Genomic DNA, 55,790 nt, shown 5'->3' on the forward strand with positions numbered 1-55,790 from the left:
GCTTTGCACGCAGGAGGTCAGGAGTTCGATCCTCCTTGGCTCCACCAACCACTCATCAATCGCTGAAAGCTCAGAAACGAGCATTTCCTGAAGGCAACGGCCCCAGTGAATGCTGATTTCTGGTCTTTGCGCCAGATTCGTTCTTTAAAAATTCGGGTATGTGATAGAAGTAGACTGATCGATTGTTTCACTGCAATCGATGAGGTCAAGGTAAATTTGCGAGTTCAAGCGCGAATTTTCGGCGAATGTCGTCTTCACCCCATCCAGGCAAGGCCGCGAGGCCGCAGATTGCTTGGGGTTATATGGTCAAGTGAAGAAGCGCATACGGTGGATGCCTTGGCAGTCAGAGGCGATGAAAGACGTGGTAGCCTGCGATAAGCTTCGGGGAGTCGGCAAACAGACTGTGATCCGGAGATCTCTGAATGGGGAAACCCACCCAGCACAAGCTGGGTATCTTGTACTGAATCCATAGGTGCAAGAGGCGAACCAGGGGAACTGAAACATCTAAGTACCCTGAGGAAAAGAAATCAACCGAGATTCCCTTAGTAGTGGCGAGCGAACGGGGACTAGCCCTTAAGCTTGCCTGATTCTAGTAGAAGGCTCTGGAAAGTGCCGCCGTAGTGGGTGATAGCCCCGTATACGAAAGGATCTGGCAAGTGAAATCGAGTAGGACGGCGCACGTGAAACGTTGTCTGAACATGGGGGGACCATCCTCCAAGGCTAAATACTCCTGACTGACCGATAGTGAACCAGTACCGTGAGGGAAAGGCGAAAAGAACCCCGGAGAGGGGAGTGAAATAGAACCTGAAACCGTATGCGTACAAGCAGTGGGAGCCCACTTTGTTGGGTGACTGCGTACCTTTTGTATAATGGGTCAGCGACTTATATTCAGTGGCAAGCTTAACCGAATAGGGGAGGCGTAGCGAAAGCGAGTCTTAATAGGGCGTTTAGTCGCTGGGTATAGACCCGAAACCGGGCGATCTATCCATGAGCAGGTTGAAGGTTAGGTAACACTGACTGGAGGACCGAACCGACTCCCGTTGAAAAGGTAGCGGATGACTTGTGGATCGGAGTGAAAGGCTAATCAAGCTCGGAGATAGCTGGTTCTCCTCGAAAGCTATTTAGGTAGCGCCTCGTGTATCACTGCTGGGGGTAGAGCACTGTTTCGGCTAGGGGGTCATCCCGACTTACCAAACCGATGCAAACTCCGAATACCGGCAAGTGTCAGCACGGGAGACACACGGCGGGTGCTAACGTCCGTCGTGAAAAGGGAAACAACCCAGACCGTCAGCTAAGGTCCCAAAGTCCTGGTTAAGTGGGAAACGATGTGGGAAGGCTTAGACAGCTAGGAGGTTGGCTTAGAAGCAGCCACCCTTTAAAGAAAGCGTAATAGCTCACTAGTCGAGTCGGCCTGCGCGGAAGATGTAACGGGGCTCAAACCAGGCACCGAAGCTACGGGTTCATCTTCGGATGAGCGGTAGAGGAGCGTTCTGTAAGCCTGTGAAGGTGAGTCGAGAGGCTTGCTGGAGGTATCAGAAGTGCGAATGCTGACATGAGTAACGACAATGGGTGTGAAAAACACCCACGCCGAAAGACCAAGGGTTCCTGCGCAACGTTAATCGACGCAGGGTGAGTCGGTCCCTAAGGCGAGGCTGAAGAGCGTAGTCGATGGGAAACGGGTTAATATTCCCGTACTTCTGGTTACTGCGATGGGGGGACGGAGAAGGCTAGGCCAGCTTGGCGTTGGTTGTCCAAGTTTAAGGTGGTAGGCCGAACACTTAGGCAAATCCGGGTGTTCAAGGCCGAGAGCTGATGACGAGCCTTCTTTTACGAAGGCGAAGTGGTTGATGCCCTGCTTCCAGGAAAAGCCTCTAAGCTTCAGGTAATCAGGAACCGTACCCCAAACCGACACAGGTGGTTGGGTAGAGAATACCAAGGCGCTTGAGAGAACTCGGGTGAAGGAACTAGGCAAAATGGCACCGTAACTTCGGGAGAAGGTGCGCCGGTGAGGGTGAAGGATTTACTCCATAAGCCCATGCCGGTCGAAGATACCAGGCCGCTGCGACTGTTTATTAAAAACACAGCACTCTGCAAACACGAAAGTGGACGTATAGGGTGTGACGCCTGCCCGGTGCCGGAAGGTTAATTGATGGGGTTAGCGCAAGCGAAGCTCTTGATCGAAGCCCCGGTAAACGGCGGCCGTAACTATAACGGTCCTAAGGTAGCGAAATTCCTTGTCGGGTAAGTTCCGACCTGCACGAATGGCGTAACGATGGCGGCGCTGTCTCCACCCGAGACTCAGTGAAATTGAAATCGCTGTGAAGATGCAGTGTATCCGCGGCTAGACGGAAAGACCCCGTGAACCTTTACTGTAGCTTTGCACTGGACTTTGAGCCTGCTTGTGTAGGATAGGTGGGAGGCTTTGAAGTGGGGACGCCAGTTCCCATGGAGCCATCCTTGAAATACCACCCTGGCATGCTTGAGGTTCTAACTCTGGTCCGTCATCCGGATCGAGGACAGTGTATGGTGGGCAGTTTGACTGGGGCGGTCTCCTCCCAAAGAGTAACGGAGGAGTACGAAGGTGCGCTCAGACCGGTCGGAAATCGGTCGCAGAGTATAAAGGCAAAAGCGCGCTTGACTGCGAGACAGACACGTCGAGCAGGTACGAAAGTAGGTCTTAGTGATCCGGTGGTTCTGTATGGAAGGGCCATCGCTCAACGGATAAAAGGTACTCCGGGGATAACAGGCTGATACCGCCCAAGAGTTCATATCGACGGCGGTGTTTGGCACCTCGATGTCGGCTCATCACATCCTGGGGCTGAAGCCGGTCCCAAGGGTATGGCTGTTCGCCATTTAAAGTGGTACGCGAGCTGGGTTTAGAACGTCGTGAGACAGTTCGGTCCCTATCTGCCGTGGACGTTTGAGATTTGAGAGGGGCTGACCTTAGTACGAGAGGACCGGGTTGGACGAACCTCTGGTGTTCCGGTTGTCACGCCAGTGGCACTGCCGGGTAGCTATGTTCGGAAAAGATAACCGCTGAAAGCATCTAAGCGGGAAACTTGCCTCAAGATGAGATCTCACTGGAGCCTCGAGCTCCCTGAAGGGCCGTCGAAGACTACGACGTTGATAGGTGGGGTGTGTAAGCGTTGTGAGGCGTTGAGCTAACCCATACTAATTGCCCGTGAGGCTTGACCATATAACACCCAAACAATCTGGCCGACCGGAAGGATCGGCACAGCGGGTGAGGTCGAAGCCGACTAAACCGAAAATCCGGCTGAACCGCAAAGCCACCGAGACACAGACATCACATGCCCGATTCGGGATGGCGCCGCAACGCGACATCCCAACCGAATTGCTTGACGACCATAGAGCGTTGGAACCACCTGATCCCATCCCGAACTCAGCAGTGAAACGACGCATCGCCGATGGTAGTGTGGGGTTTCCCCATGCGAGAGTAGGTCATCGTCAAGCGCCTATTGCAAACCCCCGAGCCAGCCATGGCTCGGGGGTTTTCTATTTGGCCAGCCTTCGGGCATCGCCTGACCTTATTATTAAGGTGGCCCTTAAATAGACGTCTAGTTAGACTTCAGGCATGGAAAAGATCGACGCCCGCAAACTGACCGCAGACGGTCGTAAGCTGTTTCGCCAAAGTCGAGGAACTGGCCTCAGTCACCGGTGTGCATCCGACCACCATCAAGACCTGGCTGGCCCGTGCCAAACGCGAGGACGCGCAAGCCCTGGAGGAAAAGCGTCGGGGGCGCCCGGTGGGCGCCTGCCGCAAGCTGACGCCGGCCGACGAGCAGTGGCTGCGCGAGCAAATCGTCGAGCAAACCCCGCAGCAGCTGCAGTTGCCGTTTGCCCTGTGGACGCGCCCGGCCATCAAGGCGCTGGCCAGGGAACGCCTCGGGATCGAGCTGCAGGACCGGTTGATCGGCAAATACCTCAAGCGCTGGGGGTTCACGCCTCCGCGTCCCGTGAAGCGGGCGCAGGAGCAGCGGCCGGAGGACATCGAGCGCTGGCTGGAGCAGACCTACCCCCAGGTCAAGGCGCGCGCCGACGCCGAAGGGGCGGTGATTCACTGGGGGGACGAAACCGCGGTCAAGAAGGATGCGAACTGGATACGCGGCTACGCCCCCAGGGGCCAGACGCCGGTGCTGGCGACGCCCACTCGTTGGCACAAGCTGTCGCTGATCTCCGCGATTTCGCCCCGTGGTGAAGTGGCCTTCCAAATCGTCGAAGGCAGCATCAACGCGCTGCGCTTCATCGACTTCCTGGGTCGCCTTGTGGAGGGGGCAGCGCAGAAGATCTTCCTGGTGGTCGATAACCTGCGCGTCCACCATGCCAAGGTGGTCAGCGAGTGGCTCAGTGACAAGCAGGGCAAAATCGAACTGGTGTTCCTGCCGCCCTATGCGCCCGAGTCCAATCCCGACGAGTACCTGAACCGGGATTTCAAGACGGCGCTGCGCAGTGGCCCGGTCAGCCATGACAAGGCCAGCCTGCTGGACAAGGCGATGGCTTTCATGAACACACTCGGCACCTTGTCCGACAAGGTCATGGCCTATTTCCGGCATCCTGCAGCACGCTATGCCATGGCGTGAATTTAAGGTTCATCGCATTTTCCCGGGAAAGGCGGCCTTGATTTTCAGGAAAAAGTAATCGGAGTCCCTGAAGCCATAGGCCATGCGCTTGATCACCTTGATCCGGTTGTTCACCCCCTCCAGCAGGCTGGTGTGCATGTGGAATCGTGCGCTGGCGAGGATGCCCCGGGCATAACGCTGGAGGTTGCGGGCAAAGCGCTGTAGCGGCGCCAAGCCGCTCTCCCGTGCATGCCTTAGCCAGGCTCGCCAGCGCCGCCAGCCCTCCCGTACGCTGGGCGCGTACCAGACCTCCTTCAACGCATCCTTGAGCACATAGACCGTGGCCAGTGGCTGGTTGGCTGCCAGCAACTCCTGCAGTCGAACAGCATGATCCTCCTTCAGGTTCTCCCGGTTGCGCAGCAGCAGCCAACGACTCTGCTTGACCACTTGGCGAGCGGGCTTGTCATGGCGCAGGGCATTGGCCTGGTCTACCCGGATGCGGTCGATCACGTCGCGTCCGTAGCGGGCGACCACGTGGAACAAGTCGTACACCACCTCGGCACTGAGGGCAGTGCTGTTTCACTTCCAGATCGAAGGCCGTGTTCATGTCCATCGCCACGGCTTCGATCTGCTGGCAGCGCTCGCCGAGTTGCTCGAAGAACGGGCGTATGGCCTTGCGGCTGTTGCCCAGGCCGACCCACAGGACGCGGGTACGTTCGGCATCCATGATCACCGTCGCGTAGCGATGGCCTTTGTGCAGAGCAAACTCGTCCATCACCAGACGGCGCACATCGCCCGGTTCGAAGGTGCCGAACGCCGCTTGCAGCCGCCGCTTGTCCAGCGTCTTGAGGGTGTGCCAGTGCAGCCCGGTGAGCCGGCTGACATGGCTGATGGGCAGCAGCTGCAGCAGGCTTTCGATCCAGGTGCACAGCCGGCGGGTCAGCCGCGAAGCCGGGGCCAGCCAGGAGATGGGTTCGGTAACTCGCCCACACGTCAGGCAGTCCACTCGACGCACGGGGAGTCGCAGCTGGACGCGCTGATCGAGCAGATCCCGGTCGCGAACGAGGCGAATGCGTCGGTCATGGACCAGGGGGCTGGGCTGCTGACAGCGACCACAGCGTGGCAGGTCGGCCGCTCGAGGTTCGAGGGTCAGCGTAAGGGTGTTTTCGGCGGAGTGGCTGCAGGCTACGACGTCGTAGCCTGGCCAGAAAGCAGCAAGATCAATAGGATGCACGATGACAGCAGGGGGCAGGCGTTGGTGTGTTTGGCGACTGCCAATTTACCTGCTTCCCTGTCTGTCAATCCGCTCTTCCCCACGATCCCGCGAAGAACCGAATTTAAGGGCCAGATTAATAATCTCACCCTGTCAGGATCTGATGCGAAAGGGCTTTATAAACCCACCTTCAAATATAAAGACCCACCAATGCTGTGCTCCCGATTCTTTTCTGGAGCGTAAGCAATGGGATGGACTCCTCCTCATCCCACTCGGCGCCAATGCCTCATCTTCAAATGAGATAAAGGCCTGACGATGCTGTGCTTCCCTCATTTTCTGGAGCCAGCAACCATGATGTGGCCCGACGCCAAGGTCGAAAGTCTATCTAGTCCTGGCTACTCGTAGTATAGGCAGTTGCCAAGAAGCTCCCCTGCCTCGTCTATCCTTTCTCCATCCACACGCCTTAGTCGGGGACACCATGCCCGCTTTCGCCCGTTGTCTGCGCCGGGCCTTGGCGCTGATGTTGCTGCTGGCCGCGTTGCCGGCTCCCGCCGTCCCCCCGCCGGTCACGGTGCTGACGGTGGATGGGGCGATCGGTCCGGCCAGCGCCGACTACCTGATCCGCGGTCTGGCACGAGCTGGGAAGGAGGGCGCGCAGCTGGTGGTGATCAACATCGACACCCCCGGCGGGCTGGACACCTCGATGCGCTCGATTATCAAGGCGATCCTCGCCAGTCCCGTGCCGGTGGCCAGCTACGTCGCGCCGAGCGGCGCGCGGGCAGCCAGCGCCGGCACTTACATCCTCTATGCCAGCCATATCGCCGCCATGGCGCCAGGTACCAACCTCGGCGCGGCGACCCCGGTACAGATCGGCGGCCTGCCCGGCACGCCGCCGCAGCAGCCGGGCCGGCCGCCGGCAGAGGACAAGGATGACAAGACCGGCAAGGCGCCGGCGCCCGGCGGCGAGCCGGCCGACGCCCTGAGCCGCAAGCAGATCAACGACGCCGCCGCCTACCTCCGCGGCCTCGCCCAGTTGCGCGGGCGCAATGTCGAGTGGGCCGAGCAGGCGGTGCGCGAGGCGGTTAGCTTGTCCGCCTGGGAAGCCCTGGAGCTGAAGGTGATCGACCACCAGGCGGCCGACCTGCCGGATCTGCTGCGCCAGGTCGACGGCAAGCGCTACGCGGTGGCCGAGGGCATGGTGACCCTGCAGACCGCCGGTGCCGAGCTGGTCCACCATGCACCGGACTGGCGCACCCGGCTGCTGGCGGTGATCACCAATCCCAGCGTGGCGCTGATTTTGATGATGCTCGGTGTCTACGGGTTGTTCTTCGAGTTTTCCAGCCCGGGCTTCGGCCTCGGTGGGGTACTCGGCGGCATCTGCCTGATCCTCGCCCTCTACGCCCTGCAGCTGCTGCCGGTGAGCTACGCCGGAGTCGGGCTGATCCTGCTCGGCATCGCCTTCATGGCGGCCGAGGCCTTCCTGCCCAGCTTCGGCGTGCTCGGCATCGGTGGGGTGGCGGCCTTTGTCATCGGCGCGCTGATCCTGATCGATACCGAGGTGCCCGGCTTCGGCATCCCGCTGCCCCTGATCCTGACCTTGGCTGTCGTCAGCGCCGGGCTGATCGCCGTCATCCTCAGCATGGCGATGAAGGCACGCCACCGTGCGCTGCAGGGCGGCGACGCCGGGCTGGTTGGCAGCCTGGCGGCGGTGAGCGCGGTCGAGGCCGGTGACCCGCTGGCCGGCTGGGTGCAGTTGCAGGGCGAGCGCTGGCAGGTGCGCAGCCCGCAGCCGCTGCAGCCCGGCCAGGTGGTCCGCGTGGTGGCCCGCCAGGGGCTGCTGCTGGAGGTGGCGGCGGCCGAGCAACCTACTCCACGAGGAGACTGACATGGGCTTCGAACTGAGTTTTGGTTTCATCCTGGCGCTGCTGGTGGCGCTGCTGCTGTCGGCGTTCCGTATCCTGCGCGAGTATGAGCGCGGCGTGGTGTTCCAGCTCGGCCGCTTCTGGAAGGTCAAGGGGCCGGGGCTGATCATCCTCATCCCGGGCGTCCAGCAGATGGTGCGGGTCGACCTGCGGACCATAGTGCTGGACGTGCCGACCCAGGATGTGATCTCTCGCGACAACGTCTCGGTGAAGGTCAACGCGGTGATCTACTACCGGGTGCTCGATGCGCAGAAGGCGATCATCCAGGTCGAGGACTACCACGCGGCGACCAGCCAGCTGGCGCAGACCACCCTGCGCTCTGTGCTCGGCAAGCATGAGCTGGACGACATGCTGGCCGAGCGCGAGCGGCTCAACGCCGACATCCAGCAGGTGCTCGACGCGCAGACCGACGCCTGGGGCATCAAGGTAGCCAACGTGGAGATCAAGCACGTCGACCTCGACGAGTCGATGATCCGCGCCATCGCCAAGCAGGCCGAGGCCGAGCGCGAGCGGCGGGCCAAGGTGATCCATGCCGAGGGCGAGCTGCAAGCCTCGGAAAAGCTCATGCAGGCCGCGGAAATGCTCGGCCGCGAGTCCGGCGCCATGCAGCTGCGCTACATGCAGACCCTCGGCGCCATCGCCGGCGACAAGAGCTCGACCATCGTCTTTCCGATGCCCATCGAGTTGCTGCCGCTGCTCAAGGAGCGCGAGAAGAAGGTCTGAGCGCACGGGCTGCCTTCGCCGGCAGGCTGCCGGTTTTCCTGCGACACTGAAAAGGCAGGTCCAGACAATCGAGGAGTCGGATTGCTGGACGACAGCCGTCGAGGAACGACAGGCAATGCCCGCCGGGCGAGGAGACTGCCATGCGCATCGGGATACCCACGGAACTCAAGAACCACGAATACCGGGTCGGCCTGACGCCGTCCTCGGTGGCCGAGCTGACCGCCCTTGGCCACGAGGTCTGGGTCGAGAGCCAGGCCGGCGCCGCCATCGGCTTCGCCGACACCGACTACCGGGCCGCTGGGGCGCACATCGCCACGGATGCCGCGGTGCTCTACGAAACCGCCGAGCTGATCGTCAAGGTCAAGGAGCCGCTGGCCGAGGAGCGCGCCCGCCTGCGCCCGCACCATACCCTGTTCACCTACCTGCACCTGGCCCCGGACCGGATGCAGACCGACGACCTGCTGGCCAGCGGCGCCACCTGCATCGCCTACGAGACGGTCAGTGACGCCCAGGGGCGCCTGCCGCTGCTGGCGCCGATGTCCGAGGTCGCCGGGCGTATGGCGATCCAGGCCGGCGCCCATTGCCTGGAAAAGGCCCAGGGTGGGCGCGGCGTGCTGCTCGGTGGGGTGCCCGGGGTGCCGGCCGGCAAGGTGGTGATTCTTGGCGGCGGGGTGGTGGGCAGCCAGGCGGTGGCCATGGCCGTCGGCCTGGGCGCGGACGTCACCGTGCTGGACCGCAGCCTGGACGCCCTGCGCCGGCTGGATGCCCAGTACGGCAACCGCATCGCCACCCTGCACGCCACGAGGGCGGCGGTGTACGAACAGGTGCTGGCGGCGGACCTGGTGATCGGCGCGGTGCTGGTCCCCGGCGCGGCGGCACCCCGACTGATCAGCGCGGCGATGGTCGCGCGGATGAAGCCCGGCGCGGTGCTGGTGGACGTGGCCATCGACCAGGGCGGCTGCGCCGAGACCTCGCGCCCGACCACCCATGCCGAGCCGACCTTCGTGGTCGACGGGGTGGTGCACTATTGCGTGGCGAACATGCCCGGCGCGGTGGCGCGCACCTCGACCCTGGCGCTGAACAACGCGACCCTGCCGTTTGTCGTCGCCCTGGCGGAGAAGGGCGTGCGCGGCGCCCTGGAGGACGACCCGCACCTACGCAATGGTCTCAATGTGGCCCGCGGCCAGCTCACCTGCGCCAGCGTGGCCGAGGCCCACGGCCTGCCGTACCGCAACGCCGCCGAGCTGCTGGCAAGGTTGTGAGCGGTGCGCTGGCGATCCGGTGGGAGCAGCCTTGGCCGCAATGTGAGACATCACCAAGGTTTTGCGGTCAAGGCCACCCCCATATCAAGAGCATCGCGCGGGCGGTCGGTTGACTTGTGAACCAGCCAGTCCTAAATTCGCCCCATGAACCGTGGACGCCCCCGTACCTTCGATCCGGAGCAGATGCTCGAACAGGCCATGCAGGTGTTCTGGCAGTGCGGCTATGAAGCCACCTCGCTGCAGGACCTGCTGGCGGCGACCGGCCTGTCGAAGAGCAGCCTGTACCAGACCTATCCGAGCAAGCGCGCGCTGTTCGAGGCGGCGCTGCGCCATTACTGCGCCCAGCGCCGCCGCGAGCTGTGCGAGCGGCTGCAGGCGGCGGTCTCGCCGCGCGAATTCCTGCGCAGCTGGCTGCTCTGTGCCCTGGAGGCGGAGCGCGCCGGCGAGACGCCGCGCGGCTGCCTGCTGGTCAATGTGGCCAGCGAGTTCTCCCAGGCCGATCCGGAGATTGCCGCCTTGCTGCGCAGTGGCATCGAGGGGCTGCGTCAGGTACTGGGCGAAGCCCTGCTGCGCGCCCAGGCCTGCGGCGAGCTGGACGCGTCGGCCGATGTGCCGGCGCTGGCCGGCTATCTGCTGTGCGTGATGAGTGGCCTGCGCATCCAGCGCAAGGCGGGAGCCTCGGCGGAGATGCTGCATGCGGCGATCGAGGTGGCCTTGGGCTGCCTCCGGTGATGGTTTGCCTGTTTTTGGACCGGTAAGTCCCAATCGAAGGAGATGGACATGCGCGAACTGTACGAACTCTGCGGAACCGCCCCCGAGGTGGTGTTCTCCCCCTACTGCTGGCGGGTGCGCCTGGCCCTGGCGCACAAGGGGCTGGACTTCGTCAGCCGCCCGGTGCGCTTCACCGACAAGGAAGCCCTGGCCTTCTCCGGCCAGAAGCTGGTGCCGGTGCTGCGCGATGGCGAAACCACGCTCCACGACAGCCTGGCGATCTTTCGCTATCTCGACGAGCGGTACCCCGGGCACAGCCTGCTCGGCGGCGCGTCGGGCGAAAGCCGCCTGCGGCTGATCGACCAGCTGATCGCCCAGGACCTGCGCCCGGCGCTGTTCCGCCTGCTGGTGCTGCGCATTCAGGCGTGCATCGACCCGGCTGACCGCGACTATTTCCGGCAGAGCCGCGAGAAGAGCCTGGGTATGTCGCTGGAAGCCTTCGCCGACCGCGAGGCCGGGCAGGCGCAGCTGGCACGGGCGCTGCAGCCGCTGAACGCGCAGCTGGCCGGGCACCGCTGGCTGGACGGGGCGGCACCGGGTGGCGCCGACTACCTGATCGGTGGCTTCTTCTTCTGGGCCTGGAGCCTGGGCGAGCAGCCCTGGCCCGAGGATTCTCCGGTCGGCGCCTGGTTCCGCCGCCTGCTGGCCTTCTGCGAGGAACGCCTGGGGCCGGTGCAGCGCGCCGCCGCCATCTGAGGAGGACACGCTGATGATCGATCTCTACTACTGGACCACCCCCAACGGTCACAAGATCACCATCTTTCTGGAGGAAACCGGGCTGGACTACCGCCTGCGCCCGGTGCACATCGGCAAGGGCGAGCAGTTCGCCCCCGAATTCCTGAAGATCGCCCCGAACAACCGGATTCCGGCCATCGTCGACCAGGCCCCGGCCGACGGCGGCGGGCCGCTGGCGCTGTTCGAGTCCGGCGCCATCCTCGAATACCTGGCCGACAAGAGCGGGCGCTTCCTGCCCAGGGAAACCCGCCCGCGCTTCCAGGTGCTGCAGTGGCTGTACTGGCAGATGGGCGGGCTGGGGCCGATGGCCGGGCAGAACCACCACTTCGTCCGCTACGCGCCGGAGCCGATTCCCTATGCCATCGAGCGCTACGTGAAGGAGACCGCGCGCCTGTACGGGGTGCTAGACCGCCAGCTGCAGGGCCGCGACTACGTGGCCGGCGACTACTCCATCGCCGACATGGCGATCTACCCCTGGGCCAAGCTCTGGGAAGGGCAGCGCCAGCGCCTCGAGGACTTCCCGAACATGGCCGCCTGGCTCGAGCGCATGGCTGCGCGGCCGGCGGTGCAGCGCGCCTACGCCATGGCCGAGCAGGTCAACGCCGACCCCGGCGCATTGCTCACCGACGAGGCGCGCCGGCTGCTGTTCGGTCAGGGACGCTGACTCGGGGACGCCGAGGGTTTCAGCCCGGCCGGTAGGCCGGGTGCGGCGGCAGCTCGTCGTCAGCCCGCTGGATGCGGCTGCGTCCGCCGGCCTTGGCCCGGTACATCGCCTGGTCGGCCTCGCGCAGCAGTTTTTCGTGGCTCTGTCCGCGGCAGATGCTGATGCCGATGCTGGCACTCAGGCTGACCTGCGCATCGCCCAGCTGCACCGGCTGGCTGAGCGAGTGGAGGATGCGCTCGGCCAGGGCCTGGGCCTGTTGCTCGGAGCCGATGGCCTCGCAGACCAGCACGAATTCGTCGCCGCCCAGGCGGGCGACCAGGTCGGTGGTGCGGGCGCTGGCCTGCAGGCGGCCGGCGACCTGCAGCAGCAACTGGTCGCCGGCGGCATGGCCGTGGCGGTCGTTGATCGCCTTGAAACCGTCGAGGTCGATCAGGATCAGGGCGAGCAGCTCCTGCTTGCGCTGGGCGCGCTGCCAGGCCTGGGTCAGGCGCTGGTTCAGGCCGATGCGGTTGGCCAGGCCGGTGAGCGGGTCCTGCAGGGCCATGGCGCTGAGGCGCGCGTTGGCCTCGGCGAGGGCGGCGGTGCGCTCGGCGACCCGCCGCTCGAGCACGCGCTCCTGTTCCTGCAGGGCCTTGAGAGCCTCCTGCTGGCTGCGCAGGACGGCCTCGCGGGCTTCCAGCTTGAGGCGCTTGAGCTCGCTCAGACGCGCTGCCAGGCCGAAGGAGAGCAGCAGCATCTCCAGCGCCGAGCCGAGCTGGACGCTGTTGGCGGTGAACAGGTTGCTCGGCAGCAGGGTGAAGTTGCGCAGCGCCATGAGCAGCGCTCCGCTCATCAGCGTCAGCTCGGCGAGCACGAAGATGCGCGCCCCCGGCGAGTCCCGCAGCAGCCCGGCCAGGCCGCAGCCGAGCAGCAGCAGGATGCCGCCGATGCTGGTCAGGGAGAGCGTCTGCAGCGCTCGGTCGACCGGCAGCAGCAGCGCGCCCAGGACCACGCCGAAGTGCAGGGCGCAGGCCTGGCCGAGCAGGCGGTGCCAGTGCGGCAGGGCGTGGCGGGTATCGAGGAACTCGCGGGTGAACAGGGTGCCCAGGGCCACGGCGAGGGCGAGGAACAGCGGCAGGAGGCGATTCTCCAGCTCACTGCCGGCGGTCCACAGGTACTGGGCGCCGAGGCCCGAGTGGGCGAGCATGCCGCCGCCCAGGCTGGCGGCGAACAGCACGTAGAGCAGGAAATTGCGCTCACGCAGGGCGAGGAACAGCAGCAGGTTGTAGCTGCACAGGGCGACCAGCATGGCCATGTAGCTGGTCTGCACCATCAGGTTCAGTCGGCTGTGGCGGGCGAAGGCGGCGCTTTCCCAGAGTTGCGCGTCGAGGGTCAGGGTGCCGCTCGACTGGGCGCGGAAGAACAGGCTGCGCTGCTCGCCGGGGGCCAGGCGCACGGTGAAGGCCGGCGACAGGTGGGCGCTGTCGCGTCGTGCGGCGGGCACCTGGTCGCCGCCCAGCAGGGGCTCGTCGGCGGCGCCGAACAGCTCGATGCGGTCGAGCGAGGGATAGACGAATTCGATCTGCCAGTCGCGGACCTCCGCCGCGCGCGACTCGAGGTCCAGACGCAGCCAGACGATGTCGCGGGTGTAGCCGAGGTTCAGGTCACGGCGCTCGGCCAGCGGGGCGAACGCCCGGCCACCGGCCATGATGTCCCCGGCCTGCAGCGTGCCAGCAGGGTCACGCAGCAGCTGCAGGTGGGGACGCAGGTCCACGGACCGCTCGCTGCCGTCCAGCTGCAGGGCAGCCGGCTCGTCCGACTGGCTGGCGGCGACCGGCGGCGACCCGCAAAGCAGGGTCAGCAGCACGGCCAGGCGCGCGCCGATCCGCCAGCGAGGGAAGGTGCCGCCCATTCCATTCGGGGGCTGGCCCCCGCGTGCTGACAAAGCCATCAACGACTCGCTTCCCTGACTCCTCAAGGCTGGATCGACCGTCGGGCGGAGCCGGGGCCTTGCTGGCATCGCCAGGGGCGCTTCCGTGGGCTTCGCCGAACCCTCACCAGCAGTGAAGAACGGAACGGCCTATCTCGCCAGTCGCCAGGATCAATCGGATAGCTCGTCGTGACGCCGTCCGGGACGGCCGTCCTCGGGACGCAGCTGGAGGAACAGGGCGGCGCCGAACATCGCCAGCAGTCCGACGCAGACGTAGGTGGCCTGGAAGGCGGCGAGCAGCGAGGCGCCCTGCGCCGCGCCGTCCGCGCTGAAGCCGCTGAGCAGGGCGGCGCCGATGCCCACGCCGAGGCTCATCGACAGCTGGACCACCACCGACAGCAGGCTGTTGCCGCTGCTGGCGTCGCGGGTGGGCAGGTCGATCAGGGCGACGGTGTTCATCGCCGAGAACTGCAGGGAATTCACCGCGCCGATCAGACCCAGGTGCAGGAGCAGCAGCGCATAGGGCGTGTCGCCGTCGACCAGCGCCAGGCTGGCCAGCAGGCCGCCGATCAGCAGGGTGTTGCCGACCAGCACCCGGCGGTAGCCGAGGCGCTCGATCAACCGCGGCGCCAGCGGCTTCATGGCCATCGAGCTCAGCGCCACGGGGACCATCGCCATCCCCGCCTGGCTCGGCGAATAGCCCAGGCCCAGTTGCAGCAGCAGCGGGGTGAGGAAGGGCAGGGCGCCGCTGCCCAGGCGGGTGAACAGGTTGCCGAGCACGCCGATGGCGAAGCTGTGGGTGCGAAACAGCCCGGGCGAAAACAGCGGCTCCTCGGCAAAGGTGGCGCGCAGCCAGTAGGCGGCCAGGCAGGCCAGCCCGGCGAGCAGCAGCAGCACCACGCGGGCATGCGGCAGGTGCAGTTCGCCGAGCCCTTCCAGGGCGATGCTGATCAGCAGCATGGCGGCACCGAACAGCAGGAAGCCCGGGGTGTCGAAGCGCGTCCGCTCCACCCCGCGCAGGTCGGGCATCAGGCGCACGGCGACCAGACAGCCGAGCAGGCCGACCGGCAGGTTGAGCAGGAAGATCCAGTGCCAGCTGGCGTACTCCACCAGCCAGCCGCCCAGCGGCGGGCCGAGCAGCGGGCCGAGCAGCGCCGGCATGGTGACGAAGCTGAGCACCCGCACCAGCTCCGTGCGCGGATAGGCGCGCAGCACCACCAGCCGGCCCACCGGCATCATCAGCGCGCCGCCGAAGCCCTGCAGCACCCGCGCGGCGACCAGCTGCAGCAGCGAGTCGGAAAGCGCGCAGAGCAGCGAGCCGAGGGTGAACAGCAGGATCGAGCCGAGGAACACCCGGCGGGTGCCGAAGCGGTCGGAGATCCACCCGGAGGCCGGCATCAGCACCGCCACGCTGAGCATGTAGGCGATCACCACCGACTGCATGCGCAGCGGGTCCTCGGCCAGATCCAGGGCCATCGCCGGCAGCGCGGTGTTGAGGATGGTGCCGTCGAGCATCGGCATGAACTGGGCGGTGGCGATGATCCAGGGCAGCAGGCGGGCGGTGCGGGGGGAGAGCGGCAAGGCGGTGGGCATGGGGTGTCCTGGCTGGAATGCCCGTGCAGTTTAGGGCCTGACGGCGAAGATTTCCCGACCGCATTGCCGACGGCCGGCTATCCGTCTTGTGCAACCGGCGATGATCTTCTATGACTTGAAGATCCGCGTCCGCGGGCTCGTCCGAAGAGGAAAAGGAGATCAGCGATGCGTCCTCTCTCTCTGACCGTCCTCCTGCTGGCCTGCGCCGGCACCCTGCCGGCGGTCGCCGGCGAGTGGCCCAGCGGTGCCCGCGAGGCGTTCATCCGCGACTGCATGGTCGGCGCCATGGCCCGCCACAAGGAGGGCCCGGCGCGGCACTACTGCGAGTGCTCGGCCGACCGCGTCGCCGCCGAGTTCAGCAGCGCCGAGCTGCGCCAGCTGCAGGGCGCAGACCAAGTGCCTGCGCCGATGCAGGAGCGTCTGCTCGCTACCTCCAGCAATTGCCTGTCGCAGCTCAATCCGGCGCAGTGAGAGCCGGCGCGCGGTGCCGCCCCTGAGGCTGGCGGCCGGCGCGGAGCGCCTCGCCGGGCCGTTCGCGGCGCGCGAGGCGGCGCTCGACCTGCTCAAGTGGCTGGCGTTCGCCAGCATGCTGCTCGACCATCTGCGCCTGGTCTGGCCGGCGCGGATCTGGCTGTACGTGCCGGGGCGCCTGGCGTTTCCCTTCTTCTGCCTGATTGTCGCCGTCAACCTGGCCCGACCCCGTGCCGGGCCGCCGCGCCGCGCGGCCCTGGCCCGCTACCTCGGCTGGCTGCTGCTCTTCGCCCTGCTTTCCGAATGGCCCTACCGGCTGCTGGTCGGCTCGCCGGACAGCTTCAACGTGCTGCCGACCCTGGCGCTCGGCCTGCTGCTGGCCAATGCCGCGCGCCCGTGCCCGCCGGCCGAGCGCCTGCTCGGCGTCGCCGCCCTGGGGCTGGCGCTGGCACTGCACGAGCGGCTGATGTTCGGCGCCTGCGGCGCGCTCCTGCCGGCCGCCTTCCTGCTCGCCCTGCAGCGCCCGCGCTGGGGCTGGCTGCCGCCGGCGGGGCTGACGGTCATGGCCAACTATTGGCCGGCGCTCTACATCGATGCGCGGCTCGGCCAGCCCTTCGCCCTCGCGGTGATCCTCGCCTGTTTCCTCGCCGCGCCCCTGGGGCTGCTCCTGCTGCGGCTGGCGCCCGGCCTTCCGGCGCCGCCGCTGCGGCGCTGGGCCTATGCCTTCTATCCGGGGCATTTCCTGCTGCTCCACGGGCTGCGCGAGTGGCTGCAGAGGGGCGGCTGAAGGGTCAGGCCGGCGCGCCGTGCAGGCGGGCGATGCGCGCGTCCTTCTCCTCCCACAGGCGCGTCACCCAGGCCTGCACGTACTGACGAAAGTCCGCATCGTTCTGATAGTCGCCCTGCCAGAGGGCCGGGTCCAGCTCGCGGGTCTGGATGTCGACGATCACCCGCGGCACCTGGCCGCTGATCAGCTTCCAGAAGCCGGGAATGCGCCGGCCCGAATAGACCAGGGTGACATCCAGCAGCGCATCCAGCTGCGGGCCGAGGCTGGCGAGGGCGAAGGCCAGGCCGCCGGCCTTGGGTTTCAGCAGGTAGCGGTAGGGCGAGGCCTGCTGGGCGTGCTTGAGTGGCGTGAGGCGGGTGCCCTCCAGGTAGTTGACCAGCGTGACCGGGATGTTGCGAAAGCGCGCGCAGGCGCGCCGGGTGATTTCCAGGTCCTCGCCGCGCCTCTCCGGATGGCGCTCCAGGTAGGCCCTGGAGTGGCGCTTCATGAAGGGGTAGTCGAGGGCCCAGAAGGCCAGCCCCAGGAAGGGTATCCAGATCAGCTCCTGCTTGAGGAAGAACTTGAAGAAGGGCGCCCGGCCGCCGAGGGCCTCCAGCAGCGCGGGGATGTCCACCCAGCTCTGGTGGTTGCAGACCAGCAGGTAGGAGCGGTCGCGGCGCAGCCCGGCGCTGCCGCGGATATCCCAGACGGTGGGGATGAGCCTGGCGAAGATCCGCTTGCCGATCTCCACCCAATGCTCGGCGCACCACATCACCCCGCGCGCGCAGGCCGCCCGCAGGCGACGGCCGGGCAGGATCAGGCGGAGCAGGGCGAGCAGCAGCAGCGGGACGATCATCAGCAGGGTATCGATCACCAGCAGCAGGAGGACGCCAAGGGCGGTGAACAGCGGACGCATGGAGAATCCTTGTCGGAGGGCCGGGCGCATCATAAGCCCGGAGCGGGGCGGCCGCAGCGTTTCGCCCGAACAGGCGAACAGGGCAGGGCAGCCGCTGGCGGAAAGGATTCGCCGGGCCGGTCGGCCGGCGCGGCTTTTCCCATACCAAAGTCGTAGGGCGAGGCTTCCGTGTCCTGCTAGCTTCAAGAGGCCATAACAAAAACAATTAGGAGTACTGCCCCATGTCGTCCCAAAACCGGCCAGAAGCCGCACAGGCTTACTGGCAAGAAAACCTGCGCTTGATGTTGATACTGTTGGCCATCTGGTTCTTCATCTCGTTCGGCTGCGGCATCCTGTTCGTCGAACAGCTCAATGCCATCCGCTTCTTCGGCTTCCCGCTCGGCTTCTGGTTCGCCCAGCAGGGCTCCATCTTCGGCTTCCTCGGTCTGATCGCCTTCTACGTGTGGAAGATGAACCAGCTCGACCGCAAGCACGATTTCCACGAAGACTGAGGCGCCGAGCATGGATACCCAAACCCTGATCTACGTCATCGTCGGTGCGACCTTCGCGCTGTACATCGGCATCGCGCTCTACACCCGCGCCGGCTCCACCAGCGAGTACTACGTCGCCAGCAAGGGCGTGCATCCGGTGCTCAACGGCATGGCCACCGGCGCCGACTGGATGTCGGCGGCCTCCTTCATCTCCATGGCCGGCATCATCTCCTTCATCGGCCTGGACGGCAGCGTCTACCTGATGGGCTGGACCGGTGGCTACGTGCTGCTGGCCATGTGCCTGGCACCCTACCTGCGCAAGTTCGGCAAGTTCACCGTGCCGGACTTCATCGGTGCGCGCTACTACTCGTCCACCGCACGTCTGGTGGCGGTGATCTGCGTGATCTTCATTTCCTTCACCTACGTGGCAGGCCAGATGCGCGGTGTCGGCATCGTGTTCTCCCGCTACCTGGAAGTGGACATCAACATCGGCGTGATCATCGGCATGGCCATCGTGTTCTTCTATTCCGTGCTCGGCGGCATGAAGGGCATCACCTACACCCAGGTGGCGCAGTACTGTGTGATGATGTTCGCCTACATGGTGCCGGCGATCTTCCTGTCGATGATGCTGACCGGCAACCCGATCCCGCAGCTGGGCTTCGGCAGCACCGTACTGGGCAGCGACACCTACCTGCTGGACAAGCTGAACGGCCTGGGTACCGAACTGGGCTTCAACATCTATACCGACGGTACCAAGTCCACCATCGACGTGTTCTTCATCACCATGGCGCTGATGGTCGGCACCGCCGGCCTGCCCCACGTGATCGTGCGCTTCTTCACCACCCCGACGGTGCGTGATGCGCGCAAGTCCGCTGCTTGGGCCCTGCTGTTCATCGCCATCCTCTACACCACTGCACCGGCGGTGGCCGCCTTCGCCCGCACCAACCTGCTGACCAGCCTGCCGGGCGTGAGCTACGCCGAGGCGCCGAGCTGGTTCAAGAACTGGGAGAACGCCGGTCTGGTGGCCTGGCTGGACAAGAACGACGACGGCAAGATCCAGTACGGCCCGGGCGCCCCCTTCGCCGGTGCGCCGACCTTCGACAAGACGCCGGGCGAGCACGGCGAGCGCCAGGTGACCAACGCCCCGACTCCGGCCGCGACCGAGCTGTACGTGGACCGCGACATCATGGTTCTGGCCAACCCGGAAATCGCCAACCTGCCGGGCTGGGTGATCGCCCTGATCGCCGCCGGCGGTCTGGCCGCCGCGCTGTCCACCGCCGCCGGCCTCTTGCTGGTGATTTCCACCTCGATCTCCCACGACCTGCTGAAGAGCACGCTGATGCCGAACATCGGCGAGAAGCAGGAGCTGCTGGCCGCTCGTATTGCCGCCGCGGTGGCGGTAGTGGTGGCCGGCATCTTCGGCATCTATCCGCCGGCCTTCGTCGCCCAGGTGGTGGCGTTCGCCTTTGGCCTGGCCGCGGCGTCGTTCTTCCCGGCCATCGTCCTGGGGATCTTCTCCAAGCGGGCGAACAAGCAGGGGGCGATCGCCGGCATGGTCGTCGGTCTGGCGTTCACCTTCGCCTATATCGTCTACTTCAAGTTCATCAACCCGTCGCTGGACACTGCCGAGCACTGGTGGTTCGGCATCTCCCCGGAGGGCATCGGCACCCTGGGCATGATCTTCAACGTGGTTGTGACCTACGCGGTGTCGATGATCACCGCCCCGCCGCCGGCGCAGATCCAGGAGCTGATCGAGGACATCCGCATCCCCCGTGGTGCCGGTGCCGCGATCGCCCACTGATCGCCCGGGCTGGAAAAGAACCGGCGCCCCTGCGGCGCCGGTTCTTTTTTGCCTGCGAAAAACGGTTCGCGGCGGGGCAGCCTGGCTCAGATCGAATGGCGGGCGGCGCGCTGCGCGCGATGCCAGCGGCCGACGCGCTGGCCCAGTTCGTGGAGGTTGTCCAGACCCATGCGCCGGGCGCGGTTGAACAGGATCAGGGCGATCTCGGCGGTGGCCAGGGCATCGGCCGAGGCGTGGTGGCGCTGCGGCATGTCGAGCCGGAAATACTCGATCCACTGGTCCAGGCCGCCCGGGTGGACGAGGGCCTCGGGGAACAGCATGGGCGCCAGGTCGGCGACGTCGAGAAACGGATGGCGCAGCGTGTAGCCCAGCTCGTCCTTCAGCGCGCGGCCCAGCATGCGCTGGTCGAAGGGCGCGTGAAAGGCGAGGAACACGCAGTCGCTGGCGTATTCCATGAACTGCAGCAGCGCCTCGGCCGGGGCGGTGCCGCCAGCCAGGGCGCTGGGCGCGATGCCGTGGATCAGCACGCTCTCGGTGACGGTCTTCAGCCGGCGCTGCAGGGTGCATTCGAACTGGTGGGCCAGGTCGATGGCGTCGTCCTCGACGAGCACGGCGCCGATCGACAGGACGATGTCGCGGTTGACGTTGAGGCCGGTGGTCTCCAGGTCGAGCACCACGAAGCGTTGGGCGTGCAGCGGGCGGCTGTCCAGGTGCGGCGCCGTCGGCAGGCGCCGCAGGCGCCGCCGCTGGCCATCGTCGAGCGGCGGTCGGCCGGTGCCCAGGGAGGACAGGAAGGCGAACGGATTCATCCGATTTTCGCGAGAAACCCCGTACTTCCAGTGCGGGGAGGGATAGCGCAGCGCCCGCAGGGCGCCCCTGTTCTCGCTGCCTCCTTCTCAGGTGGTCGCTATCTTTACCCTGATGGGTTTGTTTTGTGAGTCATGACGAAACGCGCCTGCAAATACCGCTTCTACCCCACGCCAGAGCAGGCCGAGCTGCTTGCCAGGACGTTCGGTTGCGTGCGTTCCGTCTACAATCGCATCCTGCGCTGGCGTACCGATGCGTTCTTCAAGGAACAGCAGAAGGTCGGCTACACGCAGGCCAGCGCCCGGCTGACGGCTATCAAGAAGCTGCCGGAGCTGGCTTTTCTCAATGAAGTCAGTTCGGTGCCATTGCAGCAATGCCTTCGCCACCAGCAGGCTGCGTTCAGGAACTTTTTCGAGGGCCGGGCGAAGTACCCGGCCTTCAAGAAGAAACGGCACCGGCAGTCCGCCGAGTTCACCAGCTCGGCCTTCCGCTATCGCGACGGCAAGCTGTTCCTGGCCAGGTGCGATGCGCCGCTGGACATCCGCTGGAGTCGTCCGCTTCCTTGCGAGCCTTCCACGGTCACGGTTTCCAAAGACTCCGCAGGGCGGTACTTCGTGTCCTGCCTGTGCGAGTTCGAGCCCGAAACCCTTCCGGTCGTGCCGAAGACCCTCGGCATCGACCTGGGGCTGAAAGACCTGTTCGTCACCAGCGAGGGCGAACGATTCGGCAATCCCCGCCACACCGCGAAATACGCCTCCCGTCTGGCCCTGGCCCAACGCCGGCTGAGCAAGAAGCAGCTCGGCTCGAAGAACCGCGCCAGGGCCCGACGGAAAGTGGCCCGTATTCACGCGAAAATTTCCGATTGCCGAGCGGACGGCTTGCACAAGCTGTCCCGCAGACTGATCAACGAGAACCAAGTGGTCTGCGCCGAAATCCTTGCCGTGAAGAACATGATCCGCAATCCGCAACTGAGCAAAGCCATTGCCGATGCAGGCTGGGGTGAATTCGTTCGCCAGCTGGAATACAAGGGCGGGTGGGCCGGTCGGCAGATCGTCCAGATCGACCGCTGGTACCCCAGCTCGAAGCGTTGCTCCTGCTGCGGGCATATCCTCGGGCGCCTGCCCCTGGAGGTCCGCAGTTGGACCTGCCCGGAATGCGCAACCGAACACGATCGCGATGTGAATGCGGCGATCAACATTAAAGCCGCCGGGCTGGCGGTGTTAGCCCTTGGAGAGAACGTAAGCGGCATGGGTCAAGTATCCGTGTCCTGTTCTCAGTGAATTGGGAATCCCCTTCCTTCAGGGAGGGGAGCAGTCAAAGTTGATATCGCATGCCCAAGCGGCTCTGCAGGCGCTGCGCCTGGCGGAAGGATTCCCGCAGTATGCGCTGGTCGAGGCTGTTGAGGGTATCCGGATCGAGGCGGTTGCCGAGCGCGTGGCCTTCACGCTGCTGGCGCTGGTGGTGCTGCATGCGCATCAGCTGGATGAAGTGGTAGGCCTCCTCGTAGGACGCCGCGTCCTTGGCTTCGATCACCCCCTTGGCCGCCAGCTGGCGGAAGCGCTCGAGGGTGTTGCTGTCGTGGATGCCGTTGGCCAGGGCGAGGATGCGCGCACCGTCGACGAAGGGCGTCAGGCCCTCGACCTTGAGGTCCAGGGTGTCCTTCTCGGCGCCGTGGCTGGCCACCACGAAGTCGCGCAGGAAGCGGCCGATCGGCGGGCGGTGCTGCATGGCGTTGGTGGCCATCATGCGCTGGAACAGGCTGTTTTCGGCGATCATCTCCAGCAGGCTGTCGAAAAGCTCGCGGCAGCCCTGGGTCGGCCCCCAGACCGGGCGCAGGTCGAAGAAGATCGTCGAGCGCAGCAGGTTCTCGCCGTTCGGCGACTGGATGATGCCGCCGAAGCGGCGCAGCCATTCCTGGCGCGACAGGCACAGCTCGGGATTGCCGGCCATGATGTTGCCCTTGCACAGGCTGAAGCCGCACTGGTCGAGGGCCTGGTTGATCGCGCGGGCCAGCGGCAGCAGGCGTTGGCGGATCGCTTCGGCCTCGGCGGGGCTGTCGGCCTCGAAGAGGATGCCGTTGTCCTGGTCGGTGTGCAGGGTCTGCTCGCGGCGCCCCTCGCTGCCGAACGCCAGCCAGGTGAAGGGCACGCCCGGATCGCCGTGCTTCTCCAGCATCAGCTCGATCACCCGGCTCACGGTGTGGTCGTTGAGCTGGGTGATGATGCGGGTCAGCTGCGCCGGGCTGGCGCCGTGGGCGAGCATGTTGTCGATCAGGTGGGCGATCTCGCCGCGCAGCGCCGCCAGCACGGCCACGCTGCCGGCGCTGCTGATGGTGCGCGCCAGGTGCACCAGGTCGACGCGCTGCAGGGAGAACAGGTCGCGCTCGGAAACCACCCCCACCAGGCGGTCGTGCTCGACCACGCAGATGTGCGCGATGTGCTGCCGGGTCATGGTCAGGGCGGCGTCGAAGGCGGTGGCCGAGGGCGGCAGGCGGGCCGGGTCGGGGGTCATCAGCTGGTCCAGCGGCTGGGCGAGATCGCTGCTGCCCTCGGCGATCACCCGGCGCAGGTCGCGCAGGGTGAAGATGCCGATCGGGTACTCGGCCGCATCGACCATCACCAGGCTGCCGACGTGGTGTTCGTTCATCAGCCGCACCGCTTCGCGCAGGCTGGTGCCGGCGGTGCAGGAAATCGGTCGGCGCGCCGCCAGTTCTGCGAGGCGGGTATCCAGCGAGTACTGCGCGCCGAGGGTTTCCGCGGCCTTGAGCTGGACCTGCTGGTTGACCAGGTCGAGCAGGCTGCTGACCCCGCGCAGGGCGAAGTCGCGGAACGGATCGGAGCTGGTCAGCAGCTTGGCGAAGGCCTGGCGTTCGAGGAGCAGGCAGAAGGTGTCCTCGGCGGCGATGTAGTCGGTGCGCGTCGGCCGTTCGCCGACCATCGCCGCCACCGGGAAGCATTCGCCCGGGGCGACCTCCATGGTGGTGTCGATGCCGTTGCCGGAGAGGCTCGGGCGCTGGCCGAGGACATGGCCCTGCTTGATGATGTGCAGGTGCTCGACCCGCCCGTCGGCCGGCTTGACGATGGAGTCGCCCGCCGCATAGAAGCGCAGCCGGCAGTGCTCCACCAGATAGGCCAGATGGCTGCTTTCCATCTGGTCGAACGGCGGATACTGGAGGAGGAACTGCATGGTGCCCTGGATGTTCTGCATGACCGCGGTCTTGCCGGTCTCGGCGAAGGCGTCCGTCTTGCTCATCGGTGTTCTCCTTGAGAGGGCTGGATGTCCGTCTTCAATTCTGACACGCAGGCAGCGGGCCGGGCGCCGCCAGTCGGGCCGCGGCGATTGACGGCAGACAGGGAAAGCGCGGATTTCCAGTCGGCAGCGCATCCGGGCGCAGAAAGGAGAGCGCCGCGCACCCTCCTGCCGGGGAAGCAGAAGGAGGGTGCGCGGCGCGGGATGGAGCGCCGTCTGGCGCCCCGGGTCGGCATCCCTGCCGGGAGGGGGTCAGAGACCGTGCTTGGCCTTGAACTCGCGACGGCGGCGGTGCAGCACCGGCTCGGTGTAGCCGTTGGGCTGCCTGGTGCCTTCGACCACCAGTTCGACGGCAGCCTGGAAGGCCACGCCGTCGAAGTTCGGCGCCATCGGACGGTACAGCGGGTCGTTGGCGTTCTGACGGTCGACGACTACCGCCATGCGCTGCATGGTTTCCATCACCTGCTCGCGGGTGCACACGCCGTGGCGCAGCCAGTTGGCGATGTGCTGGCTGGAGATGCGCAGGGTGGCGCGGTCTTCCATCAGGCCGACGTCGTTGATGTCCGGCACCTTGGAGCAGCCGACGCCCTGATCGATCCAGCGCACCACGTAGCCGAGGATGCCCTGGGCATTGTTGTCCAGCTCCTGCTGGATCTCCGCGGCGCTCCAGTTGGTGTCCTTGGCCAGCGGGATGCTCAGGATGTCGTCCAGCGAGGCGCGCTCGCGCTTGGCCAGCTCCTGCTGGCGGGCGAACACGTCGACCTTGTGATAGTGCAGGGCGTGCAGGGCGGCGGCGGTCGGCGACGGCACCCAGGCGGTGTTGGCGCCGGCCAGCGGGTGGACGATCTTCTGCTCGAGCATGGCGGCCATCAGGTCGGGCATGGCCCACATGCCCTTGCCGATCTGCGCGCGGCCGGACAGGCCGCAGGCCAGGCCGTTGTCGACGTTCCAGTTCTCGTAGGCCTTGATCCAGGCGGCGTTCTTCATCTCGCCCTTGCGGATCATCGGGCCGGCTTCCATGGAGGTGTGCAGCTCGTCGCCGGTGCGGTCGAGGAAGCCGGTGTTGATGAACACCACGCGCTCGCGGGCGGCCTTGATGCAGGCCTTGAGGTTGACCGTGGTGCGCCGCTCCTCGTCCATGATGCCGACCTTGAGGGTGTTGCGGGTCAGGCCGAGGACGTCCTCGACGCGGCCGAACAGCTCGTTGGTGAAGGCGACTTCCTCGGGGCCGTGCATCTTCGGCTTGACGATGTACACGCTGCCGGTGCGGCTGTTCTTGCGGCTGGTGTTGCCCTTGAGGTTGTGGATGGCGATCAGGCTGGTGAACAGCGCGTCCTGAATGCCTTCCGGCACCTCGTTGCCGTCCTTGTCGAGAATCGCGTCGTTGGTCATCAGGTGGCCGACGTTGCGCACGAACAGCAGGGAGCGGCCGTGCAGGGTCAGCGCGCCGCCGCCCACCGCGGTGTACTCGCGGTCCGCGTTCATGGTGCGGGTGAAGGTGCTGCCACCCTTGGCCACTTCCTCGGCCAGGTCACCCTTCATCAGGCCCAGCCAGTTCTTGTAGGCGATGACCTTGTCGTCGGCATCGACGGCGGCCACGGAGTCTTCGCAGTCCATGATGGTGGTCAGCGCGGCTTCCATCAGCACGTCCTTCACGCCGGCGGCGTCGGTCTTGCCGATCGGGCTCTGCGGGTCGATCTGGATCTCGAAGTGGATGCCGTTGTGCTTGAGCAGCACGGCCTTGGGCGCGGCCGCCTCGCCCTGGAAGCCGACCAGCTGGGCCGGGTTCTGCAGGCCGGTGGCGTTGCCGCCCTTGAGGGCGACGACCAGCTTGCCGCCGTCGATGCGGTAGCCGGCGGCGTCGACGTGCGAGGCGCCTTCCAGCGGCGCGGCCTCGTCGAGGAAGGCGCGGGCGAAGGCGATGACCTTGTCGCCGCGAACCTTGTTGTAGCCCTGGCCCTTCTCGGCTCCACCTTCTTCCGGGATGGCGTCGGTGCCGTACAGGGCGTCGTACAGCGAACCCCAGCGGGCGTTGGCGGCGTTCAGGGCGAAGCGCGCGTTCATGATCGGCACCACCAGCTGCGGGCCGGCCATGCGGGCGATCTCGTCGTCGACGTTCTCGGTGCTGGCGACGAAATCCCCGGGCTCCGGCAGCAGGTAGCCGATTTCCTGCAGGAAGGCCTTGTAGGCCGCGGCGTCGTGGCCCTGGCCGGCGCGGGCCTGGTGCCAGGCGTCGATCTTCGCCTGCAGCTCGTCGCGCTTGGCCAGCAGGGCGCGGTTCTTCGGAGCCAGGTCGTGGATGACATTGGCGGCGCCGGCCCAGAAGGCGGCGACATCGACGCCGGTGCCGGGGATGGCTTCGGCATTGATGAAGTCATACAGGACTTTGGCGACTTGCAGGCCGCCGACTTGAACGCGCTCGCTCATGTTTGCCTCGTTTTCAGTTGGATTCCGGATCGCACCGGGACGGCGCCCGTTCGTTTTGTAGTGCGTGGCGCAGCATACTACATAAAGGCCGCGGGGAAAGCTGTGTCGCAGAGGGCTGCCTACGACGAAAGTCCGAAGGCAGGGCATCGCTGCCGTCCGGCGCGGCCGGCGGGCCTATACTCCGGAGGATGCGTCTTTCGCCCTTGCGTCCTCTTGCGGGACACGAGTCTGGCAGACCGGCGCATCCGCCGCTAACCGAGACGGGACGCGCGCCCGCCAGCAGGAGGAGACGACAGTGGAGCATCTGGTACTGACGGTAATCGCCCGGGACAAGCCGGGGCTGGTGGAACAGCTCGCCCAGTGCATCGCCGGACATGGCGGCAACTGGCTGGAAAGCCGCATGGCGCGCATGGCCGGGCAGTTCGCCGGCATCCTGCGGGTGGCCGTGCCCGAGGCGGCGCACGGCGATCTTTCCGCCGCGCTGCACGAACTGGAGAGCCAGGGCATCCGCGTGCTGCTGGCGCCGAGCGGCGACGAGCCGGCCAGCGCCTGGCGCTCAATCCAGCTGGAGCTGGTCGGCAACGATCGCCCCGGCATCGTCCGCGACATCACCCGCCTGCTCGCCGAGCACGGCGTCAATCTGGAAAGCCTGGACACCGAGGTGGCGCCGGCGCCGATGAGCAGCGAGATGCTGTTCCATGCCCAGGCCCAGCTGGCGGTGCCGACGGAGCTGTCGCTGGAGCTGTTGCAGCAGCGCCTGGAAACCCTGGCCGACGACCTGATGGTCGAGCTGATCCTGCGTCCGGACGACTAGGGTCTGTTGACGTTTGGGCGTGAGCCGCGTTGCCGCGTCAAATGCCGCCAGGCAAGGCGCGGGGCGCCGGCAATGGTCATTCCCTTGCCAAGACCCGCAACGCCGCATGGCGGCATTTGCCGCGCAACCCGAAGGGACGGGGCCCGTTTGGCGCAGCACGGCGTCTCTCCTCGTTCATTTGGAATGACCAAACTTCTCTCCTCGTTCCTTGTTCTGCGCCAAACGGGCCTCCGTCGCGGCCTACGCCAAAACGTCAACAGACCCTACGCCTATTTCGGCCCGAGGATCTGCGCCAGCGCCTCCGGATCGGGGGCGCCCTGCTGTTGCTGCAGGCGTCCCTGGTCGTCCAGGTAGAAGATCGCCGGGGTCGCCATCGCGCCCAGGGCATTCATCAGCTCGAGGTTGTCCTCCAGGCGCTGGTCGATCTGGGCCGGAATCTCCGCCAGCGGCTTGAGCGTGCTGGCCTTGCCGGCGGCTTCATGGGCGTGCAGCGCCTGTTCCGGCTGTCCGGCCGCGAGCAGCGCGGCGGCCTTGCCGGCGCTGTCGGCGCGCAGGATGCCGACCATGATGTGGCGCAGCTGCACCTTGCCGGACTCGACCCAGGGCCGCGCCTGTTTCCAGAACAGCGTGCAGTAGGGGCAGTTCGGGTCGGAGAACAGGTAGACGATGCGCGGCGCCGTGGCGCGGCCGTCGGCGATCCAGCCGCTGCGCTCCATGCGCGCCCACATCTCCTTGCCCAGCGGCGCGTAGACCAGCTTTTCCAGGTGCGCTCGGGTCAGGTCCTGGCCCTGGGCGTCGAGCAGGTTGCCGATCAGCACGTGCTGGCCGTCGGGGGTCAGGTAGAGGGCCATGCCCTGGCCGTTGTAGCGGGCGGCATAGCCCTTCAGGCCGCCCGGCGCCTCGAAGCTGCCGACGATCTCGGCGCCGCGGGCTTCGGCGGCCTTGATCGGGGCCGGCAGCTCCTCGGTGCTCAGGGCTGCTGCCGGCAGGGCCAGCAGGCTCAGGCTGGCCAGCAGGAAGGGAAGTCGCTCGAAAAGCATCATGGCTGGGAATCCTCGTGCATTCGGATGTGGAAAATGAGCGGCGCCGGCGTCTTGCGCGCAGTGGGGTGAATCCCTCTGTGGACGAGCCTGGGAGCATTGGCTGCAGGCCTTGCAGTGCCAGGCCCGCAGCGGCTTGCGCGAAAAGCGTACAGGGTCGGGCTCGGGCGTCGGCGCTGTCTGTCCGTCGTGCGGGAACTTTCCCGGGGCGCGGCCGAAATGTCCGCCCCCGGCTCAGAACAGCCGCAGCGGCTCCTCGTCCAGTGCCGCGCGCTGCTCGCGCAGGGTGAGGATCTGCTCGCCCCAGTAGCGCTCGGTGCCGAACCAGGGAAAGCTCGGCGGGAACGCCGGGTCGTCCCAGCGCCGTGCCAGCCAGGCGCTGTAGTGGATCAGGCGCAGGGCGCGCAGGCCCTCGATCAGCGCCAGCTGGCGCGGGTCGAAGTCGTGGAACTCCTGATAGCCGTCCATCAGCTCGGCGAGCTGGCTGAGACGCTCCTGGCGGTCGCCGGCGAGCATCATCCACAAATCCTGCACCGCCGGACCCATGCGGCAGTCGTCGAGGTCGACGATGTGGAAGGCGTCGTCGCGGCACAGCAGGTTGCCCGGGTGGCAGTCGCCGTGGATGCGGATCGTCCGGTAGCTCGTCGAGCCGAACAGCGCGTCGAGGCGCGCCAGCAGGTCGCGGGCCACCGACTCGTAGGCCGGCAGCAGGCTTTTCGGGATGAAGCCGCCGTCGAGCAGGGTGGCCAGCGAGTCGTGGCCGAAGTTGGCCACCGTCAGCTCCTCGCGGTGCTCGAACGGCCGGCTAGCGCCCACCGCGTGCAGACGGCCGAGCAGGCCGCCGAGGCGGTACAACTGGTCCAGGTTGCCCGGCTCCGGCGCGCGGCCGCCGCGCCGGGGGAACAGGGCGAAGCGAAAGCCGGCGTGCTCGAACAGGGTTTCGCCGTCCCTGGCGAGCGGCGCCACCACCGGCACCTCGCAGTCGGCCAGCTCCAGGCTGAAGGCATGCTCCTCGCGGATCGCCGCGTCGCTCCAGCGCTGCGGCCGGTAGAACTTGGCGATCAGCGGCTGCTCGTCCTCGATGCCGACCTGGTAGACGCGGTTCTCGTAGCTGTTCAGCGCCAGCACGCGGGCGTCGCTGAGATAGCCGAGGCTCTCCACGGCGTCGAGGACCAGGTCGGGGGTGAGGGAATCGAAGGGATGGGACATGGGGCGCTCCAGGGACTATGGTCCACAGTCTAGCGGCTGGGCGGGGGTGCTGTATCGGGGGCCTGGCGTTGCCGCTCCCGTGGGCCGACCCGCTCAGCCCCCATCCGGCTTCGGCGTGCGCGCCAGGCAGTAGACGTCGACCCGCGCCACGCCGGCCGCGCGCAACAGGCGGGCCAGCGCCTCGGCGGTGGCGCCGGTGGTCAGCACATCGTCGACCAGCGCCACATGGCGGCCGGCGAGGGCAGCAGGATCGGCGAGGGCGAAGGCGCCGCGCAGGTTGCGCCGCCGGGCGGCGGCGTCCAGTTGCTGCTGCGCCGGGGTGTCGTGCGGGCGCCGCAGCAGGTGTTCCTCTACCGGCAGTTGCAGCGGTCCGCCCAGCCAGCGGGCGAGCATCGCCGCCTGGTTGAAGCCGCGCCGGCGCAGCCGGCCTTTTGCCAGAGGCACCGGCAGCAGGCAGTCCGGGCGCGGCAGGCCCTCGGCGAAGGCGTGCTGCAGGTGGCGCTCGAGCAGCTCGCCGAGCAGCCGGCCCAGCGGCCAGCGCGCCTGGTGCTTGAAGCGGGCGATCAGGGTGTCGATGGGAAAGGCGTAGCGCCAGGGTGCTTCCACCCGGGCGAAGGCCGGCGGCCGCGTCTGGCAGGCGCCGCAGACCAGTCCCGCCGCCGGCAGCGGCAGGGCGCAGACCGCACAGTGCGCGCCGAGCCAGGGCAGTTCGGTTTCGCAGCTGGCGCACAGCGGCAGACCGGTTTCCGCCGGCTCGTCGCACAGCAGGCAGTTTTGATTGCTTTTTAACCAGTTGTAAACCGCTTTCATGAGCGAGGTTGACAGCGCATGGCGCTTCCCTAATATGCCGTTCATCCATGACGAATCACGCACTCTAGCAGGTCGTGACCTCCAGACCGAACGCCCGCCAGCCCGGGCCCTTCTTGCAAGGAAGAACGCCATGAGCGCCACCGCCGCCACCGCCCTGCGCCACGACTGGACCCTCGACGAGGTCCGCGCGCTGTTCGAACTGCCGTTCAACGACCTGCTGTTCCAGGCGCAGACGGTGCACCGCCAGCACTTCGACCCCAACCGCGTGCAGGTCTCGACCCTGCTGTCGATCAAGACCGGCGCCTGCCCGGAGGACTGCAAGTACTGCTCGCAGTCCGGCCACCACAACACCGGGCTGGACAAGGCCAAGCTGATGGAGGTGCAGAAGGTCCTGCAGGCCGCCGCCGAGGCCAGGGCCATCGGCTCCACCCGCTTCTGCATGGGCGCCGCCTGGAAGCACCCCTCGGCCAAGGACATGCCCTATGTGCTGGAGATGGTCAAGGGCGTGAAGGCCCTGGGCCTCGAGACCTGCATGACCCTCGGCACCCTGAGCCGCGAGCAGACCCAGGCGCTGGCCGAAGCCGGCCTCGACTACTACAACCACAACCTCGACACCTCGCCGGAGTTCTACGGCCACATCGTCACCACCCGCACCTACGCCGAGCGCCTGGAAACCCTGGCCCACGTGCGCGAGGCGGGGATGAAGATCTGCTCCGGCGGCATCCTCGGCATGGGCGAGTCCCTCGACGACCGCGCCGGCCTGTTGATCCAGCTGGCCAACCTGCCGGAGCACCCGGAGTCGGTGCCGATCAACATGCTGGTCAAGGTCCAGGGCACCCCGCTGGAGAACGCCGAGGACGTCGATCCCTTCGACTTCATCCGCACCCTCGCCGTGGCGCGGATCATGATGCCCAAATCCCACGTGCGGCTGTCCGCCGGCCGTTCCGAGATGAACGACCAGATGCAGGCCCTGGCCTTTTTCGCCGGCGCCAACTCGATCTTCTACGGCGAGCGGCTGCTGACCACCGGCAACCCCGAGGCGGAGAAGGACATGCAGCTGTTCGCCCGCCTCGGCATCCAGCCGGAGGAGCGCGAGGGCCATGCCGACGAGGTGCACCAGGCGGCCATCGAGCAGGCGCTGATCGAGCAGAAGAACAGCGCGCTGTTCTACGACGCCACCTCGGCCTGAGCCTGCCCGTCGGTGGATGAGCGAAGCGTCATCCACCCTACGCAGGCCGAGACCCTTTCGTAGGGTGGATGACCCGCTTGCGGTCATCCACCGTTGCCAACTCGCCGAGCCGTCATGTCCTTCGATCTCGCTTCCCGCCTCGCCGCCCGCCGCGCCGAGCATCTCTACCGCCAGCGCCCGCTGCTGGACAGCCCGCAGGGGCCGGAGGTGGTCGTCGACGGCCAGCCGCTGCTGGCCTTCTGTTCCAACGACTACCTGGGGCTGGCCAACCATCCCGAAGTGATCCGCGCCCTGCAGGACGGCGCCGCGCGCTGGGGCGTCGGCGGCGGCGCCTCGCATCTGGTGATCGGCCACAGCACCCCGCACCACGAGCTGGAGGAGGCGCTCGCCGCGTTCACCGGCCGCCCGCGCGCGCTGCTGTTCTCCACCGGCTACATGGCCAATCTGGCGGCGGTGACGGCGCTGGTGGGGCAGGGCGACACGGTGCTGGAGGACCGCCTCAACCACGCCTCGCTGCTGGATGCCGGGCTGCTCTCCGGGGCGCGCTTCTCGCGCTACCTGCACAACGATGCGGCGAGCCTCGCCGCCCGCCTGGACAAGGCTACCGGCAACACCCTGGTGGTCACCGACGGGGTGTTCAGCATGGACGGCGACCTGGCCGAGCTGCCGGCGCTCTGCGCTGCGGCCAGAGAGAAGGGCGCCTGGCTGATGGTCGACGACGCCCACGGCTTCGGCCCGCTGGGCGCGCACGGCGGCGGCATCGTCGAGCATTATGGCCTGGGTCTGGACGAGGTGCCGGTGCTGGTCGGCACCCTCGGCAAGGCCTTCGGCACCGCCGGGGCCTTCGTTGCCGGCAGCGAGGCGCTGATCGAAACCCTGATCCAGTTCGCCCGGCCCTACATCTACACCACCAGCCAGCCGCCGGCGGTGGCCTGCGCGACCCTGAAGAGCCTCGAACTGCTGCGCACGGAGGGCTGGCGCCGCGAGCACCTCAATCGCCTGATCGCCCGCTTCCGCGCCGGCGCCGCCGAGCTGGGCCTGACCCTGATGGACAGCCCGACGCCGATCCAGCCGCTCGTGATCGGCGATAGCGCCCGCGCCATGGACTTCTCCCGCCTGCTGCGCGAGCACGGTTTCCTGGTCGGCGCCATCCGTCCGCCCACCGTACCGGCCGGCACCGCGCGGCTGCGGGTGACCCTTTCCGCCGCCCACAGCGAGGAGCAGGTCGACCGTCTGCTCGCCGCGCTGGGCGAATGCCAGGCGCTGCTGGCGCCGGAGAGTGACGCATGAGCCGACTGATCCTGCTGCCCGGCTGGGGTCTCGGCCCGGCCGCCCTGCAGCCGCTGATCGGCGCCTTGCGCGAGCAGGGCGTGGATGCCGAGCTGGCCGGCCTGCCGGCGCCGGGCGCGGGCGATCCCGAGAGCTGGCTCGCCGAGCTGGACCCCCGCCTGCCGGACGATGTCTGGCTCGGCGGCTGGTCGCTGGGCGGCATGCTCGCCACGGCGCTGGCGGCGCGGCGCGGCGCACGCTGCCGCGGACTGCTCACCCTGGCCAGCAACGCCTGCTTCGTCGCCCGCGAAGACTGGCCGCAGGCGATGACCCGGGACACCTTCGCCGCCTTCCGCGACGGCTGCGCGCAGGACGCCGCGGCCATCCTCAAGCGCTTCGCGCTGCTCTGCAGCCAGGGTTGTGGCGAGGCGCGCGCCCTGTCGCGCCAGCTCAACCAGGGCGTCCCGGCCGAGGAGACCGCGCAGCGCCTCGCCGGCCTCGCGGTGCTCGCCGCGCTGGACAACCGGGCGGCGCTGGCGGCCTTCGCCGGCCCGCAACTGCACCTGCTGGCCGAGGCCGACGCCCTGGTGCCGGCGGCCGCTGCCGAACCGCTGCAGACCCTGCTGCCGCGCGGCGCGGTCGAGCGCATCGCCGGCAGCGGCCATGCCTTCGTTCTCGAACGGCCGCAGGCGCTGGCCGCGCGGCTGGCCGCCTTCATCCGCGAGGCCGACGATGACTGATACCCCCCAGAACCCGCTGCCGGACAAGCGCCGGGTCGCCGCCTCCTTCTCCCGCGCCGCCGCCAGCTACGACGAGGTGGCCGGGCTGCAGCGCGCGGTCGGCAGCGAACTGCTGGCCCGCCTGCCGGCCGGCATGCGCGCGCAGCGCTGGGTCGATCTGGGCAGCGGCACCGGGCATTTCTCCCAGGCGCTGGCCGAGCGTTTCCCCGCCGGGCAGGGCATGGCGCTGGATCTCGCCGAGGGCATGCTGCGCCACGCCCGGCCGCGCGGCGGCGCGGCGCACTTCGTCTGCGGCGATGCCGAGCATCTGCCGCTGGCCGACGCCAGCCAGGATCTGGTCTTCTCCAGCCTGGCGCTGCAGTGGTGCGGCGACTTCGCCTCCGTGCTCGCCGAGGCGCGCCGGGTGCTGCGTCCGGGCGGCGTGCTGGCCTTCAGCAGCCTGTGCACCGGCACCCTGCAGGAGTTGCAGGACAGCTGGCAGGCGGTCGACGGCTTCGTCCACGTCAACCACTTCCGCCGTTTCCGGGACTACCGGCAGCTGTGCGCCGACAGCGGCCTCGACGTCCTCGACCTGCGCCTGGAAACGTGCGTGCTGTATTACCGCGACCTGCGCCATCTGGCCCACGAGCTCAAGGCCCTTGGCGCCCACAACCTCAACCCCGGTCGCCCGGACGGCCTCACCGGCCGCGCGCGGGTGCTGGCGCTGGTCGAGGCCTACGAGCGCCTCCGCACGCCCCAGGGGCTGCCGGCCACCTGGCTGCCGGTCTACGGGGTGCTGCGCCGGCGCGCGGACTAGGCGCACGCGGAGCATGGACGCCGGCCGGGCAGGGCGGCTATCGTGCGCTACCCTCGGGAAAGCCCCCGGCAACGGACCCTGCCCATGCCCTCCATCTACCAGCTCAAGCCGCGTTTCCAGAACCTGTTGCGCCCCTGGGTGCGGCGCCTTTACGAGCGCGGCGTCAGCGCCAACCAGGTGACCCTCGCCGCCGCCGTGATTTCCGTGCTGCTCGGCGCACTGGTCGCCGCCTTCGCCAGCCATGCCTGGCCGTTCGCCCTGATCCCGCTGTGGATGTTCCTGCGCATGGCGCTGAACGCCATCGACGGCATGCTCGCCCGCGAGTTCGGCCAGCAGTCGCGCCTCGGCGCCTACCTCAACGAACTGTGCGACGTGATCGCCGACAGCGCGCTGTTCCTGCCTTTCGCGCTGGTGCCGGGGGTGACGCCGCTGGCGGTGGTCGGCGTGACCCTGCTCGCGGTGATCGTCGAATATGCCGGGGTCATGGGCCCTTTGGCCGGCGCCGGGCGGCGCTACGACGGGCCGATGGGCAAGAGCGACCGCGCCTTCTGCTTCGGCGTGCTCGGCGCGGGCGTCGCCAGCGGCCTGCTGCCGGGCGCCTGGATCGACGGCCTGCTCGCCCTGATCGCCGCGCTGCTGCTCTGGACCCTGGCCAACCGCGTGCGCCAGGGCCTCGCCGAAGCCGAGCGGAACCACCCCCCGGCCTGAGCCGGAGTCATCGCCAGCAAGGAGCGACTCGATGAACAATCCGCAGATCCCCCCACCCGGCGAAGACCTGCCCGCCGCCTCCGCGCCGCGCTCGCGCCCCTCGCCGGCGCAGCGCCTGCTGGCCTGGCCGATCACCGGCTTCGCCCGCCTGCTCACCGGCGCGCGCAGCCTGTGGCGCGGCTGCGCGCCGGAGCCGAAGCAGCGCATCTACTTTGCCAATCACTGCAGCCACGCCGACTTCGTGCTGCTCTGGTCGTCGCTGCCGCCGGCCCTGCGCGCGCGCACCCGCCCGGTGGCCGGCGCCGACTACTGGCAGCAGGGCAGGCTGCGCCCCTTCCTGATCCACCGGGTGTTCCACGGCGTGCTGGTCGACCGCGAACTGCACGACCGGCACAGCAACCCGCTGCAGCCGCTGCTCGACGCCCTGGCCGGCGGCGACTCGCTGATCATCTTCCCCGAGGGCACGCGCAACCCCAGCGAGGGCCTGCTGCCGTTCAAGAGCGGCCTCTACCGCCTCGCCCGCACCTGCCCGCAGGTCGAGCTGGTGCCGGTGTGGATCGCCAACCTCAATCGGGTGATGCCCAAGGGCCGCGTGCTGCCCCTGCCGCTGCTGTGCACGGTGACCTTCGGCGCGCCCCTGACCCTCGGCCCCGGCGAGCGCAAGGAGGCCTTCCTCGCCCGCGCCCGCGAAACCCTGCTGAACCTGGCCATGGAGGCCGACTGATGCAACCCAATACCCTCGCCCTGTTCGCCGGCATCGGCGCCCTGCTGGCGCTGGCATCCCTGATCGGTTTTGTCCTCAAGTGGCGCTGCCGCGGCGCCGACAACCCGGTGATCGACAACCTCAACGCGCGGATCAACGCCTGGTGGGTAATGGTCGCGGTGCTCGGCGGCGCCTTCTGGCTCGGCCACGGCGCGGTGATCCTGCTGTTCTGCGCCGTGTCCTTCTTCGCCCTGCGCGAGTTCATCACCCTGACCCCGACCCGCGGCAGCGACTACCCGGCGCTGGTCGCGGCTTTCTATTTCGTGCTGCCTGCACAGTACCTGCTGATCGCCTACGACTGGTACGGGCTGTTCTCGATCTTCATCCCGGTCTACGTGTTCCTCCTGCTGCCGATCCTCGCCGCCCTCGGCGGCGACATCACCGCCTTCCTCGAGCGCGCGGCCAAGGTGCAGTGGGGCACCATGATCGCGGTGTTCTGCATCTCCCACGTGCCGGCCCTGCTGAACCTCGACATCCCCGAGTATGCGGGCCGCAACCTGCTGCTGATCGCCTGGCTGGTGCTGGTGGTGCAGCTCTCCGACGTGCTGCAGTATGTCTGCGGCAAGCTGCTGGGCAAACGCCGGATCGCCCCGCGCCTGTCGCCCTCGAAGACCGTCGAAGGCTTCGCCGGCGGCATCGCCCTCGCCACCCTGACCGGCGCCGCGCTCTACTGGATCACCCCGTTCAACCTCTGGCAGGCCGCGCTGATCGCCCTGATCGTCACGTTGCTCGGCTTCTTCGGCGGCCTGGTGATGTCGGCCATCAAGCGCGACCGCGGCGTGAAGGACTGGGGCCACATGATCGAAGGCCACGGCGGCATGCTCGATAGGCTGGATTCGGTGTGCTTTGCGGCGCCGATCTTCTTTCACCTGCTGAGGTGGGGCTGGACTTGAGGGGGCGATGAGCCTTAGAGGGGGGCAACCCGCCGGCACCATAGCGCGAGCATGCGGGTTTCAACCGTCCAACGAATCTGAAGTCAAACGTGAAAAACATGAACAACAAAGCCTTCGATCTCGACGCCTATCTCGCCCGCCTGAACCATTCCGGCCCCGTACGACCGACGCAGGATTGCCTCGAGGCACTCCACCGCGCCCAGCTCTACACGATCCCGTTCGAGAACTTCGATATCCAGCTCGGGCGCGGCATCTCGCTCGAGCCTGAGGCGCTGTGCGACAAGCTGGTGCACCGGGCGCGCGGGGGGTATTGCTTCGAACTCAACGGCCTGTTCCTGATGGCGCTCCGAGCCATCGGTTTCGAGGCGCGTCCGCTGCTGGGGCGGGTGCATCTGGTCGAGCCGCCGTCGGGGCGGGAGCATCTGTTTCTCCTGGTGACGCTGCAGGGGAGGCCATGGATCGCCGACGTCGGTTTCGGCGGGCCGGGCTTTCGCGCGCCCATTCCGTTCGAGCTCGATCGCCCGACCAGCCACGACGGGCTGACGTTCCGCCTCGTCGAGACCGGGCCTTTCGGCGTCATGCTGCAGGCCCTGAAGCAGGGACAGTGGCTCGATCTCTACAGTTTCGATCTGGGCCATGTGTTCCCGGCCGATATCGCGCTGGGCAACCACTTCACCTCGACCCATCCCGGCTCCCTGTTCACCTTTGCCCGCGTCGTCGCGCTGCCGACCCCGGGCGGACGTGTCTCGCTCCTCAACCGTACGCTCAGAACCGTCAGCGAGGGGGCAGAGCAAGAGCAGGTATGGGAGCTGGCGGAGGGCCAGGCCTATCTCGATGCTTTGAAGACCCACTTCGGCATCGAACTCGATGCGCCCTACGAGGCGCTCCGCCCGCTTCCCGGTGCAAAACAGGGAAAAGGGCCGGTGCTTGAATGGTGAGGGAGGGAAAAGTAAGGCTGGTTATGCCGCACGTCCGGCCTACTCCTGCCGGGTCACCAGCAGCTTCCCCGTATCGAACCCCTTCCGGCCCAGGCGCTCGAGCAGGGCGTCATAGGCCCGCGGTTCGACCCGTGGCGTTCTCGACAGTATCCACAGGTACTTGCGCCGGGGCTCGCTCACCGCGACCAGTTGGTAGCCCTCGTCGAGGTCGATGACCCAGTAGTCGCCCCACACGGCCGGAATGAAGGAAAGCCAGGCGGGGGCGAAGCGCACTTCGAGTCTCGGCGAGGTGGCATCGCCGATCTGCCGGCCGGTACCGAGGGCGATGTCCGTCTCGCCGTTCTGCAGCCGGCAGCGGTTGATCACCTGCACGCGGCCGTCTGGCTTGAGGCTGTAGTCGGCGCGGCTGAAGCCGGCGCATTTCTTCTGGAACCAGTTGGGGTAGCGGGCGATCTCGTACCAGGTGCCCATGTAGCGCGGCAGGTCGAGGGCGGCGATGGTGGCCAGCGGCGCATCCGGCTGGCTGGCGGACGCTGGATTGGCGATGGCGAGCGAGCAGCCGCACAGCAGTGCGGCGATGAGGGTGTGCTGGATTCGGTGCATGGGTTTGGCTCACGGAACGATGCCCGGCAATTATTCACCGCCACGGCCGGCGGGAAACCGCTGCGCGGGTTTCCCAGCCTGCGGATACCGATCCGTCACCTTTCCCGGTCTGCGCTCACCCTCACCCCTGCAGCCACGGCGGCGGCGGTTCCTCGCGTTGCGGCGGCGCGTCTTCCGCCTCCAGCGCCGCCCTGCGGCGCGCTTCGTCGGCCAGCGCGGCGTTGATTTCGCGCATCACCGCGTCGACGTCGGCCTCTTCCTCCGGCTCCTCGAACTCGCCGGTCAGCTCGCTCGCCGGGGTCAGCTCGCCGGCCTCGTACAGTGCCCACATTTCCTTGGCGTGCTTGCACCTGAGCAGTTCGGGAGCGAAGTGGCCGAAGTAGGCGTTCATGTTGGCGACGTCGCGCTCGAGCATGCGGAACGCATGGTTGTTGCCCGCCGCATCCACCGCCTGCGGCAGGTCGATCACCACCGGGCCGTCCGGGCCGAGCAGCACGTTGAACTCCGACAGGTCGCCGTGCACCAGGCCGGCACAGAGCATCAGGACCACCTGGCGGATCATGAAGGCGTGGTATTCGCGGGCCTGCTCGGGCGTCAGCGCGACGTCGTTGAGGCGCGGCGCCGCATCGCCGTCGGCGCCGGCGACCATCTCCATCAGCAGCACGCCGTCGAGAAAGTCGTAGGGCTTGGGCACGCGCACGCCGGCGCTGTCCAGGCGGTAGAGGGCGGCCACCTCGGCGTTCTGCCAGGCCTCCTCCTGCTCCTTGCGTCCGTGTTTGCTGCCCCGCGCCATGGCCCGTGCATCGCGGCTGTTGCGTACCTTGCGGCCTTCCTGGTACTCGGCGGCCTGACGGAAGCTGCGCTTGTTGGCCTCCTTGTAGACCTTGGCGCAGCGCAGCTCGGGGCCGCAGCGCACCACGTACACCGCAGCTTCCTTGCCGCTCATCAGCGGGCGCAGGACTTCGTCGATCAGGCCGTCTTCGACCAGGGGCTCAAGGCGTTTGGGTGTTTTCATCGATTTTTGTATGGCTCACACTTACTTGGAAAAATCTTGCCACCTTATACGGCAATCGGATGCTGCGGTGCAGCAGCTTGTCCGGTGTCGGCTCGTCGTCCCGCAAGGCGCCTCTGCCGGTACGCGGGAACGCCCGTGCAGGGGGTTGACGGGGTATGCCGGTACTTTAATAATCATTCTTATTTGTGGGGTTTTTCCATTGCGAGCCCGCCGTGCGCTGGCATCCAGCGTGCGATCTGGACGAGATGACCTGGCCCCCTGTTCGATTTTCGCAATACACAACGTTCATCGTTCTATTCAAGAAGGAAACACGGTATGTCTCGCATCGGTATCTTCTATGGCAGTTCCTCGGGCGTCACCGGCAAGGTGGCTGAAAAGCTCGCTGGGCTTTTGGGCGAGGATCGCTGCGATCTCTTCAACATGGAAGAAGATTTTGTCGATTTCGACGATATGCTGAAGTACGACCACCTGCTGTTCGGCTGCTCCACCTGGGGTTCGGGCGAGGTGCAGAACGACTGGCGCGATCCGCTGCTGGATCTGGCCAACGAAAAGCCCGACTTTTCCGGCAAGACCATCGCCCTGTTCGGCGCCGGCGACTATGTCGCCCATGGCGAGCAGTTCGTCAGTGCGCTGGGCATTCTGTATGACAAGTTCAAGGCCCGTGGCGCCACGCTGGTCGGCAGCTTCCCGACCGACGGCTACACCTACGAGTACTCCTTCGCCGTGCGCGATGGAAAGTTCGTGGGCCTGCCGTTCGACAAGATCAACGAGGCGGACAAGACCGATGAGCGCCTCGAGCGCTGGGTCGCCGTGCTGCAGGAGGAGTTCCTGCCGGCCTGATCGAGTCTGGCGATTGCGTCGGCGAGGAGAGGGCGAGGCCGGGGCGGCGGGGCGAAGTGCCCCGATCACCGCGGCGCCGGGAAGTCCTCTCTTCGATCGCCGCTCAGCCGCCGTGGCTCAGGGCGTCGGGGAACTCCCTGCCGTCGGCACCGCCCCGCCAGTTGCCGGTCCGAGGTCGCCGGTGCCGGCCGAGGCCTTCGGCGTGACTTCCATCATCTGGCCGGCGGCCGCTCGCCACGGGTAGTTGACCATCTGGTCGCTCTTGATCTTGCCCTGGAGGCTGGCGCTGTTCCGGCCGTGCTGGAAGTGCACCGGCTCCTGATGGATATCGACCTGGGCCAGGGCTGGCGGCAGGGCCAGAACCAGGAGGCCCAGCAGGGGGACAAGTGCTTTGTTCATCCTTGACTCTCCATGCATAGGAAGGGATGGCTGACCGGAAGCGGCAGCATGCCAATCGAGCGTATCGGGTCGTGGGGCGCGCATTTTCAGCGCGACGCGCTTTCGCTCGCCACGGTTGATGATAGCTTGGTTGAGCGGATGCCTGAGCGCCTGCGTCCTGCCGGCGCCCTGTCGCCCTTCTATCCGGCCGCCCTGCCGGAGAGCCGGTACACCTTGTATTCGGCGCGTTTCGGCGGTTGTTTCGGCGCCTGCGGATCGGCCTCGAACACGCTTTCGACATGCTCCAGGCTGATCTCGAACCCTTCCGAATAAAGGGCCGAGAGCTCCTCGTCCACGCCCAGGGCCTGCTCCAGGGGCAGGTCCTCCTCCGCATCCTCGATGGTCAGCAGAAAGACGCCGGCGTTGGCCGGCACGATCCTGCGCAGGTGGGCGACATAGAGCCTGCGGATGTCTTCCGGCAGAGCGGTGAGCGCCGCCCGGTCGTACACCGTGTCGATCTGTCCCAGGTCGGCCTTGTCCAGCGCGAAGTAGTCTCCACAGAGAATGGCGATCCGGCCGTGCTCCCACAGGGTGAAGTCGCCCAGCCGCCGTCGGGACGGCTGCAGGCGGTTCTCCCGGAAGAAGGCTCGGACGGCGACGGGGCTCAGCTCGACGCCGATGACTTCATGGCCCTGCTCGGCAAGCCAGATCATGTCCAGGCTCTTGCCGCAGAGGGGAACGAAGACCCGGCTGCCCTGGGGGCGCGCGAGGTCGGGCCAGAATCTGGCCAGATAGTGATTCACCGTCTTCTGGTGGAAGTCGGTCCGCCGGTCGCGCCAGAGTTGCAGCCAGAGGGGATTGTCGCGGCTGCTCATGAGGATTTCGACCCCGCCGGCGCCGCCTCCCTGTGGAAGGCCATGCGTGGCCGAGGGGACGAGACCGGGGGCTGGCATCGGTGGCCGACGACGGCGATGGCGTGCATGTGACAGGGAGACATGGCGCTTTCTTCTCGAGGATGGAGCGTGGTGCATCAGGAAAAGGTTCCGATCGAAGCGCACGGACTTCCGGAGAAGAGGGATGCGGAGCGACAAGACACTCGCGGAGACCGCGCCTGGAATCCACCCGACGAGTCATCTTGGGACAGTAGCACGGCCGGCCCGCTTCGGGAGATCCGGATACCGGCGATATCGTGCCTGCCGTCGGCTTCGGCGCTGCCCCGCTCCTGCACCGGGCAGACCGGCGGCAGGCCGGCTGGAGCGGCCTGGTCTAGACTGCTGTCCGGGTCCATGAGGGACCTGACCGCAATCAAGGAGCCAGCATGTTCAAACATTCCCCCCTCGTTCTGCTCGCCTTCGCCAGCCTGCCGCTGTTCGCCGCCGAAGGCGACGCACCGAGCACCAAGCAGGTCATGCAGGAAAACAAGTCCGTCATCCAGAACCGGATCGCCGACATCGACTACAAGCGCAAGCAGATCGTCGAGGCCAACATGGCCCTCACCGCCCAGGAGGGCGAGGCCTTCTGGCCGGTCTACAACAGCTACCGTACCGAGGCGGACAAGCTGAGCAAGGATGCCATCGCCCTGTTGCTCGACTATGCCCGCGCCTACGGCGAGGGTTCGGTGAGCGACGAAAGCGCGGGCAAACTGCAGGAGCGGCTGCTCGAGCTGCGCGAGAACCAGCTGGAGCTGAAGGAAAAGTACGCCAAGCGCATCGCCAAGGAGGTTTCGCCGAAGCGCTCGCTGCGCTTCCTGCAGATCGAGGAGCAGCTCGACGCCATCAGCCTGCTGGCCAATACCAGCGACATCCCGCTGGTCGAGTGACGGCCTCTGCCTCCCTGATATCCTTCTCCGGTTGAACGCGACTGGAGAATGATGTGAGCACCGCCTTCTTCATCGCCGGCACCGACACCGACGCCGGCAAGACCACCGTGGCCTGCGGCCTGTTGCATGCCGCCCGGCGGGCGGGCCTGTCCACCGCGGCGGCCAAGCCGGTCGCCTCGGGCTGCGAGGCCACGCCCGCAGGGCTGCGCAACGGCGACGCCCTGGCGCTGCTCGGCGAGTGCTCGCTGGCGCTGGACTATGCCGAGGTTAACCCGTTCGCCTTCGCGCCGGCCATCGCCCCGCACCTGGCGGCGCGCGAGGTCGGCGTCGAGCTGACGGTGGCTGCGCTGCTTCCAGCGGTGCGCCGGGTGCTGGCGCGCGGCGCCGACTTCACCTTGGTGGAGGGCGCCGGCGGCTGGCGGGTGCCGCTGGCCGGGCGGGAAAACCTGTCCGATCTGGCGGTGGCGCTCGGCCTGCCGGTGATCCTGGTGGTCGGCGTGCGCCTGGGCTGCATCAATCACGCCGTGCTGACGGCGGAGGCCATCGCCCGCGACGGGCTGGAGCTGGCTGGCTGGGTGGCCAATGTCATCGATCCGCGCACCTCGCGCCTCGACGAGAACCTCGCGGCCCTCGCCGAACGCCTGCCGGCGCCCTGCCTCGGACGCATTCCGCGCCTTCCCGAGGCCAGCCCGGCGGCAGTGGCGGCGCATCTCCAGCTGGGTGCGTTGCGGCGCTGAGCGGCCTGTCGGCGCGCTCCGCCAAGGGCTATCCCCTGCGGCCCTGAATGAACTGGACTAGGAACACCACGATTGCCACGACCAGCAGGATGTGAATGAGCCCGCCCATGGTGTAGCTCGAAACCAGTCCCAGCACCCACAGGACCAGCAGGATAATCGCGATCGTCATGAGCATGTCTGGTTCTCCCGTCATTGTCTTGTCGGCAGCGATCTGCCTTTCGCCAGATTGAGCGTGGCAGCCGGGCGGTGTCTGTTCGCTGGCAGACATAGGACCATGCCGTTCGGCGCCTCTGCCTGTCGTCCGTGCGTTGCCCTGCAGGCCCCGTCCGCAGGCTGACCGCTGGCGCGAGGAGGCGGCTGGACTATCCTTCCGGCGTCGAACGGGAAAGTCATTTCCAGCAAGGTAGCCGATATGACCGAGACGCCCCCTCCTGCGCAGAATCACTTCCTGGGTGCCCTGCCCGCCGACGTGCACAATCGCCTGCGGCCCCATCTCGAGCGGGTGCCCATGCCGCTCGGCAAGGTCCTGTACGAGTCCGGGGATGTCTTGCGTCACGTCTATTTCCCGACCGACTCCATCGTGTCGATGCTCTACGTGATGGAAAGCGGCGCCTCGGCGGAAATCTCGGTGGTGGGCAACGAGGGTTTCGTCGGGGTCGCCATGCTCATGGGCGGCAACAGCACCACGGGGCGCGCGGTCGTGCAGAGCGCCGGTCACGCCTGGCGGCTGCCGGCGCCGCGGCTCCGGGAGGAGTTCGAGCGCCACGGCGAGTTGCAGCATCTGGTGTTGCGCTACACCCAGTCGCTGATCACCCAGGTGGCCCAGACGGCGGCCTGCAACCGTCATCACACGATCGACCAGCAGCTGTGTCGCTGGCTGCTGCTGTCGCTGGACCGCTTGCCGGACAACCGCTTGACCATGACCCAGGAGCTGATCGCCAACATGCTGGGCGTGCGCCGCGAAGGCGTCACCGAGGCGGCCGGCAAGCTGCAGCGGCTTGGCGTGATCGAGTACAGCCGCGGGCATATCACGGTGCTGGACCGGCCCGCGCTCGAGCAGCTGAGTTGCGAGTGTTATGCCGTCGTCAAGCAGGAAACCGATCGCCTGTTGCCCTGGGTTCCCGTGCGTCGCGTCGAGTGATCCGGCCCGCGCGGTGCGTCGCTCACAGCCGTCCCAGCAACATCAGGATGAGGACGATGATCAGCACCAGCCCCAACCCGCCCATGGGCGCGTAGCCCCAGTTGCGACTGTGCGGCCAGGTCGGCAGGGCACCGAGCAGCATCAGGACCAGAATGATCAACAGGAGGGTTCCCAGGCTCATGGCGTTCTCCGCGGACTCGTCGGGGCAGGTTCGCTGCACAGGCACCGAAGCCGCGTGCGGCCATCGGCAGGTTTCCAGATTGGGGTATGTGCCAGTCCGTTTCTGTTCGCCAGCACACACAAGACGGTGGGTTTCGTCGCGGCTAGAGCCGTTTCACTGTACTCGGGCTCAAGGAATGCCTGGGCTTCTCCCCTTTCCCCCGGCCCTCTCCCCAAGGGGAGAGGGCGCTGAAGGCCGTCGCGGTCGTCGCCACCCACCGGCGCGCCTGCACCGCCGGCATCCTCGCGGTGCGCTAGAACGTCAGGCCCTTGGCGTCGACGCTCTTGACGCCGCGGACGTTCTGGGCAAGCTCGACCGCCAGGTCGCGCTCGGCGCCGCTGTGCACCTTGCCGCTCAGGGTGACGTTGCCGCCCTGGGTGCTGACAGTGATGTCGGAGCCGGAAACATTGCTGGAGTACAGGAGGGTGGACTTCACCTTGGTGGTGATCCAGCTGTCGGAGATTGCCCCCTCGGCCTTGCTCATGGAGCTCTTCGCGCTATCGACGGCGGTCGGCTTGTTGCTGTCGACCACCAGCTGATTGTTCACCGAGACCACGCCGCGGGTGCTCATGGTCAGGCGCCCGGCGGTATCCCGGGCCGCCGCGCTGTCGGCGGTGCCGCTCAGTGTCACCCGGCCCCGCTGGGTCTCGACCGTGGTGGCCAGCCCATCGGTGTAGCGGCTCCACATCAGCTTCGACTTGACCGCCGCGGTGATGCTGGCGTCCTCGATGCGCTCGCCATATCCGCGCTCGGCGCTCGGCTTCGGCGTGTAGTCGGGCTTGACCTCGATCTGGTTGTCCACCTCGGTGATGCCGCCGACGCCCAGGGCGATCTCCTTCGCCAGCTCCTTGTTGACCTCTTCCTCGACCACGCCGGTCAGCGTGGCCTTGCCGTTGTGCACCGAGACCTTGAGGTCGTGGGCGCGCAGATAGGGGTTCAGGGCATAGGTCGTCCAGATCTGGGTTTCCTGCCGTGCATCGGTGATTTCCTGGTCCGTCGCGGCGGCGACCATGCCGCTCATGACGCTCATCGCCAGGGCGATGCCGGAGGCCAGGATAAGCTTGCGGGGCGGTGCGTACATGTTGCTTCTCCATCGGGGAAAGGAACCGCCATCGCCCGGACCCGTCGCACGACGGCCCCGGGCGGCCTGAGCGTCGTCCTGACCGCCTGCCGACCGGGGCGTCACGGTGCGGCAGGTATCCCGGCTGACCGCTACTTGAGCTTCCCGAGGAAGTCCTTGACCTGTTTTTCGGCTTCGTCGCGGGTGATGGCGTAGTGCTCCTGAATCAGGCCGGCGAGCTTCTCCTCGCGGCCTTCGGCTTGCAGCAGCTCGTCCTCGGTCAACTTGCCCCAGGCGAGCTTGGCGGCGCCGACCTGCTGTTTCCACTTGCCCTTGAGTTCGTCTGCACTGGGTAGGCCCATGATGGTGGGTCCTCCTGATCCGCGGTCTCGCGAAATTGCGAGGCACCGGTGGGCGGACAATGGCAGCGAACCAGCCCTGTGTCGGTGCGCTGGCCCACTTATGCCATGCGGATCGGGCAGGCAGGCCCGTTGCTGCCGATGCAGCCGGCCGCTTCCGGCAGGCGCAGGCAGCGGCGCATCCTGTGGCGGGCCGCGCCGCGGTTGGCCTGGCGAATGTGGTGAACCGCTTGCCCGCGCGGCGAATCGGCCATACCTTTCTTCTGGACAACAGGACGGTTTCAGAGGACGACGACCATGCCCGACTACAAGGCCCCCGTGCGGGATATCCGTTTCGTTCGCGACGAACTGCTCGACTACCCGGCGCATTACCGGAGCCTGCCTGCCGGCGGGGAGGCCACGCCGGATGTGGTCGACGCCATCCTCGAGGAGGGCGCGCGCTTCTGCGAGGAGGTGATCGCGCCGCTCAACCCGGTGGGCGATCGCGAGGGTTGCAGCTGGAGCGAGGCGGGCGTGAAGACTCCGAGCGGCTTCAAGGAGGCCTACCGGCGCTATGTGGAGGGTGGCTGGCCGAGTCTGGCACATGCCGTCGAGCACGGCGGCCAGGGCCTGCCGGAGTCCCTCGGCATCGCCGTCACCGAGATGATCGGCGAGGCCAACTGGGCCTGGGGCATGTATCCGGGGCTGGCCCAGGGGGCGATGAACACCCTGTCGGCCCACGGCACCGAGGAGCAGAAGGCCACCTATCTGACCCGCTTGGTGTCCGGCGAGTGGACCGGCACCATGTGCCTGACCGAGCCGCACTGCGGCACCGACCTCGGTCTGCTGCGCACCCGCGCCGAGCCCCAGGCCGACGGCAGCTACCGGGTCAGCGGCACCAAGATCTTCATTTCCGCCGGCGAGCACGATCTGGCGGAGAACATCGTGCACATCGTGCTGGCCCGCCTGCCCGACGCGCCGCCCGGGACCAAGGGTATCTCGCTGTTCATCGTGCCGAAGTTCCTGCCGGCCGCCGACGGCGGGCTGGGCGTGCGCAACCAGGTGTCCTGCGGCTCGATCGAGCACAAGATGGGCATCCACGGCAACGCCACCTGCGTGATGAACTTCGACGGCGCCACCGGCTTTCTCATCGGCCCGCCGCACAAGGGCCTCAACTGCATGTTCACCTTCATGAACACCGCGCGCCTGGGCACCGCGCTGCAGGGCCTGGCGCATGCCGAGGTGGCCTTCCAGGGGGCGATCCGCTACGCCCGCGAGCGCCTGCAGATGCGCGCCCTGAGCGGGCCGAAGGCGCCGGGGCTGCCGGCCGACCCGATCATCGTGCACCCCGACGTGCGGCGCATGCTGCTGACCATCAAGGCCTTCGCCGAGGGCAACCGGGCGCTGCTGTACTTCTCCGCCAAGCAGGTGGACATCGCCCGCTACAGCCAGGATGCGGCTGAGCGGGCGGCAGCCGACCTGCTGCTGGGCTTCCTCACGCCGATCGCCAAGGCGTTCATGACCGAAACCGGCTTCGAGGCGGCCAGCCACGGCCTGCAGGTCTACGGCGGCCATGGCTACATCCGCGAGTGGGGCATGGAGCAGAACCTGCGCGACAGCCGCATCGCCATGCTCTACGAGGGCACCACCGGCGTGCAGGCGCTGGACCTGCTCGGGCGCAAGGTGCTGATGACCCAGGGCGAGTCGCTCAAGGCCTTCACCAGGATCGTGCACAAGTTCTGCAAGGCCCACGCCGAGGACGAGTCGCTCAAGGCCTTCGTCGAGCCGCTGGCCCGGCTGAACCAGGAGTGGGGCGAGATCACCCTGCAGATCGGCATGCAGGCGATGCAGGACCGCGATGAGGTCGGCGCCGCCGCGGTGGACTACCTGATGTATTCCGGCTACGTCTGCCTGGCCTACTTCTGGGCCGACATGGCCCGCGTTGCCCAGGAGCGGCTGGCTGCCGGCACGGTTGAGGAGGCCTTCTACCGTGCCAAGCTGCAGACCGCGCGCTTCTACTTCGCGCGCATTTTGCCGCGCACCCGCGGCCATGTGGAGGCCATGCACGGTGGCGCCGGCCCGCTGATGGAGATGGCGGCGGAAGACTTCGACCTGGGGTATTGAGGGGGTGGGCCGTAGGGTGGAAAGCGCTGGCGCAGTTTTCCAGCCTACGGCCGCCAAGCCGCCCGTCTGCAATGAAAAACGCCCGGCGCGCAGAGGCGACCGGGCGTTTTCGTGTGCGACAGGAGGCCGGTTGCGGCCCCCGCAGCGCGGTGGTCCGTGACGGCTTAGATCTTGCCGACCAGATCCAGGGACGGCTTCAGGGTGCCTTCGCCTTCCTTCCACTTCGCCGGGCAGACTTCGCCCGGGTGGGCGGCGACGTACTGGGCAGCCTTGATCTTGCGCAGCAGTTCGTTGGCGTCGCGGCCGACGTTGCCGGCGTTCAGTTCGATGATCTGGATCTTGCCCTGCGGGTCGAGGACGAAGGTGCCGCGCTCGGCCAGGCCGGCTTCCTCGATCAGCACTTCGAAGTTGCGGGAGATGGTCAGGGTCGGGTCGCCGACCATCGGGAACTGCAGCTTTTTGACGGTTTCGGAGCTGTCGTGCCAAGCCTTGTGGGTGAAGTGGGTGTCGGTGGACACAGCGTAGATTTCAACGCCCAGCTTCTGGAATTCGGCGTAGTTGTCGGCCAGGTCGCCCAGTTCGGTCGGGCAGATGAAGGTGAAGTCGGCCGGGTAGAAGAAGAATACGGACCACTTTCCTTGCAGGTCGGCTTCGGTGACGTCGATGAACTTGCCGTTGTGGTAGGCGGTGGCCTTGAACGGCTTGACTTCGGTGTTGATCAGAGACATCTGCGAACTCCTTTTTATGAATGGGAAAAACAGAGGCGATGTTACGCGATCCTGAGGAAAACCTTGATTGATTGACCGCATGGGGTCCATTGCTCCGGTCAATCGAAGGTTTCGACGGTTGCACACGCCGGACATCCGATATGGGGCCGGGGGAATCACGATACAACCCCTGCATGTCGGAAAGATTGTCTCCGGGCGGGCACGGCGGCAGCGCCGCTCTTCAAGGCCCGAACGAAAACGGCCCGCACAGGGCGAACCGGATCGGGGGAGGAGGGCGTCAGCCCTCGTCGCCGTCTTCCTCGTCGCTGCCGCCGACGTTCATGCCGAGTTCCTTGATCTTGCGCGTCAGGGTATTGCGCCCCCAGCCGAGCAGCAGGGCGGCATCGCGGCGGCGCCCGGCGGTGTGCTTGAGCACGCTCTCGATCATCACCCGCTCGAAGGCCGGCACGGCGATGTCCAGCAGGTTCGACTGGCCGCGGGCCAGCGCCTGGTCGGTCCACAGGCGCAGGGCCTGCTCCCAGTTGTTGGCCGGTGCGTTCTCCTGGACATGGCTGAGCAGCTCCGGCGGCAGGTCGTCGACATGCACCTCGCGGCCGGAGGCCATCACGGTGATCCAGCGGCAGGTGTTCTCCAGCTGGCGCACGTTGCCGGGCCAGGGCAGGTTGCTCAGGTATTCCTCGGTCTCCGGCTTGAGCGTCTTCGGCTCGACCGCCAGCTCCACGGCCGCGCGGTTGAGGAAGTGCCGGGTCAGCGCGGGGATGTCGGCGCGGCGGTCGGAGAGGCGCGGGATGTGGATGCGGATGACGTTCAGGCGGTGGAACAGGTCCTCGCGGAACTTGCCGGCCTGCACCAGGTTTTCCAGGTGCTGGTGGGTGGCGGCGATGATCCGTACGTCGACCTTGACCGGCGTGTGGCCGCCGACCCGGTAGAACTCACCGTCGGCCAGCACGCGCAGCAGGCGGGTCTGGGTGTCGGCCGGCATGTCGCCGATCTCGTCGAGGAACAGGGTGCCGCCGTCGGCCTGCTCGAAGCGCCCGCGGCGCAGGCTGGCGGCGCCGGTGAAGGCGCCCTTCTCGTGGCCGAACAGCTCGGACTCCATCAGCTCCTTCGGAATCGCCGCCATGTTCAGCGCGATGAACGGCGCCTTGGCGCGCGGGCTGTGACGGTGCAGGGCGTGGGCGACCAGCTCCTTGCCGGTGCCGGACTCGCCGTTGATCAGCACGGTGATGTTGGAATGGGAGAGACGGCCGATGGCGCGGAACACTTCCTGCATCGCCGGCGCCTCGCCGATGATCTCCGGGGTGTTGGCCTGGATGGCCGGCACTTCCAGTCCCTGCTGCTCCTGGGCGTGCAGGTTGGCGCGCTTGATCAGCGACACTGCCTCGTCGACGTCGAACGGCTTGGGCAGGTACTCGAAGGCGCCGCCCTGGTAGGAGGCCACCGCGCTGTCCAGGTCGGAGTGCGCGGTCATGATGATCACCGGCAGGCGCGGGTAGTGCTCGCGGATCTGCGCCAGGAGGTCGAGGCCGCTGGCGCCCGGCATGCGGATGTCGGAGATGATCACGTCCGGCTGCTGGCGGGACAGGCGGTTGAGCACGCCGTCCGCGCTGTCGAAGCTCTGGGTGGTCATGCCTTCCTGTTGCAGGGCCTTTTCCAGGACCCAACGGATGGAGCGGTCGTCGTCGACGATCCAGACGGTTTCGCTTCGGCTCATGTGGGTGAGGCTCCTAGGTCCAGCGGCAGGTAGATCGAGAAGCGGGTTTGGCCGGGGTGGCTGTCGCACTCGATCAGGCCCTGGTGCTGGCTGATGATGTTCTGGGTGATGGCCAGGCCCAGACCGGTGCCGTCCGGGCGACCGCTGACCATGGGATAGAACATGGTTTCCTGTAGCTCGGCGGGGATACCGGGGCCGTTGTCGATGATTTCCACCTGGCAGACCAGGCGATGGCGCACGTGGCCGATGGTGAACTGGCGCAGGGTGCGGGTGCGCAGGTGGATGCGGCCGAGGCGCAGATCGTTCTGGCCGGTCAGCGCCTGCATGGCGTTGCGCACGATGTTGAGCACCGCCTGGATCATCTGCTCGCGGTCGATCAACAGTTCCGGGATGCTCGGGTCGTAGTCGCGCACCAGCACGATGCGCCCCTCGCTTTCCGCCATCACCAGGCTGCAGACCCGCTCCAGCACCTCGTGGATGTTGGTCATCGCCAGGGACGGCAGCTTGTTCGAGCCGAGCATGCGGTCGACCAGATTGCGCAGGCGGTCGGCCTCTTCGATGATGACGTTGGTGTAGTCCTTGAGCGCCTCGTCCGGCAGTTCGCGGGCGAGCAGCTGGGCCGCGCCGCGGATGCCGCCGAGCGGGTTCTTGATCTCGTGGGCCAGGCCACGGACCAGCAGCTTGGTGGTTTCCTGCTTGGACAGCTGGGCCTCCTCCTTGGTGATCCGCAGCAGGCGGTCGCGCGGATAGACCTCCAGCAGCAGCAGCGTCTGCCCCTGGTTGATGACCGGCGTCACCGCATAGTCCACCGTCTGGGTCTTGCCGGTCAGCGAGGTCAGCTGGGCTTCGCGCTTGGTGAACGGGTGCGCCTCGGCCACGGCCTGGCGCAGGGAGATCAGGGCTTCGGGGGACTCGGTGAAGAGTTCGCTGATGAATTGTCCATGGCTGCGCTGGCCGCTGACCGCCAGCAGCATTTCCGCCGCAGGGTTCATGTACTCCAGGCGCAGCTCGCCGTCGAGCAGGATGGTGGCGGTGGTCAGGTTGTCCAGCAGCAGGCGGTGCAGGTTGTCGTTATCAGGCATTGGCTGGTTTACCAGGGTTCACGTCGAGTCGGCATCTGCAAGAAATGAGCCTAAATTTTCGAAAAGGGTGCAGGGGCGCGCTCCATGCCGGCTTTTGGCGCACGCTCGCGGGCGAGCCTTGATCCAATATGGGGACAGTATAGAAGTGCAGGCGGAAGGCTGCCCCAAAACAGGGCGAAATTCACAGAAAGGGTACGTAGGGGATGTCCCGCCTCTGGGGTGGCCTGTCCTTCAGCAGACATTCCGGACGCACGCCGTAATCGGCGATCTTGCAGGGCCTGGCCAGGCGTTTCTGGATCAGCGGCGGGCGTTTCACATGGATGGCCTGCTCCGGAGTCTGCTCCAGGGTGCGGCCCTCGGCATCGAGGATTTCCACGACCAGCAGGTGGGTGCCGCGCTCCAGGTCGTTCAGGGAAAAGACCGGCTGCGGCCCGCCCGGGCCGGTGGCGGCGCCGTCGAGTTGCAGCCGGTAGCTGTGGCCGGGATGCAGGCCGGGCTCGCTGGCGGCCGTCACCGTCAGTGCACCGGTGTCGCGCAGGGTGGCGTCCGGCGCGGGATCGACAATGCGCAGCCAGCGGTAGCCGGGCTTCTTCGCTCGGGGGGCGGGCTTCTCCGCGGCCGGCGGCGGTGCAGGCGGGGAGGGCATGCTGTTGGTCGGGCTCAGGCGCAGCGCCGGTGCGCCGCCCTGCGGCCGGTCGGTGAAGACCCGGTTGCCCTGTGCGTCGACGTGGCTGTAGATCTCGGCCGCCGCCGGGAAGGCGAGCAGGGCCAGGCAGAGAGGCAGGATTCGCATGGGGCCGTTATTTGCCCCGATGGACGCGCTGGACGGTGAACAGGATCGGCGCGCTCTTCTGCAGGGAGCGCTCGCCGGCGAGCACCTCCACCTCCAGGCTGTGCTCGCCGCGATCGACGTTGACCAGTTCCAGGCGGGTCGTCCGGCCGGGCTGGCCGTAGGGCTGGCCGTCCAGCAGCAGGCGCAGGCTGTGCCCGGGGCGCAGCCTGGGCTCGATGGCCACGTCGACGCTGAAGCTGCCGTTGTTGGCGCGCAGGGATTCGCCGTCCGGGATGCCGGTCAGTTCGAGGCGGGTATAGCGGATCTCCGGCTGGTCCTTGGGCTTGGCCGTTTCCTGAGGGCTAGGCGGCTGCGGGGCGACGATGCTGGGTGCCGGCAGCTCGACCTTTTCCGCGGCCACGCCCTCGGGGGGCTGGCTGCTGAACACCGGATTGCCGTTGGCGTCGAGGTATTTGTAGATCTCTGCGCCGGCTGGAAGGGCCAGCAGCAGAAGCAGGCCGGGCAATGCGCTGCGCATGGGGAGAGCTCTCGCGAAAGTCGTTGGGTGAAGCCTTGCACTGCACCGGTGGGCTGGCAAGTCCGGGGCTGCCGGAGCGTTACCGCGATCACCCAAAAAAAAGACCTCCCGAGGGAGGCCTTTTCGACATTGCCGGCTGGCTTAGACGCTGTAGTACAGGTCGTATTCCAGCGGGTGCACGAAGGTGCGCACCTTGATTTCTTCTTCGCTCTTCAGCTCGATGTAGGCATCGATGAAATCGTCGGAGAAGACGCCGCCCTTGGTCAGGAAGGCGCGGCCCTTGTCCAGCTCTTCCAGGGCTTCCTTCAGGCTGCCGCACACCTGCGGGATTTCCTTGGCCTCTTCCGGCGGCAGGTCATACAGGTTCTTGTCGGCGGCATCGCCGGGGTGGATCTTGTTCTGGATGCCGTCCAGACCGGCCATCAGCAGAGCGGCGAAGGCCAGGTAGGGGTTGGCAGCCGGGTCCGGGAAGCGCGCTTCGATGCGGCGGGCTTTCGGGCTGTTGACGTACGGGATGCGGATGGAGGCGGAACGGTTGCGGGCGGAGTAGGCCAGCATGACCGGGGCTTCGAAGCCCGGGACCAGACGCTTGTAGGAGTTGGTCGACGGGTTGGTGAAGCCGTTCAGCGCCTTGCCGTGCTTGATGATGCCGCCGATGAAGTACAGGGCGGTATCGGACAGGCCGGCATAGCCTTCGCCAGCGAAGGTGTTCTTGCCGTCTTTGGCGATGGAGATGTGCACGTGCATGCCCGAGCCGTTGTCGCCGTACAGCGGCTTCGGCATGAAGGTCACGGTCTTGCCGTAGGCGTCGGCGACGTTGTGCACGCAGTACTTCAGGGTCTGCACTTCGTCGGCCTTGGCCACCAGGGTGTTGAAGCTGACGCCGATCTCGTTCTGGCCGGCGGTAGCCACTTCGTGGTGGTGCACTTCGACCTTCAGGCCCATCTCTTCGAGGGCGTTGCACATGGCGGTGCGGATTTCGTGGTCATGATCGACCGGCGGAACCGGGAAATAGCCGCCCTTGACGCCCGGACGGTGGCCCTTGTTGCCGCTTTCGATGTCGGCGTCGGTGTTCCAGGAGGCCTGCTCGGAGAAGATCTTGAACATGGAGCCGGAGATGTCGGACTTGAACTTCACTTCGTCGAAGATGAAGAACTCGGGCTCCGGACCGAAGAAGGCGGTGTCGCCGATGCCGGTGGACTTCAGGTATTCCTCGGCACGGCGGGCGATGGCGCGCGGGTCGCGGTCGTAGCCCTGCATGGTCGAGGGCTCGATGATGTCGCAGACGATGATCAGGGTCGGCTCTTCGGTGAACGGGTCCAGCACGGCGGTGCTGTCGTCCGGCATCAGGATCATGTCGGAGGCTTCGATGCCTTTCCAGCCGGCGATGGAGGAGCCGTCGAACATCTTGCCGTATTCGAAGAAGTCGTCGTCCACGTCACGCGCCGGCATGGTTACGTGCTGCTGCTTGCCTTTGGTGTCGGTGAAGCGCAGATCAATCCACTTCACGTCATGTTCTTTGATCAGTTGAAGCGACTTCGACATGTTGTCCTCCAGGTGGAGAGGGTCTCGAAAAGGCCCTCGAAAATTCGGGTGAAAACCGGGCGGCGATCATCCGCCAAGGCAAGCCGCGCCACAAGAGAGCAAGTTTCATGCCATTGGTCTGCGTGGGCCGGCAAGCTCTCCGGCAGATCTGCCTCGCCGGTGCCCGATATTCTGGCGGAAAGTTTTGCTCTATTCATGTGCCTGGATCAGTTGTTTTGTTTCATTTTGGTGCGCGTGCGCCGCTCTGCCGATAGGTGATCAAGTCTTGAGCAAGATCCGCTATAATTGCGCCCCCTTTTTGCCTGCCCGGCCCATGCTGCCTCCATGAAACTCATCGTCAAGGTCTTCCCGGAAATCACCATCAAGAGCCCGCCGGTGCGCAAGCGCTTCATTCGCCAGCTGGCGAAGAACATCCGCACCGTGCTGCGCGACCTCGATCCGGAGCTGGCGGTGACGGGCGTGTGGGACAACCTCGAGGTGGAAACCGCGGTCGAGGACCGGCGGACCCTGCGCGAGATGGTCGAGCGGCTGACCTGCACGCCCGGCATCGCCCATTTCCTCGAGGTGCACGAGTACCCCCTGGGCGACTTCGACGACATCCTGGAGAAGTGCAAGCGCCACTACGCCGCGCAGCTGCCCGGGCGGATCTTCGCCGTGCGCTGCAAGCGCGCCGGCAAGCATCCCTTCACCTCGATGGAGGTGGAGCGCTACGTCGGTGGCTGCCTGCGCCAGCAGTGCGGCGCCGCGGGCATCTCGCTCACCGCCCCGGAGGTGGAGGTGCGCATGGAGATCCGCGATCAGCGCCTGTTCGTCGTCCACAGCCAGCACGACAGCATCGGCGGCTATCCGCTGGGCGCCCTGGAGCAGACCCTGGTGCTAATGTCCGGCGGCTTCGACTCCACCGTGGCGGCCTTCCAGATGATGCGCCGCGGGCTGCTCACCCACTTCTGCTTCTTCAACTTGGGCGGGCGCGCCCACGAGCTGGGGGTGATGGAAGTCGCCCACTACCTCTGGCTGAAGTACGGCAGCTCGCAGCGCGTGCTGTTCGTCAGCGTGCCCTTCGAGGAGGTGGTCGGCGAGATCCTCGGCAAGGTCGACAACAGTCAGATGGGCGTGGTGTTGAAGCGCATGATGCTGCGCGCCGCCACGCGCATCGCCGAGCGCCTGAAGATCGACGCGCTGGTCACCGGCGAGGCGATTTCCCAGGTCTCCAGCCAGACCCTGCCGAACCTCTCGGTGATCGATTCGGCCACCGACATGCTGGTGCTGCGCCCGCTGATCGCCAGCCACAAGCAGGACATCATCGACACCGCGATGCGCATCGGCACCGCCGAGTTCGCCAAGCACATGCCCGAATACTGCGGGGTGATCTCGGTGAACCCGACCACCCGCGCCAAGCGCGAACGCATCGAGTACGAGGAGCGCCAGTTCGAGATGGCGATTCTCGAGCGCGCCCTGGAGCGCGCCCGCCTGGTGCCGATCGACCGGGTGATCGACGAGCTCGGCGAGGAGATCCGCGTGGAGGAGGTCGGCGAGGCCCTGGCCGGGCAGATCGTCCTCGACATCCGCCATCCGGATGCGGCCGAGGACGAGCCGCTGGAACTGCCCGGCATCGAGGTGCAGACGCTGCCCTTCTACGCGCTGAACAACCGTTTCAAGGAACTGGACGCCAACCGCCAGTACCTGCTGTA

51 protein-coding genes, 1 tRNA gene, 2 rRNA genes and 1 pseudogene (2 of these 55 cut by a window edge) are annotated in these 55,790 nt (G+C 66.8%); 30 read left to right on the top strand and 25 right to left on the bottom strand.

Features of this window, described 5'->3' with window-relative positions:
• From ACG10_RS02915 to ACG10_RS02930, 4 genes are all read left to right on the top strand, one after another.
• Positions 1–47, top strand: a tRNA-Ala gene (locus tag ACG10_RS02915) (it extends 29 nt beyond the left edge of the window).
• A 257-nt stretch (positions 48–304) separates the two neighbouring features.
• A 23S ribosomal RNA gene (locus ACG10_RS02920) occupies positions 305–3,196 on the top strand.
• 159 nt (positions 3,197–3,355) lie between these two features.
• A 5S ribosomal RNA gene (gene rrf / locus ACG10_RS02925) occupies positions 3,356–3,471 on the top strand.
• A 206-nt stretch (positions 3,472–3,677) separates the two neighbouring features.
• Positions 3,678–4,598: an IS630 family transposase gene (locus tag ACG10_RS02930; RefSeq protein WP_198319006.1), complete on the top strand. Its 921-nt coding sequence runs from the start codon at positions 3,678–3,680 to the stop codon at positions 4,596–4,598.
• Positions 4,599–4,607: 9 nt separating this feature from the next.
• Here ACG10_RS02930 and ACG10_RS02935 read toward each other — a convergent pair.
• Positions 4,608–5,811: pseudogene (locus ACG10_RS02935) on the bottom strand (ISL3 family transposase).
• A gap of 457 nt (positions 5,812–6,268) precedes the next feature.
• Here ACG10_RS02935 and ACG10_RS02945 point away from each other — a divergent pair.
• The 6 genes from ACG10_RS02945 to ACG10_RS02970 all read left to right on the top strand — a co-directional run bounded on the left by ACG10_RS02945 (position 6,269) and on the right by ACG10_RS02970 (position 11,867).
• Entirely contained in the window at positions 6,269–7,675 is a 1,407-nt protein-coding gene (locus ACG10_RS02945; protein ID WP_089167063.1) for an NfeD family protein, read from the top strand.
• Position 7,676: 1 nt separating this feature from the next.
• A complete protein-coding gene (locus tag ACG10_RS02950) occupies positions 7,677–8,435 on the top strand; it encodes a slipin family protein (RefSeq protein ID WP_039801663.1) in 759 nt (252 codons plus the stop codon).
• 140 nt (positions 8,436–8,575) lie between these two features.
• Entirely contained in the window at positions 8,576–9,697 is a 1,122-nt protein-coding gene (gene ald, locus ACG10_RS02955; RefSeq protein ID WP_089167064.1) for an alanine dehydrogenase, read from the top strand.
• Positions 9,698–9,841: 144 nt separating this feature from the next.
• Positions 9,842–10,429 (top strand): TetR/AcrR family transcriptional regulator, encoded by a 588-nt coding sequence (locus tag ACG10_RS02960; RefSeq protein ID WP_039801667.1) that lies wholly within the window; start codon positions 9,842–9,844, stop codon positions 10,427–10,429.
• 48 nt (positions 10,430–10,477) lie between these two features.
• The gene (locus ACG10_RS02965; protein ID WP_232487175.1) at positions 10,478–11,164 is read left to right on the top strand and encodes a glutathione S-transferase family protein; all 687 of its coding nucleotides are present in this window, start codon (positions 10,478–10,480) and stop codon (positions 11,162–11,164) included.
• Between the two features lie 13 nt (positions 11,165–11,177).
• Positions 11,178–11,867, top strand: coding sequence for a glutathione S-transferase N-terminal domain-containing protein (locus tag ACG10_RS02970; RefSeq protein ID WP_089167066.1), 690 nt, complete (start codon positions 11,178–11,180; stop codon positions 11,865–11,867).
• 19 nt (positions 11,868–11,886) lie between these two features.
• On the opposite strand, the gene ACG10_RS02975 is transcribed toward ACG10_RS02970, so the two are convergent.
• Both ACG10_RS02975 and mdtD read right to left on the bottom strand, forming a co-directional pair.
• Positions 11,887–13,758 (bottom strand): diguanylate cyclase, encoded by a 1,872-nt coding sequence (locus tag ACG10_RS02975; protein WP_232487176.1) that lies wholly within the window; start codon positions 13,756–13,758, stop codon positions 11,887–11,889.
• A gap of 189 nt (positions 13,759–13,947) precedes the next feature.
• Entirely contained in the window at positions 13,948–15,369 is a 1,422-nt protein-coding gene (mdtD, locus tag ACG10_RS02980; RefSeq protein WP_089167068.1) for a multidrug transporter subunit MdtD, read from the bottom strand.
• Between the two features lie 165 nt (positions 15,370–15,534).
• Here mdtD and ACG10_RS02990 point away from each other — a divergent pair, with 165 nt between their 5' ends.
• Positions 15,535–15,840: a hypothetical protein gene (locus ACG10_RS02990; protein ID WP_039801678.1), complete on the top strand. Its 306-nt coding sequence runs from the start codon at positions 15,535–15,537 to the stop codon at positions 15,838–15,840.
• 115 nt (positions 15,841–15,955) lie between these two features.
• A complete protein-coding gene (locus ACG10_RS02995; RefSeq protein ID WP_232487248.1) occupies positions 15,956–16,627 on the top strand; it encodes a TraX family protein in 672 nt (223 codons plus the stop codon).
• Between the two features lie 4 nt (positions 16,628–16,631).
• On the opposite strand, the gene ACG10_RS03000 is transcribed toward ACG10_RS02995, so the two are convergent.
• A complete protein-coding gene (locus ACG10_RS03000; protein ID WP_089167069.1) occupies positions 16,632–17,522 on the bottom strand; it encodes an acyltransferase in 891 nt (296 codons plus the stop codon).
• Between the two features lie 281 nt (positions 17,523–17,803).
• Between ACG10_RS03000 and ACG10_RS03005 the strand changes: the two genes are divergently transcribed.
• Complete coding sequence (locus ACG10_RS03005) at positions 17,804–18,013, top strand: DUF4212 domain-containing protein (RefSeq protein WP_232487177.1); 210 nt, start codon at positions 17,804–17,806, stop codon at positions 18,011–18,013.
• Positions 18,014–18,023: 10 nt separating this feature from the next.
• Positions 18,024–19,793, top strand: a complete 1,770-nt coding sequence (locus ACG10_RS03010; RefSeq protein ID WP_089167070.1) for a sodium:solute symporter family protein — start codon at positions 18,024–18,026, stop codon at positions 19,791–19,793.
• Positions 19,794–19,879: 86 nt separating this feature from the next.
• Here ACG10_RS03010 and ACG10_RS03015 read toward each other — a convergent pair whose 3' ends face one another.
• On the bottom strand, positions 19,880–20,602 hold the full coding sequence (locus tag ACG10_RS03015) for a 3'-5' exonuclease (protein WP_089167071.1): 723 nt from the start codon (positions 20,600–20,602) through the stop codon (positions 19,880–19,882).
• 132 nt (positions 20,603–20,734) lie between these two features.
• Between ACG10_RS03015 and ACG10_RS03020 the strand changes: the two genes are divergently transcribed.
• Positions 20,735–21,880 (top strand): RNA-guided endonuclease InsQ/TnpB family protein, encoded by a 1,146-nt coding sequence (locus ACG10_RS03020; protein ID WP_089167072.1) that lies wholly within the window; start codon positions 20,735–20,737, stop codon positions 21,878–21,880.
• A 34-nt stretch (positions 21,881–21,914) separates the two neighbouring features.
• On the opposite strand, the gene ACG10_RS03025 is transcribed toward ACG10_RS03020, so the two are convergent.
• Together ACG10_RS03025 and ACG10_RS03030 are read right to left on the bottom strand one after the other, a co-directional pair.
• The gene (locus ACG10_RS03025; protein WP_089167073.1) at positions 21,915–23,852 is read right to left on the bottom strand and encodes a putative nucleotidyltransferase substrate binding domain-containing protein; all 1,938 of its coding nucleotides are present in this window, start codon (positions 23,850–23,852) and stop codon (positions 21,915–21,917) included.
• Positions 23,853–24,101: 249 nt separating this feature from the next.
• The gene (locus ACG10_RS03030) at positions 24,102–26,276 is read right to left on the bottom strand and encodes a malate synthase G (RefSeq protein ID WP_089167074.1); all 2,175 of its coding nucleotides are present in this window, start codon (positions 26,274–26,276) and stop codon (positions 24,102–24,104) included.
• Between the two features lie 295 nt (positions 26,277–26,571).
• Between ACG10_RS03030 and ACG10_RS03035 the strand changes: the two genes are divergently transcribed.
• Positions 26,572–27,090 (top strand): glycine cleavage system protein R, encoded by a 519-nt coding sequence (locus ACG10_RS03035; RefSeq protein WP_039801696.1) that lies wholly within the window; start codon positions 26,572–26,574, stop codon positions 27,088–27,090.
• Positions 27,091–27,359: 269 nt separating this feature from the next.
• Here ACG10_RS03035 and dsbG read toward each other — a convergent pair whose 3' ends face one another.
• The 3 genes from dsbG to ACG10_RS03050 all read right to left on the bottom strand — a co-directional run bounded on the left by dsbG (position 27,360) and on the right by ACG10_RS03050 (position 30,149).
• Positions 27,360–28,133: a thiol:disulfide interchange protein DsbG gene (dsbG, locus tag ACG10_RS03040; RefSeq protein WP_089167075.1), complete on the bottom strand. Its 774-nt coding sequence runs from the start codon at positions 28,131–28,133 to the stop codon at positions 27,360–27,362.
• Positions 28,134–28,364: 231 nt separating this feature from the next.
• Positions 28,365–29,339, bottom strand: a complete 975-nt coding sequence (locus tag ACG10_RS03045) for a serine/threonine protein kinase (protein ID WP_089167076.1) — start codon at positions 29,337–29,339, stop codon at positions 28,365–28,367.
• 93 nt (positions 29,340–29,432) lie between these two features.
• The gene (locus ACG10_RS03050; RefSeq protein WP_089167077.1) at positions 29,433–30,149 is read right to left on the bottom strand and encodes a ComF family protein; all 717 of its coding nucleotides are present in this window, start codon (positions 30,147–30,149) and stop codon (positions 29,433–29,435) included.
• 130 nt (positions 30,150–30,279) lie between these two features.
• Between ACG10_RS03050 and bioB the strand changes: the two genes are divergently transcribed.
• From bioB to ACG10_RS03090, 8 genes are all read left to right on the top strand, one after another.
• Positions 30,280–31,338 carry a biotin synthase BioB gene (bioB, locus tag ACG10_RS03055; protein ID WP_089167078.1) on the top strand — a complete coding sequence of 353 codons (1,059 nt, stop codon included), beginning with the start codon at positions 30,280–30,282 and terminating at the stop codon, positions 31,336–31,338.
• Between the two features lie 114 nt (positions 31,339–31,452).
• On the top strand, positions 31,453–32,628 hold the full coding sequence (bioF, locus tag ACG10_RS03060) for an 8-amino-7-oxononanoate synthase (RefSeq protein WP_089167079.1): 1,176 nt from the start codon (positions 31,453–31,455) through the stop codon (positions 32,626–32,628).
• Entirely contained in the window at positions 32,625–33,347 is a 723-nt protein-coding gene (locus ACG10_RS03065; RefSeq protein ID WP_089167080.1) for an alpha/beta fold hydrolase, read from the top strand. Before bioF ends, ACG10_RS03065 begins: the two co-directional genes overlap by 4 nt.
• The gene (bioC, locus tag ACG10_RS03070; RefSeq protein WP_089167081.1) at positions 33,340–34,143 is read left to right on the top strand and encodes a malonyl-ACP O-methyltransferase BioC; all 804 of its coding nucleotides are present in this window, start codon (positions 33,340–33,342) and stop codon (positions 34,141–34,143) included. Before ACG10_RS03065 ends, bioC begins: the two co-directional genes overlap by 8 nt.
• Positions 34,144–34,227: 84 nt before the next feature.
• Positions 34,228–34,851 carry a CDP-alcohol phosphatidyltransferase family protein gene (locus ACG10_RS03075; RefSeq protein ID WP_089167082.1) on the top strand — a complete coding sequence of 208 codons (624 nt, stop codon included), beginning with the start codon at positions 34,228–34,230 and terminating at the stop codon, positions 34,849–34,851.
• Positions 34,852–34,882: 31 nt separating this feature from the next.
• A complete protein-coding gene (locus ACG10_RS03080; RefSeq protein ID WP_089167083.1) occupies positions 34,883–35,575 on the top strand; it encodes a lysophospholipid acyltransferase family protein in 693 nt (230 codons plus the stop codon).
• A complete protein-coding gene (locus tag ACG10_RS03085) occupies positions 35,575–36,507 on the top strand; it encodes a phosphatidate cytidylyltransferase (protein WP_089167084.1) in 933 nt (310 codons plus the stop codon). Before ACG10_RS03080 ends, ACG10_RS03085 begins: the two co-directional genes overlap by 1 nt.
• Before the next feature lie 98 nt (positions 36,508–36,605).
• A complete protein-coding gene (locus ACG10_RS03090) occupies positions 36,606–37,445 on the top strand; it encodes an arylamine N-acetyltransferase family protein (protein ID WP_089167085.1) in 840 nt (279 codons plus the stop codon).
• A 39-nt stretch (positions 37,446–37,484) separates the two neighbouring features.
• Here the strand turns inward: ACG10_RS03090 and ACG10_RS03095 are convergent, their stop codons facing one another.
• Positions 37,485–38,048, bottom strand: a complete 564-nt coding sequence (locus ACG10_RS03095; RefSeq protein WP_089167086.1) for a lipocalin family protein — start codon at positions 38,046–38,048, stop codon at positions 37,485–37,487.
• A 121-nt stretch (positions 38,049–38,169) separates the two neighbouring features.
• Positions 38,170–39,063, bottom strand: coding sequence for a PA4780 family RIO1-like protein kinase (locus ACG10_RS03100; RefSeq protein WP_089167087.1), 894 nt, complete (start codon positions 39,061–39,063; stop codon positions 38,170–38,172).
• Positions 39,064–39,378: 315 nt separating this feature from the next.
• Between ACG10_RS03100 and ACG10_RS03105 the strand changes: the two genes are divergently transcribed.
• Complete coding sequence (locus tag ACG10_RS03105; RefSeq protein ID WP_039801725.1) at positions 39,379–39,903, top strand: flavodoxin; 525 nt, start codon at positions 39,379–39,381, stop codon at positions 39,901–39,903.
• 117 nt (positions 39,904–40,020) lie between these two features.
• On the opposite strand, the gene ACG10_RS03110 is transcribed toward ACG10_RS03105, so the two are convergent.
• Positions 40,021–40,302: a hypothetical protein gene (locus ACG10_RS03110; RefSeq protein WP_089167088.1), complete on the bottom strand. Its 282-nt coding sequence runs from the start codon at positions 40,300–40,302 to the stop codon at positions 40,021–40,023.
• Between the two features lie 179 nt (positions 40,303–40,481).
• Positions 40,482–41,156, bottom strand: coding sequence for a thiopurine S-methyltransferase (locus ACG10_RS03115; protein WP_089167089.1), 675 nt, complete (start codon positions 41,154–41,156; stop codon positions 40,482–40,484).
• 443 nt (positions 41,157–41,599) lie between these two features.
• Here ACG10_RS03115 and ACG10_RS03120 point away from each other — a divergent pair, with 443 nt between their 5' ends.
• Together ACG10_RS03120 and bioD are read left to right on the top strand one after the other, a co-directional pair.
• Positions 41,600–42,100, top strand: a complete 501-nt coding sequence (locus ACG10_RS03120; RefSeq protein ID WP_039801731.1) for a hypothetical protein — start codon at positions 41,600–41,602, stop codon at positions 42,098–42,100.
• Between the two features lie 53 nt (positions 42,101–42,153).
• On the top strand, positions 42,154–42,837 hold the full coding sequence (gene bioD / locus ACG10_RS03125; protein ID WP_039801733.1) for a dethiobiotin synthase: 684 nt from the start codon (positions 42,154–42,156) through the stop codon (positions 42,835–42,837).
• A gap of 28 nt (positions 42,838–42,865) precedes the next feature.
• Here the strand turns inward: bioD and ACG10_RS23520 are convergent, their stop codons facing one another.
• Positions 42,866–43,012 (bottom strand): lmo0937 family membrane protein, encoded by a 147-nt coding sequence (locus tag ACG10_RS23520; protein ID WP_131256255.1) that lies wholly within the window; start codon positions 43,010–43,012, stop codon positions 42,866–42,868.
• A gap of 237 nt (positions 43,013–43,249) precedes the next feature.
• Here ACG10_RS23520 and ACG10_RS03130 point away from each other — a divergent pair, with 237 nt between their 5' ends.
• Positions 43,250–43,978: a Crp/Fnr family transcriptional regulator gene (locus ACG10_RS03130; protein ID WP_039801735.1), complete on the top strand. Its 729-nt coding sequence runs from the start codon at positions 43,250–43,252 to the stop codon at positions 43,976–43,978.
• Positions 43,979–44,000: 22 nt separating this feature from the next.
• Here ACG10_RS03130 and ACG10_RS03135 read toward each other — a convergent pair whose 3' ends face one another.
• From ACG10_RS03135 to ACG10_RS23525, 4 genes are all read right to left on the bottom strand, one after another.
• Positions 44,001–44,159: a DUF3309 family protein gene (locus ACG10_RS03135; protein ID WP_039801737.1), complete on the bottom strand. Its 159-nt coding sequence runs from the start codon at positions 44,157–44,159 to the stop codon at positions 44,001–44,003.
• A 292-nt stretch (positions 44,160–44,451) separates the two neighbouring features.
• Positions 44,452–45,279 (bottom strand): BON domain-containing protein, encoded by an 828-nt coding sequence (locus tag ACG10_RS03140; protein ID WP_089167090.1) that lies wholly within the window; start codon positions 45,277–45,279, stop codon positions 44,452–44,454.
• A 131-nt stretch (positions 45,280–45,410) separates the two neighbouring features.
• A complete protein-coding gene (locus ACG10_RS03145; protein WP_089167091.1) occupies positions 45,411–45,620 on the bottom strand; it encodes a CsbD family protein in 210 nt (69 codons plus the stop codon).
• Between the two features lie 98 nt (positions 45,621–45,718).
• Complete coding sequence (locus ACG10_RS23525; RefSeq protein ID WP_157731367.1) at positions 45,719–45,871, bottom strand: hypothetical protein; 153 nt, start codon at positions 45,869–45,871, stop codon at positions 45,719–45,721.
• Positions 45,872–45,914: 43 nt separating this feature from the next.
• Here ACG10_RS23525 and ACG10_RS03150 point away from each other — a divergent pair, with 43 nt between their 5' ends.
• Positions 45,915–47,720 carry an acyl-CoA dehydrogenase C-terminal domain-containing protein gene (locus ACG10_RS03150; protein WP_089167092.1) on the top strand — a complete coding sequence of 602 codons (1,806 nt, stop codon included), beginning with the start codon at positions 45,915–45,917 and terminating at the stop codon, positions 47,718–47,720.
• A gap of 164 nt (positions 47,721–47,884) precedes the next feature.
• Here the strand turns inward: ACG10_RS03150 and ahpC are convergent, their stop codons facing one another.
• The 6 genes from ahpC to glnA form a co-directional block, all read right to left on the bottom strand.
• Entirely contained in the window at positions 47,885–48,448 is a 564-nt protein-coding gene (gene ahpC / locus ACG10_RS03155; RefSeq protein ID WP_039801745.1) for an alkyl hydroperoxide reductase subunit C, read from the bottom strand.
• A 277-nt stretch (positions 48,449–48,725) separates the two neighbouring features.
• Entirely contained in the window at positions 48,726–50,162 is a 1,437-nt protein-coding gene (gene ntrC / locus ACG10_RS03160; RefSeq protein ID WP_089167093.1) for a nitrogen regulation protein NR(I), read from the bottom strand.
• The gene (glnL, locus tag ACG10_RS03165) at positions 50,159–51,244 is read right to left on the bottom strand and encodes a nitrogen regulation protein NR(II) (protein WP_089167094.1); all 1,086 of its coding nucleotides are present in this window, start codon (positions 51,242–51,244) and stop codon (positions 50,159–50,161) included. Before glnL ends, ntrC begins: the two co-directional genes overlap by 4 nt.
• Positions 51,245–51,425: 181 nt before the next feature.
• Positions 51,426–52,037, bottom strand: coding sequence for a DUF4124 domain-containing protein (locus ACG10_RS03170; protein ID WP_089167095.1), 612 nt, complete (start codon positions 52,035–52,037; stop codon positions 51,426–51,428).
• 7 nt (positions 52,038–52,044) lie between these two features.
• The gene (locus ACG10_RS03175; protein WP_089167096.1) at positions 52,045–52,554 is read right to left on the bottom strand and encodes a DUF4124 domain-containing protein; all 510 of its coding nucleotides are present in this window, start codon (positions 52,552–52,554) and stop codon (positions 52,045–52,047) included.
• Between the two features lie 141 nt (positions 52,555–52,695).
• Positions 52,696–54,099: a glutamate--ammonia ligase gene (gene glnA, locus ACG10_RS03180; RefSeq protein WP_089167097.1), complete on the bottom strand. Its 1,404-nt coding sequence runs from the start codon at positions 54,097–54,099 to the stop codon at positions 52,696–52,698.
• Between the two features lie 324 nt (positions 54,100–54,423).
• Between glnA and thiI the strand changes: the two genes are divergently transcribed.
• On the top strand, positions 54,424–55,790 hold the 5' portion of the coding sequence (thiI, locus tag ACG10_RS03185; RefSeq protein WP_089167098.1) for a tRNA uracil 4-sulfurtransferase ThiI. It continues 88 nt past the right edge of the window; only the first 1,367 of its 1,455 coding nucleotides appear in the window; its start codon is at positions 54,424–54,426; its stop codon lies beyond the right edge, outside the window.

Source organism: Azotobacter chroococcum, assembly GCF_002220155.1.
Classification (GTDB): Bacteria; Pseudomonadota; Gammaproteobacteria; order Pseudomonadales; family Pseudomonadaceae; genus Azotobacter; species Azotobacter chroococcum.

Coding starts and splice junctions, on each gene's coding strand:
- ACG10_RS02945 (WP_089167063.1), top strand. CDS start 6,269: ATGCCCGCTTTCGCCCGTTGTCTGCGCCGGGCCTTGGCGCTGATGTTG.
- ACG10_RS02950 (WP_039801663.1), top strand. CDS start 7,677: ATGGGCTTCGAACTGAGTTTTGGTTTCATCCTGGCGCTGCTGGTGGCG.
- ald (WP_089167064.1), top strand. CDS start 8,576: ATGCGCATCGGGATACCCACGGAACTCAAGAACCACGAATACCGGGTC.
- ACG10_RS02960 (WP_039801667.1), top strand. CDS start 9,842: ATGAACCGTGGACGCCCCCGTACCTTCGATCCGGAGCAGATGCTCGAA.
- ACG10_RS02965 (WP_232487175.1), top strand. CDS start 10,478: ATGCGCGAACTGTACGAACTCTGCGGAACCGCCCCCGAGGTGGTGTTC.
- ACG10_RS02970 (WP_089167066.1), top strand. CDS start 11,178: ATGATCGATCTCTACTACTGGACCACCCCCAACGGTCACAAGATCACC.
- ACG10_RS02975 (WP_232487176.1), bottom strand. CDS start 13,758: ATGGGCGGCACCTTCCCTCGCTGGCGGATCGGCGCGCGCCTGGCCGTG.
- mdtD (WP_089167068.1), bottom strand. CDS start 15,369: ATGCCCACCGCCTTGCCGCTCTCCCCCCGCACCGCCCGCCTGCTGCCC.
- ACG10_RS02990 (WP_039801678.1), top strand. CDS start 15,535: ATGCGTCCTCTCTCTCTGACCGTCCTCCTGCTGGCCTGCGCCGGCACC.
- ACG10_RS02995 (WP_232487248.1), top strand. CDS start 15,956: ATGCTGCTCGACCATCTGCGCCTGGTCTGGCCGGCGCGGATCTGGCTG.
- ACG10_RS03000 (WP_089167069.1), bottom strand. CDS start 17,522: ATGCGTCCGCTGTTCACCGCCCTTGGCGTCCTCCTGCTGCTGGTGATC.
- ACG10_RS03005 (WP_232487177.1), top strand. CDS start 17,804: ATGTTGATACTGTTGGCCATCTGGTTCTTCATCTCGTTCGGCTGCGGC.
- ACG10_RS03010 (WP_089167070.1), top strand. CDS start 18,024: ATGGATACCCAAACCCTGATCTACGTCATCGTCGGTGCGACCTTCGCG.
- ACG10_RS03015 (WP_089167071.1), bottom strand. CDS start 20,602: ATGAATCCGTTCGCCTTCCTGTCCTCCCTGGGCACCGGCCGACCGCCG.
- ACG10_RS03020 (WP_089167072.1), top strand. CDS start 20,735: ATGACGAAACGCGCCTGCAAATACCGCTTCTACCCCACGCCAGAGCAG.
- ACG10_RS03025 (WP_089167073.1), bottom strand. CDS start 23,852: ATGAGCAAGACGGACGCCTTCGCCGAGACCGGCAAGACCGCGGTCATG.
- ACG10_RS03030 (WP_089167074.1), bottom strand. CDS start 26,276: ATGAGCGAGCGCGTTCAAGTCGGCGGCCTGCAAGTCGCCAAAGTCCTG.
- dsbG (WP_089167075.1), bottom strand. CDS start 28,133: ATGATGCTTTTCGAGCGACTTCCCTTCCTGCTGGCCAGCCTGAGCCTG.
- ACG10_RS03045 (WP_089167076.1), bottom strand. CDS start 29,339: ATGTCCCATCCCTTCGATTCCCTCACCCCCGACCTGGTCCTCGACGCC.
- ACG10_RS03050 (WP_089167077.1), bottom strand. CDS start 30,149: ATGAAAGCGGTTTACAACTGGTTAAAAAGCAATCAAAACTGCCTGCTG.
- bioB (WP_089167078.1), top strand. CDS start 30,280: ATGAGCGCCACCGCCGCCACCGCCCTGCGCCACGACTGGACCCTCGAC.
- bioF (WP_089167079.1), top strand. CDS start 31,453: ATGTCCTTCGATCTCGCTTCCCGCCTCGCCGCCCGCCGCGCCGAGCAT.
- ACG10_RS03065 (WP_089167080.1), top strand. CDS start 32,625: ATGAGCCGACTGATCCTGCTGCCCGGCTGGGGTCTCGGCCCGGCCGCC.
- bioC (WP_089167081.1), top strand. CDS start 33,340: ATGACTGATACCCCCCAGAACCCGCTGCCGGACAAGCGCCGGGTCGCC.
- ACG10_RS03075 (WP_089167082.1), top strand. CDS start 34,228: ATGCCCTCCATCTACCAGCTCAAGCCGCGTTTCCAGAACCTGTTGCGC.
- ACG10_RS03080 (WP_089167083.1), top strand. CDS start 34,883: ATGAACAATCCGCAGATCCCCCCACCCGGCGAAGACCTGCCCGCCGCC.
- ACG10_RS03085 (WP_089167084.1), top strand. CDS start 35,575: ATGCAACCCAATACCCTCGCCCTGTTCGCCGGCATCGGCGCCCTGCTG.
- ACG10_RS03090 (WP_089167085.1), top strand. CDS start 36,606: ATGAACAACAAAGCCTTCGATCTCGACGCCTATCTCGCCCGCCTGAAC.
- ACG10_RS03095 (WP_089167086.1), bottom strand. CDS start 38,048: ATGCACCGAATCCAGCACACCCTCATCGCCGCACTGCTGTGCGGCTGC.
- ACG10_RS03100 (WP_089167087.1), bottom strand. CDS start 39,063: ATGAAAACACCCAAACGCCTTGAGCCCCTGGTCGAAGACGGCCTGATC.
- ACG10_RS03105 (WP_039801725.1), top strand. CDS start 39,379: ATGTCTCGCATCGGTATCTTCTATGGCAGTTCCTCGGGCGTCACCGGC.
- ACG10_RS03110 (WP_089167088.1), bottom strand. CDS start 40,302: ATGAACAAAGCACTTGTCCCCCTGCTGGGCCTCCTGGTTCTGGCCCTG.
- ACG10_RS03115 (WP_089167089.1), bottom strand. CDS start 41,156: ATGAGCAGCCGCGACAATCCCCTCTGGCTGCAACTCTGGCGCGACCGG.
- ACG10_RS03120 (WP_039801731.1), top strand. CDS start 41,600: ATGTTCAAACATTCCCCCCTCGTTCTGCTCGCCTTCGCCAGCCTGCCG.
- ACG10_RS23520 (WP_131256255.1), bottom strand. CDS start 43,012: ATGCTCATGACGATCGCGATTATCCTGCTGGTCCTGTGGGTGCTGGGA.
- ACG10_RS03130 (WP_039801735.1), top strand. CDS start 43,250: ATGACCGAGACGCCCCCTCCTGCGCAGAATCACTTCCTGGGTGCCCTG.
- ACG10_RS03135 (WP_039801737.1), bottom strand. CDS start 44,159: ATGAGCCTGGGAACCCTCCTGTTGATCATTCTGGTCCTGATGCTGCTC.
- ACG10_RS03140 (WP_089167090.1), bottom strand. CDS start 45,279: ATGTACGCACCGCCCCGCAAGCTTATCCTGGCCTCCGGCATCGCCCTG.
- ACG10_RS03145 (WP_089167091.1), bottom strand. CDS start 45,620: ATGGGCCTACCCAGTGCAGACGAACTCAAGGGCAAGTGGAAACAGCAG.
- ACG10_RS23525 (WP_157731367.1), bottom strand. CDS start 45,871: ATGGCCGATTCGCCGCGCGGGCAAGCGGTTCACCACATTCGCCAGGCC.
- ACG10_RS03150 (WP_089167092.1), top strand. CDS start 45,915: ATGCCCGACTACAAGGCCCCCGTGCGGGATATCCGTTTCGTTCGCGAC.
- ahpC (WP_039801745.1), bottom strand. CDS start 48,448: ATGTCTCTGATCAACACCGAAGTCAAGCCGTTCAAGGCCACCGCCTAC.
- ntrC (WP_089167093.1), bottom strand. CDS start 50,162: ATGAGCCGAAGCGAAACCGTCTGGATCGTCGACGACGACCGCTCCATC.
- glnL (WP_089167094.1), bottom strand. CDS start 51,244: ATGCCTGATAACGACAACCTGCACCGCCTGCTGCTGGACAACCTGACC.
- ACG10_RS03170 (WP_089167095.1), bottom strand. CDS start 52,037: ATGCGAATCCTGCCTCTCTGCCTGGCCCTGCTCGCCTTCCCGGCGGCG.
- ACG10_RS03175 (WP_089167096.1), bottom strand. CDS start 52,554: ATGCGCAGCGCATTGCCCGGCCTGCTTCTGCTGCTGGCCCTTCCAGCC.
- glnA (WP_089167097.1), bottom strand. CDS start 54,099: ATGTCGAAGTCGCTTCAACTGATCAAAGAACATGACGTGAAGTGGATT.